Genomic DNA, 57,671 nt, shown 5'->3' on the forward strand with positions numbered 1-57,671 from the left:
GGAATGGTTACCTTGGACCGCACCACAAAAATCCTTGGCTGCAGGTGCCGCTGCTGTTTCGTTCATGGTTGCAACACTATTCCTTTTGAAGGCTATCTAACATGCGTGTTTCCGAAATCGAAAGACACGACACAGATATACTGATCCTTGGCACCGGCGGCGCGGGCCTCTTTGCTGCGTTGCACGCAAAGCAAACCGCGCCCGAGGCCACGAAAATAACCATCGCTGTCAAGGGGTTAATCGGCAAGTGCGGTTGCACAAGGATGGTACAGGGCGGTTACAACGTTGCCTTGGGCGGCGGCGACACGGTCGAGCGTCACTTTATGGATACAATCAACGGCGGCAAATGGTTGCCCAATCAAGACATGGCTTGGCGGTTGTGCGAGCAGGCCGTTGTGCGAATAAGGGAGCTGGAAAACGAGGTTGGCTGTTTCTTTGACCGCAACGCAGACGGCTCGTTGCACCAAAAGGCTTTCGCTGGACAAACAGCGGATCGCACCGTTCACAAGGGGGATCTGACCGGCATCGAGATCATTAATCGGTTGATGGAAAAAGTTCTCGCTTCCGGCGTAGAAAAACTGCAGGAGCACCGCGCCGTTGGGCTGATACCAACGAAAGACGGTGCGGCACTTGCAGGTGTTCTAATGATCGATATGCGCACTGGCGCATTTCGTTTCGTGCGCGCCAAGACTGTCTTGATGGCTACAGGCGGCGGGCCGACAATGTACAAGTACCATACGCCGTCTGGTGACAAAACGATGGACGGGTTGGCCATGGCGTTACGCGCAGGCCTCAAACTTCGGGATATGGAAATGGTGCAGTTTCACCCGACGGGCCTGTTGGCCGGCGATCACACGCGAATGACCGGTACCGTTCTTGAAGAAGGCTTGCGAGGTGCTGGCGGTCAATTGGTCAACCATGCGGGTCAGCGGTTCATGTTTGACTACGATGCCAATGGCGAACGTGCGACCCGCGATATTGTAAGCCGCGGCATTTATGCTGAGATGCGCAAGAACAATAACCCGGACCAAGAAGGCGTATTTATTTCCATGTCGCACCTTGGCCCCGAGAACGTGCGCCAGAAATTCAAAGGGATGGTCAAGCGCTGTGCCGACAGTGGTTTTGATCTGGCGGCAGGAAAGGTCGAAGTCGTGCCGACAGCGCATTACTTCATGGGTGGTGTCGTGGTCGACGTTGACACGCGCACCGCAATGGAGGGGCTTTACGTAGCTGGTGAAGACGCAGGCGGAGCGCATGGTTCAAACCGTCTGGGTGGTAACGGAGTTGCCAACTCAACGGTTTATGGCGGCATAGCTGGCGACACTATGGGTGTGGATGTAAAGAAACACGTTTATTTTCGCGATCCTGATAATGATGTCCTCGCCGCGGAATTGGAGCGTGCGGTTTATCCCCTCGGTCAGAAACCTGATCTGATCATGCCATTGCGCCGTAAACTGCAAGATTGCATGTGGGACAATGTGGGTGTGATGCGTACCGAAGCCGGGATGAAGCAAGGGTTGGGAGGAATTGCAGAAGTTTCAACAGAGTTGATGACCATCGGGGTAGACGGAAGTAATCTGGCGTTTAACTTAACTTGGCACGATTGGCTAAACCTTCGATCCTTGTGTGATATATCTGAGGTTATAACCAAAGCCGGCCTTGCCCGCCAAAATTCCAGAGGCGCTCACTACAGGGAAGACTTTCCTGAGCCCGGCGCGATGGAGGACAGTGAGTTCACTGTTGCACAGATGCAAAACGGAAACGTCGCTGTGATGCGTGAACCCGTTGAATTTACTATAGTAAAACCGGGTGAGACAGTTTTGCCTGCAGATGCACCCGAAACCTTGGTGGCGACGCAATGATACCGATAAAGCTTATCCAAGAAACCGCGGAAACCCTTATGGACAAGGCCGCGATTGAGATTCCGCAAGATTATCTTGACGGACTGCAAGAGGCCGCGAGGACAGAGGACGGCGATCTGTCATCCTTCGTATTAAAGGCCATGCTCGACAACTATGAGGCAGCAAAAGAAGACCGCCGTGCGATGTGCGGTGATACCGGCGTTCCACGCTGGTTTGTAAAGTTAGGCAATGAGGCCCGGGTCGAGGGGGGAATGGTTGCGCTTGAAACTGCGCTCCGCCGCGCGACGGCCAACGCGACGAATGGCGTTCCTCTTAGGCCTAATCGTGTCCACCCTCTTTGGCGAACAGATCACGATAACAACGTCGGTATCGGTGCTCCCGAAATCGAATATGGTTTTGAACCGGGGGGGGATTGGATCGACCTGATCACCGTGCACAAAGGTGGCCTTTTTGGAACGGATTACAGGATGCTATTTCCATCTGACGGCATTCAGGGGATCAAACGTTTCTATCTCGATAGTCTGATGGCATTCGGTAAGCGTGGACTGGCTTGCCAGCCGGCGATCATTGGAATCGGACTGGGCGGTTCAAAAGATATTTGCATGACTTTGGGCAAGCGCGCCTCGACACTGCGCGTCGTCGGATCGCGAAACTCCGACCCAGAAATCGCCAAGATGGAGGACGAGTTCAAGCACTTAGGCAATTCCATTGGTATGGGTGCGATGGGCTTTGTCGGAAAAAACATGGTGATAGATTGTAATATCGAGGTCGGGTACTGCCACACGGGCGGCATGCCAATGTCCGTGCATGCCTTTTGCTTGTCATCCCGTCGCGCAGTTGCACGTGTTTACGCAGATGGGCGCGTGGAACATCGAACGGATCCCGACTGGTTCACAGATTATCAGCGTCGGGAAACGATCGATTGGGAACCAATGCATGAGGCCGCAGAATGAGCCCACGAGAAATCCACCTATCAACCACCCCGACCCCCGAAACTATCGCAGGACTGCAATTAGGCGACGTCGTATATCTGGACGGCCTGATGTATACCGCTCGCGAAGGCGTTTACATGCGCGCGCTGGAAGAAAAGGCCAACATCCCTATGGAGTTGCCCAGCCAGTCGGCAGCAAATTTCCATTGTTCACCGGCCGCCAGAATTAATGCAGACGGTTCTTTCGATATGGGGGCCGTGACAGCAACTGCTTCATTCCGCTTTGCCAAATGGCTGCCAGAGTGGATGGCGAAAACCGGAGCAAAGTTAATTGTCGGCAAAGGCGGCATGACCTCAAGGGATTATAAAGATTACTTCGTACCGAACGGCGCGGTTTATCTTTCCACAGTCGGTTACGGTACTGGCGCATTGTTGGGTCGAGGAGTCGAGAATGTAGAGGCCGTGCATTGGAACGAAGAACTTGGACTTGCCCAAGCAATGTGGGTAATCAAATGCAACAAAATGGGTCCTTTCATTGTCGCCTCTAACCTCAACGGGGAATGCTTGTTTGAAAGGGAGAACGCTAAGATCGCTGAAAACGTGGCGCGCGTTTACGAAGGCACCAAGCCCGCCGTTCTAAAGCGCTATGGCGAGAGTGACGACCGGACAGACGAGGTGATTTAGAAACCTTCGATTTCGTGCTCGGTAAGAACCTTTTGCGTCGCTGACCTTGCACACATTTCTTTCGCGTGCGCCTGAAGGCGGCGTAAACCGACCGACGATTCATGAACCCCGCGAAGCCAACCCTGAAGTAAGAACAAATAAGGGTCGCAGAAACTATATCGTGATCCCAATGCCCACGGTGACAACGGCAATGTCGCCTCCAAAAACTCCGCGCATTCACGTAAGTTTTGGGGTGCTTTGTCTTTCATATCCCGAATTGAGCTTTGTTGGTCCGCCCACCTTTTCCCTCTTTTGTGATGAGCGAAAGCAACATGCACCGTTGAGCATAAATACGCGCACAGTGATCTGGCTTGTGCTTGCACAAAAGCGCCGTCCGGCAGAAAACCAAAGTCCCGATGATTTGCCGCTATGTATTCGAGAATGGCTGGATTTTCAGTGACAATTCCTTTGGAGGTTTCCAAAACTGGTAGGCGACCTTTTTGGTTGAGCTTAAGGAACGGTTCAGAAAGATGCTCTCCGTCGGAAATTGAAATCTCGACCGCTTGATAATTCGCTCTGACTTCCTCTAGCAAAATATGGGCAGCCAGCGCAGACGAACCTTTTGAATAATAAAACTTCAACATCTTCTGCCCCTCTTTAATAAAAGGAATAACCGCCAATGGCAGGGCTATAAGATCTCGCTCGCTAAAATTCCCAATCCCATCAGTAGTGTAAGAATAATTAGCAGCCGCCGAAAACCAGTATCGCTTAGCTGGTGAAATACTGCGATGCCAATCTGGGCCGCTATCAACCCACAGGGAACCGTTATTAGTAACGCCGTTAAAGCGATGTCGTCATAGGCACCTCTGAAAAAAAGAAGACTGACGGTCGTGGTCAAAATAGCCACGTTATAAGGTTGTAAAACCGCGCGTGTTTCTGCCTTGGTCCAAGGTCGCAGGGATAGCCACATTGCCGGAAAAGCACCCGAGACTGACGCGGCGCCGCCAAGCACTCCGCCGACAAGCCCTATAAGCGAGTCGATCCACGGTGTCGTACGCGTGAAAGCTGGTAAAGACGCGCGGAACCCAAAATAGCCGCCATAAAGAATAAGCATTACCGCGATTGCGATCCGCAATGCCCCAGCATCGATAACCACAAGCAATGAAAGGCCGAGTGGTACACCCAAAAGCCCCGGCACCAAAAACCGGAACAGCCTTCGCGGTTGGGCAAAAATTTCGTCGCGAACGATCCAAAGACCCTGCAAACCAGCCAAAACCGACATCAATGCAACGATAGCAACGGCCCTAATCGGGTCGAGAACCATTAAGTAAAACCCTAGCGCGAAGAGGGCAGTGCCAGAACCTGATAATCCGTTGATAAACCCGCCTGCAAAAGCACCCATCAGAAGGTAGACGACAAATTCTGCACTCATAAGTTCTCGATCGGTTTGTTTCGTGAAGCTATGCTAATGACCTTTGTCAGCGCCCGAAAAAGTTCATCAAGCGCCTGCATCTTTAGCTGGTTTTCCTGATGCACAAAACCGAGAGTTCTGAAGGGAGCATCTGAACCAAGATTCAAACGTTTTACGGGAACCGCGTCCTGCGGCTTGACAGCAAGATCCGGGACGATCGAAACGCCAAGGTTTGCGTGAACCATGCTGGAAATTGCTTCTGGGCTATCCAATTCCATGGTCTCATTGACTTGAATGCGATGCGCCATAATCCAGTTTTCGATAAGCGTTCCGACAACTGCGGTGCGGTCAAAGCGGATAAAGGGGCGTATTTTCAACAGCTCTACAGGATCTTCGATTGGCTCTTCTATTGCAGCTATCAGCTGCATCGGTTCACGGGCTAACTCGCGAAAAACAACGCCTGCTGGCAACAGATGCGGCTTGGACGTGATCGCAGCATCAAGATTTCCACGTTCAACCTCGGCAAGCAACGAACTGGTCAGCCCGGGGCGAATATGCAAGCCAATATACGGGTAGTTTGACTTAAGCTCCGCCATTGCCCTTGGTGTTAAACCAGTCAAAGTGGTGCGAAGTACCCCCAAAGAAATGGTGCCACTCAATCCGCCGTCATTTAATACAGAAGGCACCAAGTTGTCATAGTCAGATATTAAGTTTCGAGCCTTAACAACAATCTGACGGGCAATTGGGGTTAATTGCGGTGTTCTGGTATCCCGGTTGAACAGCTCGACCCCAAGATCAGATTCCAAGGCCTGCATTTGCTGACTAACAGCTGCATGCGTCACGTGCACAATGTCTGCGGCTGCGCTAAACGTTTCCGCTTCTGCAATTGCGACCAATGTACGAAGCCTTCGGATAGTCATTTTTCGCGCCTAAGTTTAAGGAAAACTGTCTATAAAGATTCTTGATTAAGACAAATGTTAATGAATGCTTACAAACGAAGCCATTGGTAAAAATTTAAAACCACCAGTACGGGTTATGTTCGGCTTAAATTCCCAACTTTTCAGGACTAGGCCACTAAGAAGCGTCCAATTTACAGCGAGCCTTGCTTGAACGTTCGAACCTATGGCGGTCGAACTAAAGGTTAGGGTTTGCGACAAAAAAGAGTATCTTGGGTGCGAATAGAGCCTCGCACTCCCAGTCGACTGAGGTATCACAAGTAATTCAGTTTCTTTGTGACCCAGAAGAGTATCTCGGCAAGAATACCAATTGCACCGGCCTTTTCAGTCATCACAAGTGCCGTACCAGACGTTCCAAAAGGCAATGCTTTCGGCGTAACGTTATCGGGCAATTCAACCAACACAGGATAGCTGGAAATTCCGGCAAGTTCCCGGATCGACGGCAGGCCAGTCCGCAAGTCGATCGTCCCCTCTGAGAAACCAACTGGCATTGCTGTAATCGTGCCGACCAATTCAGACCCCGGCTGAGTACGCAGCGCAAGACGGATTTCATCGCCGACATCAACATTGCCCAAGCTTGACTGTGGTAGCGAAGCGACAAGGGCAAATTCAGCCGGGTCAATAAATGTTATAGCTGCCTGAAGCGTCGTCGCGCGATTTCCGGGGCGCAAAGTAACCGCGCTGACAAGACCGTCGCCAGGCGCACGGACTTCTGTCTGTTCAAGGTTCCATTTGGCCTGCTCCAGCGCCTTTTCCGCTTCAACGACTTCAGCGTCCCGTCCGTCGATCGTTGCGGAAATCCGGCGTTCCAGTCCCGCTTTACGAGCTTCCGCAGCACGAATGCCGGCGGAAAGCTGGTCAATGGTGGCAACGGCTTCTTGAAGTTGAAAGGTCGTCGAAGCGCCTCTTTCCTCCAATTCTATTATGTCATCACGCCTTTGCTCTCCGAAAAGAAGCTGCACATTGAGTGAATCGATTTCCGCTTCTGCCGCAGCAAGATCTGTTATCAACTTGTCCGCCGAAGACTTTGCAGTTTCAAGTGATGCCTCAAGTCGCGACACTTCGGCGGCAAAAATTTCAGGATCAATTTTGAATAGAAGATCACCCTCGCTGACAGATTGATTGGCTTCGACTGCAACTTCAATGACTGTGCCCGAAACATTTGGAGCAATATTTGTCTCGATGCCTTGCACCGAAACTGGTCCCGTTGGCGTTGTGTGATTCAAGGCACCAACAACAACGAGCGCAATCACTGCGGCACCTCCGTAGGCTACGGACTTCCAAAAACCATTCCATGGTAGGAGCTTCAGTTTTGCAAATAGCAACCAGATAAGACCGAAATAGAGGCCAAGCACTATCAGCATCGATCAACCTCGCAAAATTTGCTTCAACCTGGAGCGGTGAAAGAACCCTTAACCGCTAATAAGTTCGAACTATGCATTAACACGCGGCAAATTGGAAACTTTTCAAGGGAGTTCTCATGAACCTGCGTTGGCCCTTCGAAAGGCCCCCAAATGGCGAATTGAGAACAAGGACGCCAGATTGAGAAAACTGTCTGTGCCCAATCGATTACAATCGAAAATATTGATGGTCGGAAATACCTATTTTCCCAATATCTGACGCCAACTGTATTTTGGTTCAAATCCGACTAAATCCTTGGCCTTCTTATTTGAGTAAAAAGTCTCAGAAGACCCCATCGGTTTTACCGGAACATCTTTATAAAAGGATTCGATCAAGTCACTGGTCGGAACATCGACTGAATGATCGTCGTTTGATACATTGAATATTTGATAACCCAGACCATCAGTCTTTAAGCAACACTCAACCATGTGACCAAGGTCGCGGGCGTCGATATAGGCAAAAATGTTCCTGCGTCGCACTTCTGGGTTAGCAATATAATGTGGAAAGTCGCGTTCGTATTCGTGTGGCTCGATTACGTTGTTTATCCGCAGCCCATATATATCAAATCCGGAACGGCACTGAAAACTTCGTGCTGTTACTTCGTTAACGACCTTTGACATTGCATAACTGTCTTCGGGAACAACCGGATGTTCTTCGTCGACTGGCAAGTATTCCGGTTTGCGTTCGCCGTCAGCAAAACAAACGCCATAGGTGGTTTCCGACGAGGCAAATACGATCTTACGGACACCAAATTTTACCGCCGCATCTATCATATTGTAAGTACTCAGCGTGTTTACTCGATAGCATTCATTGTCCGACGTCATCAGTAGACGGGGCACCGCCGCGAAATGCACGACAGCATCGTACGACGGAACACCTGTACCGGCTTCCAACTCATCGTATCCCGCATAGGCGCCCATAATGTCGTACACTTGGCCCGCGTCGGTGATGTCGGCCAAACGGTCGCTGACTCCCGGGTGGTTCAGGGGCACTTTATCGACGTTTACGACACGGTGGCCCTGAGCAGCGAGATAGGCGACAGCATGCCGCCCTGCTTTGCCCGATCCACCGGTAAATAAAATGCGCATTGGAGCCCCCATATCTTTGCCTTGTGCGGAATACCTGATTTGTCCGCCCAACTATTAATTCAATAAATCCCTTGAAAAGGTAAAGCCACCTGAATAGCGAAAATTTGCAGACGAAAGAGATGATCACAGCCTGGATGAAAAAACCACTCTGAACCCGTTTTTAGCGTCGCGCGAGAGTTATGTGATCCACATCAAGGCGACTTGCGAATAAAAGCCCCAATAAGTGAATGTTAAGTGGTAAAATCGCTTAAATCGAGCTGTTGACAGTCGGCAGCCAAAGACTTTTCGGAATGACAGAATGGCTTTTGTTAAAGGTCCAAGACACAATCAGCAGGATATCAATTCAGGCTCTTCTGTGCTGGCGATGTTAACGCGAAGCAGATCACCAATTCTGCAGCGGCCTAATGATTGGTGCAAAACATGAAAAGAACCTGTCAGATTTTTTCACAAATGGCTGACGTTTTAAGATTATTTGGCAACGCGGTTGTTCTATACGTGTGCTTGATTGCCTCCCAGTCTTTTGCAGAAACAGATTCTACTCAAGGCAAAACCCTGTACATAGATTTCTGTGCCAGATGCCACGGTCTTGATGCCGGCGGAAATGGTCCTGACGCCGCCGATCTAGAAACCCAACCCTTGGATTTGAAAAAAATAGCCGATCGCAGAAACGGTGTTTGGCCAATGCTTGAGGTAATGTCAATTTTGGACGGCTATTTGAAAACCACCAACCCGCGCGATGATATGCCTGTTATCACTGAGTTAAATGAAGGTCCAACTATAGAGTTTGATACTGGGAACGGTTTGGTTACGTCAGTTCCTGCCAAGCTTGTAGCGTTGACTGAATACTTGGAAGCCATCCAATCTCCAAAACCCGAGAGTTACGTACCCTGAAGGTCGCTCAGGCAAGCGCTCAGCAACTAACGGCCAGCGAACATATTTAGAGGCGTCAGTTCGCTCGGCGGATTAAAAAATTCAGAAAGAACTGACCGTCAATTCGGCGGGGTTCGTAGACCAACCTTCGACCCGGCTCCAAGCCTTGGGGTAGTTTGACATCAATTCGAACTTTGTAAGGCGTCACAGGTGGGCCAAAATGCGAACTGAGGGTGAAACGCAGGTTCAATTGGCCGTCATCGTCAAATGAACCTTTAAAGTCCTTAAACCAGGGCCCTCCTCCGGTGAACGCCTGAGCCGAAACCAAAGTCAACCTGTTTCCATTCCGATTAATCCTCATCGAGGCCAGCGGTTCAACTTTACCGGGGTAATAGGCCGAGTCTGGGCGGTTTGTCGTTTGCCAATAATCGTCGTCCCATCGACGCCTAATCGAAATTACATAATCTCCGTCAAAGGTCCTCGGTACCGCTGTGGGAACCTCCGCACAAACGCGCCCGTTCTCCTTTCTGAGAGCTGAGAGTGTTTCCTGCGTTTCCCAGCCATCGGCACGTAGCCCAAGATTCTTTCTCGCACTGCGATACCTCGAAAATGCCGATCTGGTGCGAGGCCCCGCCACACCATCTGCTGCGCCAGCGCTGCATCCAACGCGGTTCAGCTCGGTCTGAATATCACGAATTAGGCTACGAGTTTGCTCGGCATTGTCTTTCTCCGTCGGTGGTGGCACCAAAGCTATTTCTTGCGAATTTCCGTCATCGTCTGAAAACGTCTTGGGCTGAACTTTTGCAGATAGGTCATCCCTCATAGAAAGGGCAAGCGCTACTGCAAAATGCTCTTTTTGATTTTCATAACGCTTCAGAAATGCATCAATAGCTTCCAGTGTGGCAACCGATCGCGCCAACTCGAAGTCCGAATAAATCTGACTGGAGAGGCTCTCAGATACGCTTTGGTCAGGCCGCACTTCTGCGGCGGTCGGAACAAGAAAAATGTCTTCGCTGGGCAGAGAGCCGTAAGTGAATGGTTCCTGATATCCATCCGTCAGTTGATAAACAGTGTCCCGCACCTTGCGAAACATCTTGCCAAGTTCCAATCCGGGTTCCTCGATGTGTCTCAGCAATGCTGTAGCATAAGGGCTGTTACGTCCCTCGCCGTCCAGTGCCAAGGTTCCCCCTTTCGCCGCATAGCTTACCAAAACACCACTTGGATCAATTTGGCCCAGTCCCCGCCCAATGGACCTTGTTCCTGCCTCTCTTTGCATTGAACCGAGGAATGGATTGTTCCTACAGGCGTCAATCAGAACAAGTTTAAGCCCCTTGGCGGTCGAAATAGAACTGATGACAGCGTCCAATCTGATCGCTTCGAATTCGACATCCTGATCGCTTCGCAGCTCAGAATTTACAGGGATGAGGAAGTTGTTGTTGTCGATTTCTATTCCATGGCCGGCGAAATAAATAACGGCCATTTCCGCATCTCTTGCGTCTCTACTAAAGTCCCGTAGCGCAAGGCGCATTCCCCGATAATCCAGATTCTGGCTTTCCCAAACTTTGAAACCAATCCTCGCAAGAGCATCGGCAAGGTCTGCGGCGTCATTACCTGCATTCGGCAGATTTGCGACATGATCATATTTGGCGTTTCCGATGACCAGCGCGACTCGCTCGGTTCCAGCTGCGGCAATTACTGAACACGCAAACCACGCCGCTAAGAAAGCCAAAGTTAAAATCAGTCTACGCAAAAGCCAGAACGAACTGAAAACCAATTTACCCCCGGGGAAACCCAAATTGTCTCTTGTTCAGGATAACACAAATCGGGTTCTTTGCGAAAAAGCGCGTTAGGTCGATGAACGATTTCAAACTTGGCGATTAAAACTCTGCAATGCTCCGAAGTCGACCTAAATTGCAGAACCTTTAATAATGCAGTTCATCATTGCAGGCTGCCTTCCAGCACAACCGAACGCACGTAACCACCTGATCCGTCGAACCATTTTGTCGGCACCACGTTACTGAGGTCACGCCGTCCGCGTGCTTCGTACTGGAATTGCGCATAAGCCTTGTTACCATTGCCATGCGTTCTGTTAGGCTTTGAGGGCAACCAGTTCGTGTATTTCACTGGTTCACCACTGTACCATCTCCAACCAATTACGGCATTGTCTTCTTTAGGATCCTTTCGGAAACCGAAATACGGCCCCGCCTTATAGCTGACGTTCGTTTTACTGTCGTAGCCTACTGAAAAAAACGAAGGATCGTTGGCCATCATTCGCACAATAAATGCGTTCTCCTCGGCAGACGTTATTGATGCAAGGTCTACGCCACACTTTTGCGCTTCGTTGCGCGCGCCAAATAGGTTGCCCGAATACACCATTACGACATATAGATTGCCGCGAAACTTGCCGTAAATACTTTGGCGCAGACCTAAGCACTTTAGAATTCGCGTGATTTCTTCGGACTCGCCGAGCAAATCCAAATCTTCGGCGTTCTGACGCACTGCGAATGGGTTACTAATAAAGCTATCCTCACCCTGTTGTAATGTTCCCATACCCAAAATTGTAAGAACCGCAGGGTCGGCATATCCGGTTTGCTCAAGGCCATGAGCCGCCTGAAGTTCCTTTATCCCTGTTCGCGACTTAGGGCCCAGCGCACCATCAGAGGCTCCAACGTCAAACCCGGCATCATTGAGATTGTCTTGCAACTGTTTTTTCCGTTCGCGCCCCGGTATTAGCGTGTCTTCAAGCGCAAGCAACAGCCCTCTCTCTTTCGCCCAGTCAGGAGTGATCTCGGTCATACGTTTCAACACTTCTGGTTCCGAGACCGGGACGGATCGGTATTTTTGGCGGATAAGGTCCCAACCGCGCATCGTGTTCGTTTTCATGGCGGCAGCGATCACGTCTTCTGTCTTCGTCGGAGCTGCGTCGCTGATCGGAGCGTTAGAGACTTGATTACTCGGCAACTGCATCGCGACCGGTTCACTTTTGGGAACCAGATAAATGTCCTCACCAGGAAGAGACCCATAGATGAAAGGTTCCTGAAAACCATCAGTCAGCTCGAAAACACGATCTCTGACACGTCGAAACATCTTGCCAAGCTCTAATCCGGGTTGCTCGATGTGTTCCAAAATAGCTTTTGCGTACGGACTATTCCGGCCATCGCCGTCCTGAGCCAACGTACCGCCCCGAGCGGCATAGCCGACGATTACACCGCCCGGCTCCACTGCCGCCAATCCGCGACCAATGGAGCGAGTGGAGGATGCCCTTGCCATCTGTGCCACAAACGGGTTGTTGCGGCAGGCGTCGACAAGCACAATTTTTAGTCCTGCGGTGTCGGAAATCGATCCGACGATCGCATCCAAACGAATAGCTTCGAATTCGACATCTCGGTCGCTTTTCAGAGTCGCGCTTACGGGTATCAGGTAGTTCGTGTTTTCAATTTCGATCCCATGCCCTGCGAAATACACAAGTGCAACATCGGCATTGGCTGCAACCTCGGCAAAGTCGCGCAATGCGATACGCATTCCGTTATAATCCAAGTCCTGACCCCTGGTAACTTGGAACCCGATGCGCTCCAGAGATCTCGAAATGTCCTCGGCGTCGTTGGATGGATTAGGTAAGCTGGAAACATGCTGATAGGCAGAGTTTCCAATTACAAGAGCCACACGTTTCTCTGGTTCGGCGGCCGCATTGTCATACGCTGCCAAAAAACAGATCAGAGCAAATAACAAGAGTCGCGGAAAAAATGCTGAAAAAATCGCCCACTGAGACATCTTCTGATCCTCTTTCGGCATGCATAGCAAACGGTTTTTGCGTTATGGCAGGGACAAACCTGCAGATGATATCAATTCCCAAAAAGCCATATTCTCGTCAATTCGGACTCTACCCGACAATTCTGTTTCGACAAAGGGTGCCAGCGCATCAAACCACAAACCCTCTGCAGCCAACGCCGTTATGTCTTCTGGCGATTCAATTGTCAGTCCATCTGTCAGTTCAACATAACTTGTTACTTGCGAGTTTACTTGACCGGTTTGTGGATCGGACAACACGACGGTCCATTCGTAGATGACTCCAGGCTCAAGAACAAAGTCGGAGCGCGCCAGATCCAGCGCATAATAACCTTTTCGGTAGCGGCTTTGACTTGTTTTCATTGCCCCATTTTGTGGCACTCCAACTCGGGCAATCTGCGCGTGCATTTGTCCGCCAAAAGTTTCACCAACAAACCAAACCAAAGGTGGTCGCTGAAGTGTCGTAAGACCCCCGCCCTTTGGAACAAGCAACGTCAAGATACCGTCTTGCTGTTCTATATCGCGGGTTGCTGCACCGACTCGATCTGCCGGCACACCATTGGGCGGGGGCTTGAAAACGATTGGCTTTGTCTTTGATTTCTGGTCGTTAGTCGACTGCTGGGCTGTCGCCTCGGGAAGGCTTGCGAAAAAATACAAAACGCTTAGCGCGCTCAGGAAAAAACACCTTATCGCTATCGACCTTTTCGAAATCATCGCGAAACCCCCCGTTTCGCCATTCCAATTAGCTGATAAATTTCAATTTCACTTTTATCGTCGTCGTGTCGTAGTTTCCCAACGGGTTCGCAAACAACCAGACCTTCCGTTAGCTCCTTTAAATCTTCGCTCAAACATATTCGAGTTGCGTTCTTGTGTCGATCTTTCAGCGTTTTTCCAAAAGCTTCAATCCGAGAAGCAACATTCACGGTATCGCCCATGATGTTGTATTGAAAGCTACCCTTAGTTCCCAACGTACCACTTAATACAGTGCCGCTATTCAAACCGATCCTTACGTTGTAGTCAGCCAATAGCCCCGTTTGCCTGTTAAAATCTTCAACAGAGTCGGCGATTTGAAGTGCGGTACGGCAGGCGGCCACGGCATCATCGGTAATCTGATCTTTTGTGGTTCTGGGCACTGGTGCACCAAATACCACCAACACACCGTCTCCTGTGAACTTCTCAAGGAACCCACCATTTTCACGGGCGATGCGGCTCATTTCGTTGAGAATTCGACTTGCCCAGTTCATGAACTTCTCTGGGTCGGCTGAACCACCGACTGTCGTGGAACCTGCGAGGTCTGCAAAAAGCACGGATACCTGAAGACGCATTGGGCGTGATCTTCCACCGGCAATTATGTAATCGCGCTCCTTCCATATCTGATCCGCCAACGCTGGCGAAAGGTGATCTGAAAACAACTGCGCTATGGCGCGTCTCTGACGGCGCGAAATCCATCCGACAATCATAAACGTAATTAGAAAAGCAAGCAGCCACGCAAGCGACATCGGCACTACAGGCAACCAAAGGTCTCGCGACATAATTGCGGATGTCCCGGCAAAGATTGCCAAGCCAAACCCTGGACCCAAAATAAGCGCGACGATAGCTGATCTTGATACGACACCCAACGTTGCGCCGCCAATCGCCGTAATCAGGAACAACACGGCTTGCGACACACGGTTCGGGCTTTTCAAAGGGATAGAACGCTGGGCCGCATAGTTTAACAATTGTTGAACAAATGCAGCGTGGATTTGCACGCCATATGTAAACAGCGATCCTGCCGAGCTATTCAACGGAGTCCTAAAGTCGTCTTTTATAGATTCACTGGTAACGCCAATAATTGCTACCCGGTTCCTGAGTTGATCAATTGGGACATCGCCGTTAAGTAAGTCTTTTGCTCTTACCATTTCCGCTATGGGTAATTCGTTTCCAAACTCCAATAATATTTGATAACCGGTGTCGTCTAACCCTCGATAGCTCCCAAATCCGTCGACCAGCCTTGGAACAGGTGTGTCGCCGAATAAGAGTACGCTAGGATCATCACTCCAGGCTTGAAGCTCGTTCTGAGCTAACGCCAAAAGTGCAAGCTTGGTACCCAATGCAAGCGACAAACCACTTTCTTGCCCCACCAAAACAAGGCCCCTGCGCGCCACGCTATCGTAATCTACTGGGATGTCAGCGAATCCCACACTGTCGGCTTCATGAGCAAAATCCGGAGCCTCGATACTGTATCCGCCCGACGAAGCCAGTTTTGTGACCCACACCGCGTCGGCATCATTAAAGGCCGCCTTCAAACGTTCTCTTCCATCAACAACGGCATTGTCCCGGTAGATATCGACCCCAATTGCAGCAACTTTTGCATCGGTAAGGGTTTCGATTATCTCAGCAAGCTTTTGATCCGGTAGCGGCCAACCCCAGTTACGCAGATCCTCGTCAACAATTGCGATTACGACGGCGTCGCTACTTGGATGCTCAGACGCCATTGTACCAATCATCCAGTCAAAATGTGCAAATTCAAGCCGCTGCAGAGCACCCGAAGCTCGGATAACAAAAATACCAGAAAAAATTACTATCGATACAACGATTGCCAGCAAGAACAATTGCACCGGGTTAAGAACGCGGCTTTCCATTTTGTAACAATGGCTTCTTTTTTTTAGCTTGGGTAGGTTCTAAAATTTTTATGCTTTGGTGAAGCCAGACCAGCTACAGCAGCATTTGATGTGAATAGCCCAATAGAAACGCCCCTGTCTGATACGGACTGAAGCCCTCTTGGCACCCAGATCATTCTTGTCAAAGCTTATCAGCGCGGAGCTGCAACAGTCGCTGCCGGCATGAATTACGCCTATCCGGTGTGCAGGGCGTCATAGTCAGTGCACTTTCCCGGAACTTTCCCCAACATCGACGCGGCATTTGGGACCTTGATGATCCTTATTGCAGGGTCAGCGACGATCTTTGTTTGTCATTTGCGTCGCTCCCAATCCATGTTCTGCTAAAACGTCAACTGCCGATTGCACACCCAGGCATCAAAAGGATGGCCGTGGCTGCCGGTTCGCAGGACAAGGAGGAGTCGCATTAGAACAAGAAGAAGTACTTCTTCCAGTTCCATTTTCAGATTTAAAAAATAGATGTTTGCCGCTAGGCGAAGTTCGCCGCTCGACCTTCAGACATTTCCGCCGTTTCAACAGCCTTGTCGATCAAATACAAAGCTTCCATTTTTGTCTTAGCTTCCAGCGGAACCTCTTGACCCACCTGGAAGTCCAGTGAAAGGTCGGTCTTAGCTCGTTCCGTTATCTTTTTCGAAACTTCTGGATTTGAAGAAATCAATCGATCAGCACTAGACTCGTGTTGATTGTCATAAATCACCAGGAATACGCCGTTACCCCAGTATGTCGCCACTTTACGCCCTTCTTGCGTTGCAGAAAGAAGCGCCGCCCCGGCTGACGCCATGGCCTTGCGAAATTCGCTGACAGAGCTTGATTTGTAAACTCGCTCTGCGTCCACGAATTTAACCGCGACGATCTTTGCCGCTTTCGAGTGCATTGTCGAAAGCTGAATGACGTAGTTCTCAAATTCAGCCAACCCAATGCACCCTGGCAAATCTCCAAAGTACTGCGGGTCGCTAAGCCGAACGTCAGGGTATACTTCAGAACCCAAATCTGCGTGTTCGTCCGCTTCAAACACTTCGATCGCCGCTCTGCGTTCCGCTGCCATTCTGTAAGCGTCCGAAAGTCTCTTTTTCAGATCGGAAAACTCAAACGGCTTTGTAACATAGTCTGTCGCGCCAGCTTCGAACGCCTCGTCAATATACTGCTTCTGAACCATGGCGGTTACCATGATGATCGGCGTATACGTATACCCGGGAAGCTTTCGGGCCTCTTCGCAAAGAGCAATGCCGTTCATTTGCGGCATCTGAACGTCGAGAAGTAAGCAATCAAAAGCTTCATCAGGGTTTGAAAGGATTTCAAGCGCTTCGTCTCCGCTCCGGGCGGTGACCACGTCTTTGTAGCCAAAAGCAGCTAACACGCTGTTCAGCAATTCCAAAATGCTCGGGTCGTCGTCTACAGCTAGTATACGCATAACTATTCACCAAACTTTGCCACCTAACCAACCGCCGGGCATTGCAGACTAAGAGCAGCGGTTGATCGGTGAGAAAACTCTCAGGGTTGGGCAATCCTGTCGGACAAAGGCGGCAAAACGGTGACCTAAGGTAGGCTTCCCTGTGACTACCCGTATTTTTTTCGTATGCCTAACTACGCGTTCCTAACCGCTTTCACTTATCAGAAAATAACCGATATTCTTCCGGTGAAGGACCCGAACTGAGTTCGGCGTCAAGATCGTAGGAATAACCTGCCGACACAACAATCCAAAAATGCGTTGAACGCGAAAGATTCGGACTGTTTCTGGTTTAGATATTGCCTTTTCAAAGCCTTATAAGGCTTGGCGCATAAGAAAAGCTGTCAGAAACTGCAAGCAACACGAAGATTTCACTAGGGTTAAAGCTTAATATGCCACCCTTTCTGTTCCAGGGAGGTGATTAAGCCACACTTGTTTGGCATTTAAAAAATATTCCTCATAAGGTTGTGGACTTACCGAGTGGAATCTTGCCATAAGTGTGGCGAAATTATGAGAAAAATATGGACCGACCACTCAGGTATGAGCAGGCGTACCCCGTTCAGGAAGTTTTTCCGGACCTAAACCCTGCCAATGACACCACTGGCGCGCCGAAAGCTCCGGCGCGACGAAAATTGTTTGGATTCAATCGTAGCTTGCCAACGCCAAAGGTTGAGCTGGGCGATATTCGTGCGACTACTATGAATTTTCGCAACATTCATGAACACGGAACGCTTCTTGCCAGATACCTCGAGACGCGAAAGTCCATCTTTATTGATCGGCTAAGGTGGCAGGTTTGCGAAGCGGATGGGATGGAATACGACCAGTATGACACTCCGGCGTGCAGCTGGGTGGTCCTTCATGAGTTCGGTGAAATTCTTGCCGGCGTGCGCCTGTTGCCCACCACGGCAAAATGCGGGGTGTACAGTTACATGCTGCGGGATGCACAAAGGGGGGTGCTGGCAGGCATACCCACTGACATCCTCTTTTTTGACGCTCCGGTAAAATCGAACATTTGGGAAGCATCAAGATTTTTTGTAGCAGATGGTGTTTCGTCAACTCGAAGGCTTGCAGTGCAACGAGAGTTGTTTCATCAAATGACTGTCGTCGCGAGAGAAAATGGAGCCTCAAGTATTCTGGGCATTGTTCCATCAGTTTGGTCGCGTTGGTCGAGGCGGTTGGGCGTAAATGCGTCTCCTGCCGGCGCTAAATTCTCTATTGATGGAACCGTAAGTCAGTCCGTTTTGTTCAACATCAATAGTGCATTAGAATAATAACGGTTTTGGCTTGTTCACAAACCTTTTTGGGGCATATTTCAGAAGAACCGATTGACCACGCGTTCTAAAGAATAGCCAAATCTGAACTCGCAGAAATTAGCGCTTTGGGTGTTCTGTGACTTGTTTTCCGCAGCCCGCAAGCCCTCTGCGTGCCGACTCCTGCCAAAATAAGGTCAAGAAATTACCCCTTTTCCCACGGGATTTCTGTATTTTTGCCGCTGTTTCGTCCCACTCGTCTCCTAGGCTGCATCCGTTAAAACTACAACAACGGTTCACCAGTGATGAGACATTCTGCCCTCGGTAACGATCGGTTCCAAAGCAAGTTGGAACTCCGAGCTCTTAAACAGGCGACGCTGAACGTTCTGGCCGTCGATGACGAGCCTAGTATCTTGGAATTGCTCCAATCGGCGCTTCCTGAACTTGAAAATTGCACCGTGACAGTTGCTGCTTCGGCCGCAGAAGCGCTTCAAAAAATTGAAGCCGCCGAAAAGCCTTTTGACTGCTTGCTTGTAGACATCCAAATGCCCGGAACCACTGGAATTGAGCTGCTTAGGCAAATCAGAAGCACTCCTGGCAATCTTGAGACGCCGGTCATAATGCTGACCGCCATGAATGACAGGGCTTATATCGAAGAAGCCTTTTTAGAAGGCGCGTTCGACTATATCACCAAGCCTTTCGATTTCTTTGAACTGCGCAGCCGAATGAACGCAGCTCATCTGTTGATGATGGAAAGAATAAAGACCCAGTCTTCTTCGGCTTCGATTAAAAACCTGCGTGAAGAATTGGACTTCAATCAGCGTTTCAGCTTCGAGGATCCACTCTCGATCGAGGGTCTAGAGCGGTGTTTGCGTTATGTTGAATTTGATAACTATATCGAACAACTCTCACGGAGCAGCCGTTTTGATTCCTGGGTTACCGCAATCAAGCTGCGTGATGCCGAATATCGATTTGACCTGAATGATTTTGGCGCCTTCCGGCATGCGATCTCCGACATAGGCATGTGCATTGAAAAAACGTCACAAGCTGCCGGAGCAGTTTACTCCTATCGGGGTGCTGGCGTGTTTCTAGTAGTAACGCATGGACGAAAGAACACTGAAATGCTTCCAACCGAGGAGCACCTCAATAGGAAATTGAGGGCGGTTCTCAGCAACCGTTGCGCCTCTGTTCATCTCAAAACAGTAAAGAGCTCGCCAGTCGCGATGCGCTCGTTTTCGAAGTCAGGCGCGTTTGTCGCCTTGAACAAGGCCCTGGAAAACGTGAAGGAGCGCGAAAGCGGACTAAGAAAAGGCATGGCTGCACTGTCGACGCATCATCCAGATTCCTCAACCAGCCGCAAACAAGAGGTCGAGGGAAGGCTGTTCGATACAGTGCTCAAGGAGATGTACGGCGACAATACCTATCTGGCCCGCAAATAGCGGCCAGTACCAAGTGTTCTGAGACCTAGCCAGACCCTTGTCAAACAAGTTCGGATGGCGTTCAAACGCTGTCGCGAGCTTTATTAGCGTTTAGTATCAGAGGACCACTGGTGCGCATGGTAAACGTCAGAACCGGTTCGGGCATTTCCGCATCTGCAAATGAAAATTCTATGCGGCGCAACACTGAGGCCATCAAAACCATGATCTCTGTCTCGGCGTATTGCGCACCAATGCAAATCCTAGGTCCATCGCCAAACGGAATGTACTGCCCACGCGGGAACGATGTGCCAAGGAAACGTTCGGGTCGATATTGCTCCGGGGCCTCCCACAGTTTCTCGTTTCTGTGCAATGAATAAACCGGAAAAAACAGAGCGTCCCCTTTTTTGATCTCTACCCCTTTGATTTCGACATCATCCGATGCGTCCCGCGCGAAAAATGCCGCGGAAGGGTAGAGGCGAAGTGTTTCCTTGATATGAGCGCGCAATAGCGGCATCGACTCGAGGTCCGAGAACTCTATCGGCCCATCTGAGCGAACCGACCGAATCTCATGACGAATTCGGGCCTGCATTTCCGGGTTCAACGCAAGTAAGTAATAACCCCAAGCCAATGCGTTAGCCGACGTTTCATGTCCAGCGACAACAAAGGTCAGAAGATTGTCTACGGTCGTCTCTTCATCCTCGAAATCCGTTTTCAGGGCTTCGATCATGAAATCAAGAAAGTCCTGCGGTTCAACCCGGTTTTCGGATCGCCGTTGTTCTATGACCTGCCGGGCAAGGTCGCGCATTGTGGAGACCGGGGCCATGCTTCGTATCCACTTTTTGCGCGGTAACCACTTTGGCAAACCCATTAGGTCAAACAATGAAATATCTGAGATATACTCAAAGTACTTGATTAGCCCGACGCGAATCTGTTCTGAACTGACTTCCTTATTCCCCGAGAAGATAACCCTGGAGATATTTGTCAAAGTCGATGCTGGCGCCACTTGTGCGATATCCACGGGACCTTGATGTTCCGCCAGAGACTCCGCAACTTCAGTCCCAGTTTCAGCGAAATGACGCGAAAGCACCGGCAGGTTTCTGGCAGCGAACAACGGAGAATACCTGCGCCTTTGCTGACGCCACTTTTCCCCTTCTGAGAGAATCAGCCCGTTACCAACCGCTGATCCGATAATGTCTTTTGTGAACTTGGCTTTGGGAAACGACCGTCCCTGCCCGACCAGCAATTCGGTGATCATTTCAGGGTCGCAAAAATAGTGGATATTCAAAGGTCCACGCACATAAGTTTCGCGCAAAGTTTCGGCAGGTATAACTTCCAGCATGTTTCGGCCAGCGGACCTAGCAAACTGAAGCAACGACACAGGCTTTTCTGCCAGTCTCGCCGAAACTGGAACGACGTCAAATTGCGTCACATTCGTCTTCCCAATTGCAGTCACAGCTCGGTCCTTTTGAGCATTTCCACCTTCCTGCGGTTACATTTAGGTGAAAAGTTGCCCTTTTAGCAACGCGATCATAAATTTTTGCAGCCAAGTTAGGCACTTGAGCAACAAAACGGCACACTAGCCAACGATGAAGACCTCGCATTTGTCACGCAACAGTTACACTCTGTTTTTTGAATTAGTGCCAAACTGTGAACCAATTTCCGACCAACTAAGTCCTCATTGTTCCGATACTAATTGGCCCAGAGCGCGATTAACGAAGACTTTTAAATGACAGCCATCGATGCAAAGCTGCCGGACCGGGATACCGGGGAACCGGAAAACCGGCTTCTGCAAAACATAAAAGATTACACTGCCATGAGCTTTGCGCTCTTGTGGCAACGGCAGGCTATTTTCCTTGCCACGACTATCCTCACCGGATTCTTTTTTGATCCTATCAACGCGCTGTTGTTCTACGGGACGATCCTCATTTGCGAAGTGCAGGATTTGATGCTCGCTAAGCGGGTACCTCGTCTCAGACCTGATCAACATAAAGCAATTGCGATGATGGTTGTTTGGATTTTGCTGAACACCATCCTAAGTGCGACCGCGATTTGTTTGTACGCGGTTTCGGTGGCTTGGAAACAGCCAACGGGTGGACATTTTACGCCACTGTTTTTCCTGTTTGCCGCCGCTCTATTTGCAGCAATGAACAACCATCAGTTCGTGTGGGCAATGATTGTTCGCCTGGCGATGTACGGTGTCTCTTTCATGGTGATTGTAGTGAAAGACATCTGGGTCGAACGGCCTGACCTTTCCTCCGAACTATGGCTACATTTCTTTACGGTGATTTTTGTAATGTACTTTCTGATCGACTGCTCGCTGGTATTTTTAAAGCTTTACCGCAAGAACTTGGAACAACTCGAAAAGCTCAAGGAAGAGCACGAAAGAACGAAAGCGGCTTACATAGCGAAAACCCAGTTCATTTCTACGGTCAGCCACGAATTGAGAACACCTTTGACATCAATCAAGGGATCTTTGGACCTGATCAATACTGGCGCCCTGGGTGAAGTTCCTGAGTCGATGCAAAACCTAATCCACTTGGCTGGCAAAAACAGCGAACGCCTCGCTTCTCTGATCAACGACGTATTGGATATTCAGAAAATGGAAGCCGGCGAAATGAACTATCGTGATGGAATAATCGATGTTCACTCTTTGGTAAGAGAAGCGATTTCCTGCAATCTGGGTTATGTCAGCGCTCATAACGTCGAAATTTTAGAGGATATTCGTGGAGACGAAGAAGTCTTCATCAAGGGGGACTCATCGCGTCTCCTGCAAGTTTTGGCGAATATGATATCCAATGCTGCCAAATTTTCATTCGACGGTGGCGAGATCACTGTTGGATGTGAAAAAATCGGCGAAAATGTTCGTCTGTTTGTAAAAGACCAAGGCATTGGTATCCCGAAAGGTAGCAGGAACAAAGTCTTCGACCGCTTTTCCCAAATTGACTCCTCTGATGAGCGTCATGCGGGCGGTACTGGACTTGGGATGAACATCTCAAAAGAAATTGTCGAGCATTTTGGCGGCACAATTGACTACCGAAGCACGCTCGGCAAAGGCACAGAATTTTTCATTGAGCTTCCGGTCGCGGATACCGGCGATTCCCGATCCATTGGGCGCGCGCATTCCTTACACCCTTGGGCCGCGCAATCCAAATAACATGGAGATATTTAGAATGCTGCATCGTGTCTTCGAAACGCCTCTTACCAAACCGACGCCATGCTGGCCGTCAGAGAAAGCAGGTATTCAAAAAATGAACACTTAACGCTTTAAAAAGTTAATGCCGTTCCGAATGGGATCGGAACGGCACACTCGTTACCATATACAATTCCGAACTTGCGGTAGGTCCACTTCATTCGGATTAACAAGCCACCAATGTTTAGGCGGCGATCTCATACTACCCACTACAGAGGGAGTGTTATCTACGCATTGGCAATATCCCGGTTTTTACGCCAATTAGCTGTTTTCAGAGACGGAATGGGGAAACAAAACATCTCTCAGCCACCGCATTGTAAATGTTTTGAAACCACGCCATCGATTCGGCACTTTCGGGCGGATGACGCTTGCGGAACCCAGCAGGAATTGAACTGGCTGATGTCCAAACTTCCCTAACATTGGTAATTTACCGCAGGCTGACATCTCTACCGATCGGATATAATCGTTTTATAACAGATTGTTAAACTGCGCTTCACTATTCTCTGTCCAAATGTTCAGCGAACTTTTCGTATTCTAAGTCGGAGATATCTGCAGTTTCATATTGGTCGGGATAAGCCCCTGTTTGTGCGGCTTTTTTAAACGCCTTCAAAGCCGATCGACGAGCAGACCTGATTTGTTGCTGCAACGCATACAAATCTCCAAAAGCGCGCGCGTGGCGAGGTCTGTCAGGTTGCTCGCCGCAGACGTCATTTTGGAAAAGATAGATAATGTCGCCACCCGATCCGGATCCCAACGATGACGTAATGAGGGTTGTGCGTTTGCTAATATCGGCCATGACCCGATCACAAATAACCTCTGCCTCGACTGAAAAGGCTCCGGCGTCTTCCATTCGCCGAAAAGCCCGCCAAAGTTCCAAAGCTTCATCAGCGGTTTTCCCTATCGCGCGCAATCCACCGTTCCAAGTCGAGCGGCGCGGAACTAAGCCGAGGTGGCACATCACAGGTATCTGCTCGCGCGCCAATAGCTCAACGATATGCGGACCGCGCGCCGTATAAACAGAGTCAGCGCCGTTTTTCATGGCAAGAAACGCTTGGTCCAGAACGTCTTTCTCGGTTGGGTGATCCGGCATAGGGATCGCTACTGTATAGAACAAATTCGGCGCACCGCGTCTTACAGCCACTGCGTTGATGGCATTTCCCATGATCAAATCTAGACCCGCGTCAGCCGCGGCAGAGGCTTCTTCTTCAGAATTTGCGGTAGTCTGCACCAGTTTCCTGATACCCTTAAATTCCCGTAAGTCTGCTGCGGTGTAATTGCGCAAAGAAAACTTGGCGTCCCAGTCATAGATGCGTTTCACGATTTTTCCCCTGACTTGGCAATCGTCATTTCTTTTGGCGCCAAATCACCGATCGAACGCTCTGCCGACACACTTTCCCTGTTCCGTTTCGTCTTGGCCGACGCAGGAAGTGGCGTGTCCCAAGCATAGACCGGGTCAGTTTTTTGCCGATCCCAAATCTCCAACATCTCACGCCATGCGCCCTGCAAGCTACGCGGGGCAGGCATGTCGTTCTCTATCTCCTTTGCCAAAGCTGGCAGATTGTAGCACGGCACGCCTGCATACATGTGGTGTTCCGTGTGCCAATTCATGTGCCAATAGAGAAACTCGACAAACTTAGGCAGCCTTATTGAGCGGGTGTTCTTACGAAAGTCAGCGGAATCTTCGATCAATCCGCAGTGCTGGGTTAATCCACAGGCGTAGCTCAACCAATTTGCGATGTAACTCGGAACCGTGAAAATCAAAGGAAGCACCCAGACACCAGTGGTCAGAGCCAACAAAAGCACAACTGAATGAAACGCAATCAAAAGTCGCGACCACCAAATCGACCTTGTGCGCTGAACCGGCTGATCTCGATGCAAAGCATCAAGCCATTCGTTGGCCGGGACATTGGTCGCTCCAACTTTGCCGCAGGCGTCAAGACAAGTGAGCCAAACGGTCGATAAGAATCCTCCTTTACCAAAAGTACGCCCTGGCTGCGTAAATAAGTTGAAAGTGAACATTTGAAGTAAGAAAGCACGCCCCACGTTTGGATGTATCGGCAGCAGCACTTCTCGGTCACCTTCCGGATGCAGGGTGTAGCGGTGGTGGTAGGTGTGGCTCGCGGCATAGTCGAACGGGTTCCACCAACTAATCAGACTGAAAAGATATAAGAAGGCCTGGTTCAGCCACTTTGTTTCGAACACCGTTCCATGGCCAAGCTCATGTACAGCTGTGCCCTTGTAAAAAGAGGCAACTGTCCCATGGGCAAACAGTGCGATAGCGAAGAGTATCCACCAACTTTGCGTCCAAGTATAAAGTAAGGCGGCACCCGTCAGGCAAAACAAAACCAGGTGACCGCCGGCTTGGAGCCACCCTTTTCGATCACTTCTTTTGGAGAGTTCACGAAATCGCTCCGGCGGCATCTTTGAGCGATACCATTGCACCTTTAAGTCTTCGGTAGCTTCGGACAACGGTTTATATGCCATTCGTTCTGCGCCTCCCCCGCAGACTTCATGCCCTTAAAGATAAAACTGCAAACTTATCTGTATCACAAACGATGTTTCTTCACCGCGGATCACGTTCGACCACAGTGTATCCAAGCGAGCTTCACCGCCAAGAGAAAACTCGCTTTCCCATGATTTCAAAACAAAGACAGATTAGAGGTTAGCACGCAATATTTTCGCGGAAACGCTCTATTGGACGCTCGACAGCACTAGCGTCCCATCCATCCACCGTCGACGACAAGGATTTCTCCGTTTACAAAATCCGATGCCGACGAAGCCAAAAACACAACCGGGCCCGCAAAATCCGCAGGAGTTCCCCAGCGGCCTTGAGGTGTTCGTTCAAGAATTGATTTGGAGCGAACCGGATCGTCCTGCAGCGCTTGTGTGTTGTCTGTGGCAATATATCCGGGTGCGATGGCATTAACGTTAACGCCCTGTGCCGCCCATTCATTTGCCAGCGCTTTTGTCAATTGCCCGATACCACCCTTTGAGGCCGAATAACCCGGTACAGTGATCCCGCCCTGAAAGGTCAACAGCGACGCGGTAAAAATAATCTTTCCGGATCCTCGGGCGACCATGTCCTTGCCGATCTCTCGGGAAAGCACGAATTGCGAAGACAAGTTTACCTCGATCACCTCATCCCACCATTCGTCGGGATGTTCGGCCGCAGGCTTACGCTTGATGGTTCCGGCGTTGTTGACAAGTATGTCTGGCGTGATCCCGTCGGCCCTGATTTGATCAATGAATCCACGTAATGCGGCGCGGTCAGAAAAGTCGCATTGGTAAGCCCTGAAGGTGCGCCCCATTTCGGTTACGGCCTTTTCAACATCAGAACCGGACAACTCTAGCGAGGCTGACACGCCAATAATATCGGCTCCTGCCGAGGCAAGCGCTTCGGCCATCCCTCGCCCAATGCCCCGTTTGCACCCAGTGACCAGCGCAGTTTTTCCGGTCAGGTCGAAGCTTTGCAGAACATTCATGCGTGCGATCCCACTTTGATTAAACTTTTCATGGCCGTTGGGCTGCGATCCAGCGCTTCGAATGCGGCTTGTATATCCGACAGAGGGCTGACATCGGTAATTACGACATCTGCGTCGACACCGCCGGAGGTGACGACGGCAATTGCTTTCTCGTAATCTTCGGGTTCGTACACTCGGGCTCCGATTAGTTGCAGTTCTCGCCAAAAGAACTGAAAAAGGTCGATCTGAGGCTTTGTCGCGTGGATCGCAACCATAACGATCCGTGCTTTAGTTGCTGCAACGGTTGTCATGGCATCCACGCCCGGTTGAGTTCCGGAAACTTCGAAAACCACATCCGCACCTTTGTCACCCGTGCGGTCATTTATTGCAGCAGCAAGATCCGTTTCGGTTGGGTTCACGGTTTCAAAGCCAAGTTTCGCAGCGATCGCTAACCGATTTGGATTCACTTCAGATATCACTACATTGCCGCCAGCGTCGCGCGCGACCATGGCGACCAACACACCAATTGGACCACCGCCAATGACGACCACGTCTTCCCCGGGCTGCAGACCCGACAGTCGGACGTCATGGCAGGCGACTGCAACAGGCTCAATCAATGCGGCATGGTCCATTCGCAGATCATCGGGCAGCCTATGCAAAGTGTGCGCCGGAACAGTCCAGATTTCCTGCATCGCACCATCTGTATCAAGCCCCAAAAACTTCAGGTTCTGACAAATGTGTTTGTGTCCACGCTTGCATGCGGGGCATTCACCACAATGGTCCAGCGGCCGCACAACAACCTTCTGCCCTGGTTGGACGCTATCCACGCCTTCACCTATTGCCTCGACCACTCCGGACATTTCATGACCTATTACCCGGTTCAGCCCAACACGCGCGTCCATATTCCCGTGATAGACGTGCATGTCCGTCCCGCAAATGCCGCAATAGGCAATTCGGATCGATGCCTCCCCGGGGCCAGGCGCGGTTGCCGCGGTTTCCTCAACGGCAAAGCTCTTGTTACCTCTGTAGTAGGCCGCAGAAATCGTCTGGGCAGTCATGGATGCATCTCCTTGTGCTCCGTATTCAGTTTTTCCCAGTCAAACACCACTCCGGTGCCAGGCGTATCTGGGGCCACAGCCAGGCAGTCTTCTACAACCAGCGGACGGGTCGTGTATTGGTCAATCGGAAAAGAATGCACTTCCAACCATCCGGAATTGGGTTGAGCAGAAACAAGGCTCACGTGAAGTTCTTGCATTCCGTGGCTGCAAACGGGAATTCCATGTCGAGAGCTGAGCGCTGCCACCCGAAGCCAACCAGTGATACCGCCACAATTGGAGGCGTCAGGTTGGATAAAACTTAGTTTGGCATCGTCAAACGCGTACTCGAATTCATGAATAGTGTGCAGGTTTTCTCCCATCGCCAGCGGAACGCCTGTTGCGTCCGCAATGCGGCCGTACCCTTTGTAATCATCAGGAATCGTTGGTTCTTCGAACCACAGAATATCGGTTTCGGCAAATCCGCGAGCAGCCACTATCGCCTCTTCAACAGTCATGGAATAATTTGCATCCACCATGAAAAACCGATCAGGCCCAAGCATGTCGCGCACCGCTATTGCGCGGGCGAGATCTTCGGCCAGGTCTGGTTGCCCGACTTTGATTTTTACAGCATTGAAACCGCGGGACAAATACCCTTCGGTTTGGGCCAGCAATTTCTCTAAAGGGAAATTCAAATCTATCCCGCCAGCATACGCTTTGCACCGATTTGAAACGCCACCAGCCATTTTCCACAACGGCGCGCTCGTCGCTTTACCGCGAATGTCCCACAGCGCGATATCAATGGCCGATATCGCAAAAGATGCTATTCCGCCACGCGCCACATAGTGCACATGCCATTGCATTGCGTCGTACAGCTCTTCCACCTGACCCGCGTTTTTCCCTATCAAAAACGGTTCCAAATCGTGTTCGATCATCGCAAGAACAGCGTGTCCACCCTTGCCGCCTGTATAGGTATATCCTGTCCCCTCGACCCCATCCGCCGTATGGATCGTTACTGTTACCAATTGGAAAAAAGTGTGATCCCCATGTTTTGCGTCAACCAAAACCTCAGCCAACGGAACGTTGAACAGGCGCGCTGAAACATGGGTAATACGTGTCACGATCTTTAAACCTTCCACTGTCTGGCAATAAAGCGAGACTGTAGAAGGATAACTGCAAAAAGGAAGCCCCAAGTTCAAGCGCTTAGTGCGGTTCGATGAAGCTAACTTGAAAAGCCCATTTTCAGAACCGGGCCAAGTGCGAAAGCGGCCTTGATGGTGGTGCAGGCAACGTCAAATTTCGAAATTATTCGATGGTACTAAAGTATTTGAGCAGGAGTTCCCTTCTCCTGACAATGAGTGGTAGTGTTTACTGAACAGAGCAATAACCGCTTTGGCCAATTACGGATTTTGGGGGATCACCAATGCCGCGTATCGGCATTTTAGTTTCAGTTCTTATTGTGGGAATTTATGTTCCACATTTGACGCACGCCGATCTTGTTTCACCCTATGGCGGTGAGACGGCACCAAATTTTACCGAACTTGAAGTCAACACAGACCACGTGCGCGTCGCTTTGGAAATCGACTTAAGCGATTATCCGGTATTTGTATCCGAAGACGATGGATCAGGCGTTTCGCTCGCCGAGCGCACGGGACAAACTTTCTCAGTTTCGGCTGATGGTATTCCTCTTGATCGCGTGATTGACGCGGTCGATGTCAGACCCAGATTACCACGCCGAACTGCCGCGTCATCAACCGTGCCACCGCGACCCCGAAGCGATGACGTCGTATTCGTCGAAATGCGGTTTCCATTTTCGGGTCAACCTGAACGGATAAGTTTCACTCCTCCACTCCGTGAAGATGGTTTCCCCCTTGCTGTATTGGGTGTACTGGCCAAACACATGGGCGTACCGGTTACAGATTATCGATATCTGTCAAAGACCGAAACCATTCTGCCAGACTGGGAAGATCCGTGGTTTAGTACTTTTGAAAACCCAAACTTGACGCGGCACCACAAGTCACCAGTGATGTCTTTCCTATCGATGGAGCCTAGGGAAGTTCGCCACGAAATCATTTTTAGGCTCCGTGATCTGGAAGCTTGGTCAGACTTGACACTGTCCGGCACCGAGCGCCTGACACCTCAGGATGTTGCTGACATCAAGGTTGCGGCTGCGTCTTTCGTTGAAGCGCGAAACCCGCTCGTGATAAACGGTGAGCTTTCTGAGCCTTCGTCGGTCAGTGTGTCGCGAATTGCAGTTGGGGCAGAGGGGCTTCAGGTTCTTCCCGATACCCTTCCCGCCGATCGAACTACAATGCTTTTGGGAGTGGTTTTGTCCTATCCGCAAGCGGCGTTGGCAGATACCGTTTCGATGAGTTGGGAGCTTTTCCCCGATGGGATTGATGCCGTTCCGGTTACTTTAACAGATCCCGCAGGCGGGGTGCCCGCGCAAGCACTTCGAGGCGACGATACCGTCAAATGGACAAACCATTTGAAGACATGGGAAAACCCCCGCACTGTTCCGGTAAAGATAAAAACCGCTAATGTCATCTCGTTCCCAACTCTTGCGGTCATTTTCGCGTTAATCAGCATCTGTGCTGGAATTGGCGCGTGGCGTGGCACCGGGCGCAAAAGCTTCATTTTTTGGGGCGCAAGCGGATTATGCCTTATGGCGGCGGCCATGTTGTTCCCTGTCAAACAAACGATCTCTATGCCGGGAAAAGGCATGCCAGACGACATAGCATCAAAACAAATCGTTCACGGATTGCTGGACAACGTAAGTGTGGCGATGCTGGAGCCAAAGACCGATGGTATCAACGCCGCAATCGCAGCATTTGTACCAGAGGAAAGCCGAGACGCCGTCAGCGCCGAACTTCAGCGCGGATTGGCCGTAACTTTGCCTTCGGGGGCTCGTGCTCGTACGGACAAAATTTCCAACGTGAATATCGAAACCATAACATCGGAACCGGAAAACGATACGCATCAGATACTTGCCAATTGGACATCGTCTGTGAGTGGCGGGCATTGGGGTCACTTGCATCGTCGTGCCATTGCCTACCGAGGGCTGGTAGAGGTGTCTAGGTCAGGTGACACCTGGGAACTTGAGGGGTTGACCGTGCTCAGTTCAAAGGTGGGCGGATAGCCAAATGCGCCATCAACTCGTTCGATTAACCATTCTTCTAGTGCTTGCTATGACGTTCGTTGGAACTTCAGCGCTTGCCCATTTCAAACTGAACCAGAATGTTCGAATCTTTCATGTTGTTCATGGGCTGGACGCGACCGACGTCTACATTCGCACTCCGATGGCATATCTTGTCGCTGATAAACTTGGTCCGGTTGGCCCGGACGGGTTGCCGGCCCCTGCCCCTTTCACAATTAATCGTGTCGAAAATGGGGTTCTGATGCACCTTGTCGATGCCGACATGTTTCGCAAAGAACGGCTGAACTTGGCCGACATACTCGCCGATGATTTAGTTTTTGCAGTGGACGAACGGCGGTTGATCCCCGCGACAGTAATGGCGAACGCTTATCCCATTGGTACAGAACCCGGTTTTGCGACCAAAGACGAAGCAACCTTGGCCCTTTCCGGCCCTAAAACATTTTCACCCAGCGGCGAGGACGTCTATGTCGGTGATACCGTAGTCGATATTCATATCCGGTTTGAAGGAAAGCTGGACGGGACCTACGAAATTTCGATGTCTGCCAACCCGGAGTTGGATGGTCAGGATGAAACCGCGAACCTTGTTTTGGATTACAGGGGCGACAAGATCAGAACTTACCGGGCGACCGGTCTTTTGCACTCACCTATTGAAATTTCCGGGGCGGCGACATCGGCCGCTATTACATTTGTGATCGAAGGTATAAGGCACATTATCGAGGGCATTGATCACGTGCTTTTCGTTTTGTGCATGGTCATCGGGGCGGCGACGTTGCCCGCATTGTTGTTGCGGGTGACGGGCTTCACATTAGGGCACACAGTTACACTTATTGCGGGCTTCTTTGGGTTTGCGCCTTCGGCACCATGGTTCATCCCCGCTGTCGAAACGGCGATTGCTTTGACGATAATTTTAGCTGCAGCCGACGCCGTGTTCCAACGACCGGAGCGCGCGCAATCAAACACTGCTGCCGTCACAGTGACAGCCGCGATAGGATTGCTGCACGGATTTGGGTTTTCTTTTATGCTACGCAATATTCTTCAGGTGGATGCCACAAACGTGTGGCAAAGCCTGCTGGCATTCAATCTGGGCGTCGAATTTGGTCAGCTTTTCATCGTCGCAATGGTATGGCCGCTGGTGGTATTTCTTCGCAGAATGTCACCGAAAGTTTGGATTGGCGCGCGTGGCGTCGTAGCCGTCTCGGTTTCTGTCATCGCAATGATTTGGGCGTTTGAACGCATCTCGGGCGTTTTTGCCTAAAGGTCCAATGCTTATCGCGGGGAGCAAACCCTGTTTTTGACGGTTCGTTTTAGGAATGCCCCACATGTACATTGTGCCGCAATTTAGCGGCAATAACCCTTTGAGTATTTAGATTCGAGAGTACCGCGCTTCCATTTCATCATAGAAATCTTTGTTTACGGCCCCCTGCCGCATTTCAAACCGTGCGACAGGACCGCTTTCATCCATTCGACCATCGGATTTCAAAATGGACAAAGCGTCGTGCATTCCTTTAAGCGCACCCTGAAGCGCCACGTTAGCATAAAGGACCAGGCCAAATCCCATCTGATCAAGCTCGTCAAAGTCAATAATCGGGGTTTTACCGCCTACAACCAAATTGACCAATTGCGGCGTTCCGATAAGCCGTTTGGGAATTTCGCGAATTTCTTCGACAGTTCGCGGGGCCTCAACAAAGGTAATATCTGCACCGTCTTCGATAAAGGCCTGCGCACGCTCAATGGCTGCATCAAAGCCTTGTGTAGCGCATGCATCAGTGCGTGCCACGATCAAAAAATTGGAATCCAGACGCGTGTCCGCGGCAGCCTTGATCCGGCTGCGTGCTTCGTCCAAATCGACCACATCTTTTCCGGAAAAGTGCCCGCATCGTTTCGGATTGATCTGGTCTTCAATTTGAATTGCGCTGGCTCCAGCTCGTTCTAATGTTCGCACAGTGTGATGAACGTTCAGCGCGTTGCCAAATCCTGTGTCAGCGTCAACCACAATTGGAAGGTTTGTTGCGTTACGAATAGCAGAAGTGTGGTGAGCAATCTCGGTCAGGGAAACAAAGCCGAGATCTGGCATGCCGAGGTAGGTGTTAGTCAGGCCGGCACCTGAAATATAAACAGCCTCAAATCCCAGTTGATCGATCACTCGAGCCGCAAGGGCATTGGCTGCGCCCGGCATTAGGATTGCTCCGCCCTGGTTCAGTCGTTCGCGAAATGCTTTGTTAATTTCATGGTTCAGCATCGCTGCAAACTCCTTTACGGCTGTTTCGTGTTCCTCCCTACGAGCGTGGCTCACCTCTGGCAAGAGATGCAGTTTTCCGTTCTGTCAGGTGAAACGCGCCTTTCAGCCAGAGGACAATCCACGCGCCAGACTTTCCAAAAGGGGGATTGCGTTCGCTCGCGCCTCTTCATCAAATCTGTTGACTAGGCCCGAGACTGTAAGGGCGCCCATAAGGTTACCGGACCCGTCAAAAACCGGAGTCGCAATCGAAGAGATATTCGGGTTGGTGTGGCCCTCTGAGCTGGCAGTTCCATTTTTGTTGAACTTGCTCAAATCGCCGACATCTTCGCCCGAAAAATGACTCAGGACCAAACCAGACGCTCCGGTAGAAAGTCGTAAACGCATCCCTTCCTCTACATGGAACCGCAACAGATTTGGGGAATTTTCTCTGTATAAACAGATACGTTCATTACCATTTCGCACATAGAATGAAGCCGTCTCACCCGTAGCTTCAACAAGGATTTTAAGCGAAGGCGCAACATGTTCCCTTTTGGTAAAGTCGCGCCGAAAGATGAGCCCAAGACGCCAAACACTGGGCCCGACACTGAATCTTCCGTCTTTGTCCCGTCGAATGAAACCGTAAATATCCATCGAGTTCGTCAGCCGCAGTATCGTGCTTTTATGCAGACCCGTTTCCTCAGCAAGTTCTGCTAGGGACATGCTTGGCCGTTGCGTGGAAAATGCGCTCAGGATCGACATCGCGCGTTCTACAGATTCGGTACGATTGGCTGTCAAATGTGTTCTACCAGGTGAAATCAGTCCCCAAACATCTTGCTGTATTTGGCCCGGACTGTCTAGTTAACGGCAAATTCAGGAGAATGGCTTTGCGATTTAAGAACCTAGTAGGAACCCAGTATCGAGCAGTTGACTACTGCGAGATGATCGGCAGCGGGTACCGCAGCCTGCCCTATTCGCTAAGAGTGTTGGCTGAAAACGCTGCCCGGCATTCCCAGGAAGGCGCTGCGGCGCATGATGTTCTGGCAAGAGACGGTCAGGCGGTTCCATTCCGACCCGCCAGATTGCTGCTACACGATATGTTGGGAATCCCGGCCTTGATCGACATAATGGCCATGCGAAACAAGCTGGAAGAACAAGGCGGCAATCCAGCAAAGGTCGACATGAGCCTCCCGGTTGATTTGGTCATCGATCATTCGATGTCGATCAATCATTGGGCTGACAAGTTTGCCCTCACTAAAAACATGGATCGCGAATTCGAGGTTAACCGAGAGCGTTTTGCCTTTCTCAAAGCTTGCGAGGCTCGATTCCCGAGGCTCAGGGTTATTCCGCCAGGGGGTGGGATTTGCCATCAGGTAAATTTGGAATACTTGGGCCAGACTGTTGTTCCTTCCAACGAAGATCCCGGCATTCTGATCCCTGACTCTTGCCTAGGCACGGACAGTCACACCCCTATGATCAATGCACTTGGTATTATGGGCTGGGGCATTGGCGGGCTTGAGGCCGAAGCGCAGCTATTTGGAGAGACAACACCCGTAAACGTTCCGCAGGTTATCGGGTTGGAAGTCATAGGCAAACCGTCGGATGACGTTACTGCCACGGATATCGCACTCGTAATTGCTGAAAAGCTTCGGAAAATTGGTGTTGTCGACACTTTCGTTGAACTTTTCGGCAGCGGCTACAACTCTCTCAGTGTCGCGGACCGTGCCACGATCGCGAATATGGCGCCGGAATATGGGTCAACTATGGTGTTTTGCCCCGTTGATGCACGCACTACCGGATATCTGCAACAAACTGGCCGGGGTCAGAACGTAGCCAGAACCGAAGCATACTGCCGATTGCAGAACCTTTGGGTTGAAGAGGTGGACCTCAAGATCGAGTATGAAAAGGTAGTTACGCTTGACCTCAGCCAAATAGGCCGTTCCGTATCCGGCCCTTCCCGCCCTGAACAACGTATTGATTTGGCTGCTGCGACTGACCGCTTGACTCTCGACGGCGAGGTCGAACGTCGAGTCCCTGTGCCGGGAACCGACTATGACATTGGCGACGGTGATGTAATTATCGCTGCGATCACCAGCTGCACAAACACCGCGAACCCGCGGAATATGGTGCTGGCCGGTCTCTTGGCGCGAAATGCGGTGGCACGTGGTCTATCGGCGAAACCACACGTAAAAACGTCGCTGGCACCCGGATCAAGGGTCGTCGCAAAATACTTGTCGGATAGCGGTCTGCAAGACCCGCTTGATGCGCTGGGTTTTGAAGTGGCCGCTTTTTCCTGTTCGACTTGCAATGGCATGTCCGGGCCGCTGCACCCTGCCCACGAAGCGGCAATTAAAGAAAATGACATCAAAGGCATCGCGGTATTGTCGGGAAACCGAAATTTTGCCGGACGCATCCATCCTTTGGCCTCGCGTAATATGATTGCGTCACCGCCACTGGTCGTAGCCTATGCCTTGATGGGTACTATTTTGAAGGACATCACATCTGAGCCTTTGGGTTTGGACAAGAACGGTGAACCAGTAATGCTGACCGATCTCTGGCCTTCTGCGGACGAAGTTGCGGAGATTGTTGAAAAACACGTGACACCTGAAGAGTTTCAAAGCAATTACTCTTCCATTGGCGAGATCAACGACAAGTGGAATGCTTTGAAGGTTGGAACAGGCACGTACGATTGGGCTCCTTCGACCTACGTTTCATTCCCACCTTTTGTTAAGGATATTCAGGCGGCAAACTCCGGCATCGCTCAATTGAAAGGCCTTCGCCCGCTCGTCATTCTTGGCGATAGCGTAACGACCGATCATATTTCTCCCTCTGGCATTATTACTCCCGAATCCGAAGCGGGGCAGTTTCTTCAAAAAAGCGGCGTTGAACCCCGAGACTTCAACTCCTTCGGCACTCGCCGAGGCTGTTCAGACGTGGTCATTCGCTCGACTTTTGCCAACTACAGGCTGCGTAACGAAATGACACCGGACCGGGAAGGATCGTGGACCCGGATTGAGCCCGATGGTCAGGTTGCAAGCATCTACCAAGCTATTGAAACCTATTTGGAACGGGGTCAAAAACTTGTCGTTATCGGAGGCAAGGAATATGGCTGCGGGTCTTCTCGCGACACAGCAGCAAAAGCCCCATGGTTGGCGGGCATCCGGGCGGTTATCGCGGAAAGTTTTGAACGCATTCACCGCTCAAACCTAGTTAACATGGGGATTGCCCCCCTTTGTTTTCTTGACGGTGTTAACAGAAACACGCTTCGGTTGGATGGTTCAGAGACTTTCGACATCGATCTAAATGAAGATCTGACCGGAGCCACCCTTACAATTCACCGCAAAGACCGGAGCATCGAGACTACGCCTTTGGACCTGCGGCTATATAACGAAGGAGAACGGGCGACTTTTGCCGAAGGCGGCTTGTTGCCTCGCGCGTTCCGAAACTTCTTGGCCGGAGCAGCATAATGCCTGAACGCTTGCGCGCCGCATTTTATCGCGGGGGAACTTCCAAGGCCGTGGTTTTCAACGGTGCGGACCTGCCACATAATCCTGCGCTCTGCGATCGCATTTTCTTGCATGTTTTGGGCAGTCCGGACCCTTACGGTCGACAGCTTAATGGCATGGGCGGCGGCCTGTCTTCACTATCTAAAGTCGTAATTGTAAGCCCATCGCAACGCGAGGATGCGGATGTTGATTACACTTTCGTCCAAGTCGCCGTGAACGAGGCCGTGACCGATTATGGTTCGGCCTGCGGGAACATGTCGTCCTGCGTCGGCCCGTTTGCACTGACTGAAGGCATGATAAAGGTCAGCGACGATCAGAAAGAAGCACTGGTTAGAATTTACAGCACCAACACGCAAAGCATATATCATGCTCGCTTTCCGGTTCGCGATGGACAACCTGTTGAGCAAGGCGATTTTGTTATCCCCGGCGTGTCAGGATCAGGCGCAAAGGTCACATTGGATTTCCTGGCGCCGGGTGGTTCCAGCACAGGAAAGATTTTACCAACCGGTAACGTGCTGGACGTTTTAGAAGTTGAAGGAATTGGTTCGCTCGAAGCAACGATGGTAGATGCCACGAACCCCGTTGTATTCTGCCGGGCTTCTGATCTGGGCAGGACTGCGACTGAACTTCCGCAACGCTTGGACGACGATACAGAGTTTATGGGCCTGATCGAGCGTGTCCGTTCTTCAGGCGCTGTGGCGATGGGCATGGCAACCTCGTACCAAACCGTAAAACAGTCAAATCCAAAGGTTGCCATTATTGGTGCTGCGCGGGAGTTTTCGGCTTTGGACGGCAGCTCCCATGCACCAAACAGTCATGATCTAAACGTGCGGCTGGTTTCGATGGGCAACTTTCATCGTGCTATTACATTGACCGGGGCGATGTGCACCGCCGTCGCGGCTCAAATACCAGGCACTTTGGTTGAGAAGTTGGCGCAGCCGAAAAGCAATGAGCTTCGAATAGGCACGCCTTCTGGAGTAGTTCCGACAACCGCAGATGTAAAACACGGCGTTTCTGGGCCAATAGCGATTTCTGCAGGCACATTTCGAACACAGAGGCGGATCATGGAAGGCGCAGTTCTGTTTCCATCAGAGATGTTGGAGGCGTGATTTGACTTTCGCACTAAAAAGCTATCCCACCACTGATCTTAGCGACGCAAACCCCGGCAAAGCGCGGCAAGTTTTACTGCCATTTTGTGATTTTGGTGGGAAACGGATGTTTGCCGGGCGCATTCGTACCGCTGTGACCCTAGAGGACACCAAGCTGATTCAGGAAGAACTCTTTACTTCTCAAGGAAATGGAGGTGTTATCGTACTGGACGGCGGAGGATCTCTGTGCACTGCCATGTTGGGGGATAGAATGGCCGAAAGGCTAATCGCAAATGGTTGGGCGGGTATCGTCATCAACGGCGCTGTCCGGGATAGCAGGCAACTCGCCCAGCTCGACTTGGGGATAAAGGCGTTGGGCACAACGCCTGTGAAGTCAGGCAAAACAGGTATCGGTGCGCTGGACTTGCCGGTGGCCTTTGGAAACGCTCTTTTTGAACCGGGAAATTGCATTTACTGCGATGAGGATGGAGTGCTGATCGCAGACGAACCGCTCAATCTTTGAGCAAGAAAACAAGCCCTTGGGAGGTATTAATGGCTTATTTCAATTTTACGCGCCGTGCATTCGCGGCAGCCGCTGTTGCCGCGGTTTCACTAGGCAGCCCAGCCTTGGCAGATGGCCATCAGGTTGTTGAAAGCATCCACTTTCTGATCCCCGGTGGAGCCGGCGGCGGATGGGATGGAACCGCACGAGGAACCGGCGAAGCGTTGACCAAAGCTGGTCTGGTTGGGTCGGCAAGCTACGAAAACATGTCAGGTGGCGGCGGTGGTAAAGCCATCGGGTATCTAATCGAAAACGCTGCCAGCAACCATGGTACGCTGATGGTGAATTCCACGCCAATCGTGATCCGTTCGCTGACCGGTGTGTTCCCGCAAAGCTTTCGTGATTTGACTTTGGTTGCTGGAACTATCGGTGATTATGCAGCGCTTGTTGTTCCTGCCGACAGCGAAATTCAAGACGTCAACGGCCTGATCGAAGCATTTAATGCTGACCCCGCAAATGTCGCCGTTGGCGGCGGCTCGGTCCCAGGCGGAATGGACCATCTTGTCGCTGCAATGGTCTTTCAGGCAGCCGGAGCCGATCCGGTCGCAATGAAATACGTACCTTATGATGGCGGCGGCGCGACGATGGCTGGCCTGCTCTCGGGTGAGGTTCAGGCAGTTTCCACCGGATTTTCAGAGGCGGTCGAACTGGCAAAGGCCGGTGAAGTCCGCATTATCGGCGTGACTTCGTCGGACCGCGTGGATGCTTATCCCGACGCTCCGACCATGGTTGAACAAGGTAACGACACCACATTCGTCAACTGGCGCGGATTCTTTGCGGCACCAGGCCTTCCGGCAGAACAACTTGCCGCCTATCAGGAAGCCATTGCCAAAATGTACGAAACACCAGAATGGGAAGAGGTTCGCGCACGCAACGGATGGGTGAATATCCACAACCCAGGAGACGATTTCCGATCCTTCCTTGAAGATCAGGAACAGGTCATCGGCGATTTGATGCGTAAGCTTGGGTTCCTGTGATCCGCAACACGTAGTCGAAAAAAATGTGCGCGCCCGGTCTTTTCGGGCGCGTAACGAAAAAAACGAGGGAGGGGAAGATGGCTATTGATCGCTGGATAGCGCTTGTCATCTTGATGCTATGTTTGGCATATGGCTATGCGGCCTATTTCACTATGGACGGGCTTCTGCCACCGATTATGAAACAACGTCCAATCTGGCCATCAACTTTCCCAAAGGTACTTGCCGCTGGCGGTATCATACTGTCGTTAAGCATTCTTCTTGGGTTTGAAAAAGCCCCCAAAAAGGAAGATGCGGCCGATATCAACTTGTCACGGCTGGGCGAATACAAGGTCGGTCAGGCCCTGATGCTGTTGGGTTTGATGGTTGCTTACGCATTTTTACTGAGGCCACTTGGTTTTCTGGCGGCAACATTCCTGTTTCTGGCCTGCGGAAGCTTCATTTTAGGCGAACGACGCTTTGTTCTGATGGCGGTCGTTGCGGCGATTGCTGCGGGCAGCATATGGTATCTGGTTGATGCCGTTTTGGGTATCTTCCTGAGCCCGCTGCCTTCTTTCATGAACGGAGGCTGAAATGCTCGAAGGACTAATGACGGGCCTTTCAACGGCTTTCACATTTACGAATATCCTTATGGTGATCGGCGGGTGCCTGATTGGAACATTCATCGGGATGCTGCCCGGGTTGGGCCCCATGTCGATCATTGCCATCATGATTCCGGTCGCCATTACAATCGGCGATCCGTCAGCAGCCTTGATCTTGCTGGCAGGCGTCTACTATGGCGCAGTATTTGGAGGATCAACTTCGTCCATTCTGATAAATGCCCCGGGCGTGGCGTCAACTGTCGCGACGAGTTTTGACGGTTACCCGATGACGCGACAAGGAAAGGCGGGCAAAGCGCTTACCGTTGCCGCGATCTCAAGTTTTGCCGGGGGAACAATCGGTGCCGTTCTCTTAATGATTTTTGCCCCAGCCCTTGCTTCCGTCGCACTGCTGTTTCACTCCTCAGAGTATTTCGCCCTCATGGTGGTTGGCTTATCCGCAATCGCTGCCTTTGCAGGCACCGGACAGGTCAGCAAAGCTCTTTTGATGACATTTGTAGGCCTAATCATGGCTACTGTCGGCGAAGGCGTTTTGTTCAATGCACCACGTTTCACAATGGGCATAATGGATCTTCAATCAGGCTTTGGCTTTATCACCCTTGCAATGGCGATGTTTGCGCTGCCAGAGGCTATCTATCTCGTGCTCGATCCTAACCGTTCCAAGACGGGCGACGGGGAGAATGCGGGCGAGATCAAGGATCTGCGCATCACCCGCGACGAAGCCCGCAGGATCACACCGGTCATCGGACGACAGTCTATCCAAGGGTTCTTTATAGGGGTGCTACCCGGAGCGGGCGCCACTATCGCGTCGTTCCTTGGTTATGCCGTCGAACGCAACATAGCGTCCAAAGAGGAACAAGAGCAATTTGGTAAAGGCTCCGTCAAAGGCATCGCCGCACCTGAAAGCGCCAACAACGCGGCTTGTACTGGTTCCTTCGTTCCACTGCTGACACTGGGTATCCCCGGATCAGGAACAACCGCGATCCTGCTTGGTGCCCTTATCGCGCTGAACGTGTCTCCGGGCCCGCGTCTTATGGTGGATGAGCCACAGATTTTCTGGGCGGTCATAATCTCGATGTATCTTGGGAACTTGGTTCTTTTGATCCTGAATCTGCCACTTATTCCCTATATCGCCAAAATTCTGGCCGTTCCGCGTAACTTCCTAATTCCGTTCATTTTGTTTTTCACACTGATGGGCGCGTATATCGGCCAAAACAACGCGACGGAACTGCTCATACTTGTTGGTTTCGGAGTATGTGCAACGCTATTGCGATTTGCAGATTACCCGCTTGCTCCGTTGCTGATTGGGTTCATTTTGGGGCCGCTATTAGAGAACAACTTTTCTCGAGCCATGCAGCTTTACGACGGAATGAGCTTTATCTGGGAACGCCCGATGACACTGGGTTTGCTGGCGCTTGCGGTGATACTTGTTGTTCTGCCCAGTTATCGTCAACGTCGCGCACGTGCGCGCGCCGAGGGCGTGGCTGATGGTGATTGATAGCCGGAATCAAGCGGAAGTCACCAAACTGGTCTGAACTATTGCAGGCGTGGGCGGACCGGCCAAACTTCGGTACGCGCCCCAAATCGGTAGGCTTACTTGGGCTGGCGCCTGTCCCGCTCACACCTTAGGTGCCAAATCGACTAGAGGACTTCTATGGCGCATCCACTTTCCGGCATCCGTGTTTTGGACCTGACAAACGTGTTGGCTGGTCCGTTTTGCTGTCACCATCTGGCGCATCTCGGTGCTGAAGTGATCAAGGTCGAAGCAGTGGGGCGCGGCGATCTTGCGCGTCAACTCGGTGCTGATCCAACCCTAAACGCAAATGGCATGGGAGTTTCATTTCTGGCGCAAAACGCTGGGAAAAAATCTGTCACAATCAACTTAAAGCATCCTCAAGGGAAAGAGTTGTTTCTGAAACTTGTGGGAACTGCCGACGTCGTCGTTGAAAACTTTAGACCCGGTGTGATGAACCGTCTTGAACTTGGGTATGACGTTCTGAAATCCATCAACCCGCACCTGATCTACTGCGCTATTTCCGGGTTCGGGCAGGATGGACCTTGGGTGCATCGTCCGGCGTATGATCAGATCATACAAGGTGCTGCTGGCGTTATGTCTATTACCGGTGACGACGAAAGCGCGCCATTGCGTGTTGGGTTTCCAGTTGCCGACACCGTGGGTGGATTGACTGCCGCATTTGCCATTTCCGCTGCGCTAAACAGCAGACCTCGTGGGACATTTATAGACGTATCGATGTTGGAGTCTGTATTGGCTACAATGGGCTGGGTTATTTCCAATTATCTGATCGCGGGGGTTGAACCGTCGGCGAATGGTAACGAAAATGTAACTTCCGCACCTTCAGGCACGTTTCAGGCTGGTGCCGGATTAATCAACATCGCCGCAAACAAGGATGAACAGTGGGTCGCCTTAACCGATCACCTTGGGCTGGCCGATTTACGGCAACGCCCCGAATATTCAACCCGAGAGGACCGAAAGAAAAACCGGTTTCAGTTGAAAACCGAACTGGAAAATGTATTGAAACGCCGCCCAGCGCGAGACTGGGCAAAGGAATTGAACCGGATCGGGGTACCATCCGGCGCCGTTTTGACTGTCCCGGAAGTATTGGAGATGCCTCAAGTCGCAGACCGAGGCTTCCTACGTGAATTCGAAAATGTTCCAGGCGTAGACCGCAATATTGAAGTCGTTACAACAGGTTTCAAACTGGATGGCCGCCCGCCCACGGTCGAAACTCCGCCGCCGATCCTCGGCAAGCATAACAGTGAAATTTGGGAGGAACTTGGACTCACACAAAACGATTTGGCCGAACTTCAAAAGGATGGGGTTATATGAAACAAGACGGCAGCGATGTATCGGATTGGTGGACGACCGAGATTATTGACATGGCACCGGGCCAAATCCGGATTCGCGGTCATGACATTCAGGATCTGATCGGAGAACTTTCTTTCCCCAAAATGATCTGGTTGATGACCCGAGGAGAAATTCCGACCGACGAACAGGCAGTGCTTCTTGAAAGCGCATTAGTGGCCGCGGTTGATCACGGTCCGCAAGCCCCTTCTATTGCAGCAGCTCGAATGGCTGTGACTTGCGGTCTTGGTTTGAATGGTGCAATGGCGTCCGCTGTTAACATGTTGGATGATGTCCATGGTGGTGCAGGTGAACAGGCTGTGGAGTTTTATGGGCTGGTCGATGCGCGAGTTCAAAACGGTCAAGAGTTGGACTCAGCAGTCAGGCAAACAATCGATGTCTGGCAGACGGAGCGAACGAAGTTTATTCCGGGTTTCGGCCATCGATTTCATAAACCAGTGGACCCGCGTGCGCCCCGGCTGCTGGAACTCGTCGATAGCTCAGCGAAGGCTGGGGTGATTGGCGGACAGTACGCCGATTACGGACGTTTGATTGAAAAGTCTCTTCTTGCGCGGTCTGGTAAACCTGTGCCGATGAATATCGACGGGGCGACTGCTGTAATATATGCGGAACTTGGGTTCTCAGGACCCTTGGCGCGCGGCCTTTTTTGTCTTTCACGTTCCGTCGGGTTTGTTGCTCATTCCTGGGAGCAGATGAACCAGGGTGGTCGAAACAAAGGGCCTACCCCGCCAAGCTATCGCTGGGCATATCGGGGCCCAAATCCGATTTCAGTCGACAAGTAATTGCTTTCTGTGAAATTGCTTCGGCTAGCTCTGATCGGTCACTCGCGCGCAAACTATTTTAACGTTGTTGAAGCCTCAGGCAGCCGCATTGTATTCGGAAATAGCCTCGATAACGGCAGAGCGTTGTTGCCTCGCACCGGTCTGAAGATATTCCATGGCATTCAACGCGGCCTCGTGCGCTTCGATCGAAGAACCGGCGACGCAATCTTCGACGACACGGCAGAAATAATCTGATTGGTGCGCATCGACGAATGTGTAATGAACGCATACATCAGTCAGCCCACCACACAAGATCAAAGTATTCACCTGAAGCCCTCGAAGAAGAATTTCAAAATCCGTTCCAAAAAAGGCAGAGTATCGGCGTTTCGGAACAATATAGTCCCCATCCAGAAATCCCATTTCTTCTTTGGCTATCTCTGTTCGCGGGTCTCCATCCAGACAGTGGATGCCCTCCCTACCGTCCAGTTCACGACCAAAATCGACAAAATCGGGGCGATGTACTTCCTGAATGAATATTACTGGCACGTCTCTTTCATGTGCTGAATCTATCAAATCTTTCGCTGCAATCATGCGTTCTTTGTAACCAGGCATGTTGTCGATCGACCTAACTGCGCTGTTGTCTATGAAAGTACTTTTTTGAATATCGATCACAACCAGTGCTGGTTTGCCTTCAATCAGTTGTCGATCAGGTACGCTTGTGTTTGCCAATGTCTTTTACTCCTTTCGATGAATTGCGCATCAACCCGGGGAACTCTTGCCGCTTTCCCGAAATGGTGCCAAAGCGCTATGAATTACAAAAGGTTCGATGCTTGTTGCTTGCCAAGAAATCCAAACGCCAAGATTTCGTAGCGCAGGTTCATGGTACAAGATTTTTTTTCGTCCAAAGGCAAACCAGCGGTTATATGGGTAAGTCAAGTCGTGGTTTCCAAAATGGACGAAACAACTCGATTTTCGGGCAGCGATTCATGACAACTTTCAAACCCGCATCTTTGGCTAATTGCGCTGCATCATCATCGTAAACGCCAATTTGCCCCCACAGAACCTTGGCCCCTATTTCGATGGCCTGCTCCGCAATTTGATAAAGCTCTTCTTTCGGGCGAAAAACTTCAACCATGTCCACCGGGCGATCGATTTCCTGTAACGAATGCACGACGGGAATACCGCGGATTTCAGCCAGTTTTGGGTTTGGATTGACCGGAATCATATCGTATCCGGTTTCGTGCAACACCCGAAGTACGCCGTAGCTGAACTTGGTCTTATCTCCGCTTGCACCTACCATAGCGATGGTTTTAACGGATCTTAAAATATCGGCGATATAGCCAGGTTCATAGTTATAGATGTGATCTATATTTGCGTCCGGCACGTCAGATTTCCTTCGGCTTGGCGATGTCCGCCTTAAGTTCATGAGGTTTCAAAGGATCAAGAAAAGGATTGCGATAAAGCCGGTCATGGCTTTCAACTCCAATTTCAATCGTCAAATCTGATTTAGGTCTCGCCACGCACAAAATGATATAGCCATCATTGATTTGACGATTGTTCAGAGCAACTTGCCTTCTCTGATCCACCTTGCCTTGTGTCAGCTTTGCGGCGCACGTGATACAGCCTCCGTATTTGCAACCGTATGGCAGATCCACACCCTGATCCCGAAGGCTATCCAACAGCGCGCGCCGTGCATCGACGCTAACTGTTCTGCCATCACGATTAGCCAATGTAACAGTGTAAGTCTTCATAGCCAGATATCACTTGTGCAATCCCCACCGGGATAGCGAGCCTCGTGACATCTGGAAGGGCCATTCGGCTCTTGACCAAAATCGACAATGAAATCCGGGTTTATGGTCATTCCGCCATTTACCGGATCGCAGTCGATTTGAACCATCACACCACCTTTTTCACGAATTTCCGGGTAGAATTGGTTATCCCAGGTAGAAAAGAGCGATGTGGTGACATAAAGACGTCGCCCATCAAGGCTAAGTTGGAACATTTGCGGCCCGCCAGCAACTTCCACTCCGTTTACATCAGGGGCCTTACCCAAGAGACCACCCATAAAAACTTGGCCGGTCAAAATGGGTTTGTGCGGATCGCTTATGTCGTACTGGCGCATGTCGCCGTGCAACCAGTTGTTCAAATATAGGTATTTGTCGTCCATAGACACCAAGATGGCCGACATCACGCCGGGCACGGGAATCGGCCATTCGGGATGGGGTTCATTTTCAACGTCGATGATCTTTTCCCATTCCCACTTTCCTGTCTCCGACTTCCAGAAATGAATCACATTGGCTGAAAGAGCTGCACCGCAGAACCCGTGTGTGCTATCAGGATTGTGATGAAACTTAACCTCCAACGGGATCAATCCATCCTCGCCCAGATACATCGTCTCGACCGGCACGCGCTTTTCGAAGTCCCACAGGTGCAACCGACGCCCATATTTCAGGTGACCGACTTCTTCCAGATCAAAGCCCGGCATGAAGGTGTTCGGCGCAGCCCACTCGGAACTGACCATTACATTGTGCCGAGGTTGATACCAGAAATCATACCCAAACGGGATATCTCCCATCGAGTTTTCCCATCGGCCAACTATCTCAAAATCCTTGTTCAGATGAAGATAACCGCCAGGTGCCTCTCCTTTAGCATCGCCTAACATCGATATGATGATTTCACTGCCTAAACAGTGTACTGTGTGCGGTCCTGAAAGGTTTGTTTTTGACTTAATCTCGGCGCCATCAATTACCTTGTGTAGACGCGGCGCGCGGGGATCAGTTGCAGTATCCACAACATGTATGTTGTTGGATCGGACACCGGGTAGCAGCAAGTATTTCCGGGACATTGAACTGTCATCGAAACATGAAGAACATGCGTTCCACCCCATGTGGTGCAACTCATCACCAATACCCGGCATATCAAGTCGATGAATGACGCGGCTGTACGTTGGGCTGTCAGGATCCACGTCGATAGTCGCCAGGTAGTCTGGTTTTTGAATCCCCGTCCCTGTGTATATCGCAATGGTATAAAGCAGCTTCTCACGCGGCGCTTTGATGGCTTCCTGAGGAGAAGCATAACCCGGGCCACAACACTCCATGCTTACACCTCCATCCGGTCCGCTATTTCAACTACCCGGAACATATCACGCAAAACAGGTTTCTCTATTAACTTACCATCTATCACAACAAGACCTGTGTCGGCCTCTTCAAATTTCGCAATGATCCGGCGTGCACGCGAGATCTGGTGGTCACTCGGGGTGAACACTTCGTTTAAGGCGGCAATCTGATTTGGGTGCACTGACCCTTTGCCTGAAAATCCCAAATCTCTTACTTTCTCTGCTTCTTTGCGCATTCCGTCAGGATCGTCCAAATCCAGGAAAGGTACATCAATAGCATCCAAACCGGCCGCAGCCGATGCGTGCACGACGCGGGAGCGGGCGTAGATCAATGACTCGAAGGTATTTTTGCATCGCAATTCTGCCGCCATATCGACTCCACCGAAAAACATCGCATCAATACGACCGGAACATCGGGCAATCTCAAATGCGGCCTCAAGTCCTTCATTTGTTCCAATAATTAGTGGATAAAGCTCCAATCCGGATAAATTTGATAGTCAACCCGCGGCGAATCGCAATCAATTGCCTCCTTGGCGCCCATCCATATCCACACAAACGCGCCTGCCTCCCGCTCCTCAAACGCCGGGATTTGCGCGGTTTTTGGCATCATTGTCTGTGTCGGTGACTTGGTGCAGTATCCACCTGCGTTGAACTCCATCCCGTGGGAGGGACAGATGATCTTGTCACCGTCAACATGCCCCTCGGAAAGCGGAGCCCAGCGGCGCGGACGTCGATCATAGAGCGCGGCTGGCGTGCTGTCTTCTAGTCTGTAAGGAACAATGGGTGTTTCAAGCAACCAACGTGCCAGAAGCTATGTAGTAACCTCATCCCGGCACGCAGCCACCCACCACATGTTACGAGGATAATTGTCTTCCAGCATTCCGTTGGGAATGCGCTGACCACTCTTTCTAACCGCTGTGCCTTCACGATCTTGATCCATCGCTAGCATCTCGTTGAACTTGGTGGTCTCATCGGACTTCATCTCATAGCTGTGTTCTGCATCCGGAAATTCGCCTGAGCGGACCTCTTTGGCGAATGCTTCAAACGCTTTGGTCGCGATGTCTGCCATACTTGCGTAACGCTTTGCGAACTTTCGCTTTAAAGCGTCAAAAGCGACCAACAAGTCGTAACCATTAAAAAAAACTGGCAGGTTCCAGCGGCTTCGGCCCCTATGGAAAACGTAAAGATGGAAACTGCTTCGTCGACCGCTTTGCCGACCTCGTAAGGCAAGGCCTTTGTCTCTGGCCCGATGACGCCAGCAGCCTCAATCGCGCGAGCATCTTCGATGACTTCCATCGCTAACTCGGCCGTTCGACCCTGCATTTTGAAACCACCCATCAAATTTACCTCATGGGGGAGAAGGCCGACATGGCTCATCACGGGTGGCCCTGCATCTGCTGCAGCTTAGATAATTGCGACCCCCTCGCGACCCAGTTGCAATTTAACAGCCTCGGCGCAGCCTACTTTTATAAGGCGGGTTGCGTTTAGAACCGCCAGTTCTGGCGTGGCGTAAGAACCAAAAGGCATTGAGACAAGACAGAATGTGTTTGGCGCTCCGCGCCCTTAAGTACGCGCGAAACAGACACGAGTTATGCCAAGGCGGAAATGGTCACGACAAGCCGCTGGAAATTTTTGGGCAGTCTTTTCTATCCAAGGCAACTTCCGCCTACTTACTCCCAGGACTAAATCACTTCTGACAGGCTCAACTTCGAAACACAAAACGGTGGTTCCAGACCAACAAAGCCCACTACACGATTGGCGGTTGGCCTATTAAACTGCCCAGTTTCAGAACACCTGTACCAGTCCGCGCACTCCATCCAGTTTGGGCAACTTGGCGTGATGAATTTCGTATAGCTGCCCGCAGTTCTGCCGGCGAAACCGCTGTAGTACCCCAACCCTGACGAAGCGCAGCAATGCATCCGGCTGTTAGCGCAGAAGCTGCTGATGTTCCACCACTACGCAAGAAATGATCGTGATCCTCGGTAAACCAACTTGGAACACAAAAATCCGGTTTTTCCACCGTACCATTGCCTATTTGGAAGTCCTCAGGACCAGGACCTTGGGAAGATGCGCCGATCCATGCACCGTCAGCTCTTACTGCTCCGACCGAAGTGACCTCGGGCAGGCCGTTGGCGCCAAAGATGCTATTACCGGGCCCGGCGTCATAACCAGTCGCTCTTGGGTCCGCGCAAAACTGGCCATTGTTACCTGCTGCAAAAACTACGTCGTGCTTTTCGGCTATACTGGCAATCATCAAATTCAAAAAGTGATCTCTATTGTTGGTATAGCTTCCCCAAAGCCCTTCGGCGAACCGATCGACCACCCCCCAAGCATTCAAAAGGACCCAAGGTCCCTGTTTGCTTAGATAAAGCGCTTTGATAAACGCGAATGCAAAAAGCGCATGCAAAGCGAAGTATCCAACATCTGTTATTCTTTCTGGAATAAGGGGAATATCACGTATTTCCGCTTTCGGCGCGAGTTTTACCAATGAACGCAAGAGCATGGAGCCATGCCGCTGTTCAAGTGAAGTGTATGGCCACTTACCTTCGCCGGGGATTTTAACCTTACCATCGACGATCCATCCCATGCCACCGCCATAAATACCGTTTAGGGATCCCAAATAGTCCTTATTAAATCCCTGATCGATAACCAAGATTTTCACACCACGACCAAATAACTCATTGTCGACCAGTGCTTCGGATTCAATGAGCTGATGCGCTCGTCGGCGAGTGGCGTAGCTGTAACCGCGCCCTGAACCCGCACACCAGTGCTGCCCTTGCGGAGCAAGGTTCATTGAGTACGGGGTGACGTCCACGCCGGCAACTCGGGCAGCCCTAGGATTTCCGTTGGCGGTAGCCTTTTGCAGCATCTGGTCAAGAAGGTTCCGCGCTTTGGTCTTGTCTGGCAAAAGCAAAGGAATCCCGTATCCCAGGTTTTCAACAGATCCACTAGAATCCACTGATCCGTCGCGATTGTGTGCTCTCCAAGGGTTGTTGCTCGGTCCGGGGGGAATGATGAATCCTGGCACCCCAAAATCGACGATCAAGTCGTTCAGATCTTGTCCGCAGATAGCCAGGTTGCTGATAAGTGCATCCTTGCTTAGGTCAAACAAAAAAAGTTTCTCTGCCATTTCGCGTCCTCAAACCTGAGTATGACGCCCCCCCCCCCAAAGACCGCGGCATTCTAAGCCATAAGCTCACTGACAGCGGTCAGATGCGGGTTTCGGGCCAGCTATGTTCCTTTGTCTTTTAATTAACTTTTACAACGAATCGACGCATAATGCACCACAGAGGGTATTTGATCATGCGTGTTGATTATTACACGAGTAAACCATCCCCGCCACGATCGAGCTCTCAAAGCTCGATTATTGAGGGCGGTGGCGGTTTAGGATCATCTGTGCCGGGCAATGGTGGATCAGACATATCCGCAGACGTGATTTCTGGTGAAAAGTGGCTGGCTGACGAAGCTGAGCGTCAATTGCTGTGCGTGAGCTTTGTTGACGTGGTCGGCTTCTCGGCCTTGATGCGTAAGGACGAGGAAAGCACATTTTTCAGGTGGGTCGACATGCGGCAGGAACTCGTGATGCCGCTTTTGAAAGAATTTGGAGGCAGCCTTGTCAAGTCGACCGGAGACGGGATTCTTGCCACATTCGATAACCCCGAGGCAGCCGTGCGTTGGGGGCAGGAATTACAGATCCAGGCGCGACAACGACGTCAGGGGTTGGCTCTCAGGATTTCGCTAAATTACTGCCGGGTATTGCGAGACGGCCAAGATCTGCTGGGCGACGGTGTTAACGTGGCAGCAAGACTGCAGGAACATGTGGCCGCTGGTGGGATAATTCTAACGCAATCTGTTCAAGACAACATCTCACACCTTAGCGAGATTCAAACGCGTCCTGTTGGCGAGCTGGAGCTGCGTAAAATGGGCGTCAAAGTCGCAGCCTTTGAACTCACGACTGATGGGCGGCACATGGTTGCCGAAGAACGCCAGTCTGGGCTGCCTTCAATTGCGGTGCTACCCTTTACCAATATCAGCGGCAAACAAGAGGATGAATACTTCGCCTGGGGCATTGTCGAGGACATAGTAGCCCAACTTTCCCAGCATCATGACCTTACAGTGATTGCCAGATCGTCGACCCTTTCATTCGCCCGACAAGCTGTAGATCCGCAGGTGGTTGGACGAACGCTTGGAGTTCGTTACCTGATCATGGGCATGCTGCGTCGTCGGGACGGAAGGGTGCGCGTTTCCACAGAGCTTTTGGATACAGAGAACGGCCAGATACTGGCTGCATTGAAGCGGGATTTTGACGAAATTGACACCTTCGGCGTACAGGATGAAATCGTCGAAACGACACTGATCAACCTTTTGCCTAAAATGCTTCAGGCCGAGCGCAGACGCACGATGCGAAAACGTCTGGCTTCGTTTTCGGCTTATGACATGTACCTGAAAGCACTGGACACTATTGGCAGCCTCGAATTCGAAACTTTCGAACAAGCAGGTGCCTTGTTAGAACGCGCGATTGAGGCGGACCCTGAGTTCCCTTCACCGTTGGCTTGGGCCGCGCGTTGGCACAGTCTGAAAGTCGGACAAGGTTGGTCCACTGATCCCAAAGGAGATTCCCGCAAGGCAGCTGATTTGGCGGCACGCGCCATTCGACTTGACCGTCAAAATGCACTTGCTCTGGCGACTTATGGGCATGTTCAATCATACATGTTCGGGGATTTTGAAACGGCGATCGATTATTTGGATCGCGCGCGCGAAGCAAACCCCAGCAGTTCAATAGCTTGGTTGTTGTCCAGCGTAACATTGTCCAGCATTGGCCGTAACGACGACGCAATCAAAGCAGCGGAGCGAGCATTAAGACTTTCGCCATTCGATCAAAGATTATTCGTTTATTACGCTTTTCTAGGCACGGTCTACTACGATGCCGGGGAATACGAAAAGGCCATTTCCTGGCTTCAACGGGGTTTGGCGGAAAACCCGCGTTACACCAGCGCTCTTAGAACGCTTGTGGTTGCCCAAGTTGCGGCTGGAAAAGCGGGAGAGGCGCAAAAGAGCGCGGCGGACTTGATGAAGTTAGAGCCTGCCTTTTCCCTAGCCAAATACAAAGAGACTCACAAACACTACAGCGACCCGGCAAAGTCGGTGTTGTTTTGCGAACGGTTGCGTCAGGCAGGGTTGCCTGACTAGCAGTCGCCAACACAAGGGGAGAACGATATGACAGGACCGTCAGGCCCGATCAGTTCATTAGACGCCAGAGATGCGAGGGATGCACGCGACGCGCGGGATGCCAGGGATGCGCGGGATGCCCGTGACGCCGGTTACGGCGGCAGTCCCGTTAATCTTAGTATCGGCATATCGCCGCACGCGGAACACGACGGTGTAGGTGGAATACCTGTCGAGGACCGTTGGTGGCCCGGAAATCAATGGCCGCACACGCATCCGGTCGCAACTGGTGGCCTTGCTGATCCAGACCCGGTCCGTCTTCATGAAATCTATAGCTCTTTCAATACTGCAACTTTCAGAAGCTGGTCGCCCGGGAACAGGGCAATTGCCTTTCTGTCAGAATTCACCACGCAGGATTCAGATGGTGACAATGTTCCGGATTGGCTGTCGCTTCTGCCACTGGGTGCTGTCCTTACAGAACCTGCACGCACAGGATCAAATGTATCAAATACAACAACGGTCGCTGCTGTTACATGGACAATCGAAGAAGAACTGACCGAGCTTGTAGGCCTGATCGAGTATCGACCCGGTGTTCTGCAAGAGGCGTTGCAACAACGAGGCACTTTAATTGGGTATTTTCAGGGGATAATGCCTTTCAATTACCTGTCGCATCCCAACACCTTTCAACTTTGCCATATTGCACTAACTGTTGCACAGTTTTTGGCCTTTCACTTCAAAATGAGATTTAACCGTCCCAGGCCATCGCAATTGCATCCGGCCCTTTTTCCGCCGATCGATGTTCCGCATCATTCAGCCTTCCCCAGCGCTCACGCAACCGAAGCCTGGCTTGTGGCCCTGTGTTTGGACACGGTCATGCTGGATAATTCGGGCAACAAAATCTTGCAGACGACCCATCCCGATGGCGTGGTCCGCAATGCGTTGGAAGACATGGCAAGCCGAATCTCTCGTAACCGAGAAGTACTTGGCGTTCACTATCCTTCTGACAGCCGCGCCGGGGAAGTACTGGCCCGAGCCGCGCTTCCGTTAATTCTGGCTTGCCCAACCGTCGGTACTATTGCCGGCGGTGGTTTGGCAGCGAGGGCCAGGGCAGAGTGGCAAAACGTTGGTATTTGATCCCACAATTTTTGCGTAATTTCTGCTAAAATTGATTAAGACAAGAACAGCTACCCACGGAAATATTCAATTATTAATAATAATTGGACGAAATGCGATTACCGTCAAATCGTCGAGGCGGTTTTCGTCTTTGGTGTAGTTTTTAAATACTCGGTCGATGGCTTCTAAGAGGTCTGCCGAGCTCGACCAGTCTCCATGCTTCATCGTCGAAATCACCCTTTGAAATCCAAATGCCAGACGTTTTTCTCCACCCAATTGGTCGATCAATCCGTCTGTAGCAATCGCGAGAAACGTGTTTTCGTCGAATTGGAAATTTTGTTCAGAAAGCTTTGGTGATTTTGGGGTGTCCATGTAGCCCAAACTCAATTTGTCTCCGCGCAACCGTTCCACTTTTTCCCCTTGTTTGATCAACAACGACATATGTGCTCCGGAAAAGATCGCTGTTCCTTTGTTTACATCAATTTGGCAGATTGCAGCATCCATACCGTCGTTGGAGGTCGCACCAGATTGGTCTTGGTTCAACAACGTTCTGGTCAAATCGCTCAGTTTAGAAAGTGCCGATGAGGGGCTGAGTGTGCCATCTTCAAAATACAGTCGCTCAAGAATTCCGATCGCCAGCATTGTCATGAAACCGCCCGGAACACCGTGTCCCGTACAATCAATAACGGCGAGTGTAGAAATTGGTCCGTCCTTTCTCAGCCAATAGATGTCGCCGCCGACCAAATCGCGGGGCTCCCATTTGACCGCAAAATCCGAAAAAGCTGTCTTGCACTGTTTAGTTGTCGGCAAAAGGCTCTGCTGGATTCGCGTGGCGTAATTCACGCTTTCAACAATTTGGTGATGAGCTTCCCTTATCGCAGAGACGCGCTCGACTTCACGGTCCAACATCGAGTTGTAGCTTTGAACAACTTTGCCAATCTCGTCCTCGGATCGATATGTAACCCGCTGAGGATCGTCGTACAGTTCAAACTTCTCAATCGCGCTTAACATTTGACGAAGAGGTCTGTTGATAAGCCACAAAAACGCTGCCGCACCTGCAAGGACCAGTGCAAATCCCCCAAGAACGCCCAAAAGGACCACCACGCCAACTTCTGTTCGCAATTCCCTGTTGAGAATTTCCTGGTCTATTCGCGCCAACATAACGGCTGGTCCTGCTGCCGTTGGCACGGAAACGGATATATCCAAACCAGTTTTTTTAATCTTTTCGCACCCGATGGCGGGCCACGATACAAGTGTTTCCGGGTTTTGCTCCAGCCGTTGTTCAGCGCATATCAAATAGGGAAACCCAGAATAAACTGCTAACAGGCTTTGAGCCTGTGCCTGATTTCCTGCCATTACAAGTTCTGCCAATGGGCGCGCAATACGATTAGCTATTGTGGCCATTTCAGCGGCAACTTGATCAGTCTGCGCTTGTCTTTTGAATTCATAGTAGAATAGGAGCACTACGGCATTTAGCGCGCCTCCGATCACGAGGGTCGCCAGAATGTGCTTCAAAAATATTCGGCGCGTTAAAAAGTCCCAGACGTTACGCACTGAACGCCCCTACTTCTTCAGGCATCTAGTTCCCGATTTTCTTCATTGCGGACTGCAGGGCCGCCCGGTTGTTGACTATCATCTGCACGACTTTGTAGTCCCCGGAAATTTCGCGTACGAGAAAGTCTGCCGTTACCGTATCTCCGCCTTCCGTTATCATTTCTGAACAGACGAAATAGTCACCTCCGGCTGGGATAACCATTGGGTGAACATTTGCTGGATAAACAGTCGCAATCTCGTTGGTGGTAGTATCCAGATAAGTATAAGCACCATCAACCATTACTCCGTCGACATGTGCAATCATGGCAGATTGAAGCTTTGCTTTTACTTCCGTTGGTATATCGGCGGCGAGGACCGGGCCAGAAATCAATACGCCGGTAACCCACGATAATATCCTGATCATATCTACCTCCCCAATCAATTCTAAGCGCAATTGATACACTAAAAATGCACAAATGTGTATCATGTGATATTAAGGCTTGAAATGAACTTGGTTCTTTTCGTGCGCGATCAAGGGGAACAAATGCTTGCCAACGAAGTTTACGAGCTGCGCGCCAGTCTACGCAAACAAGGTGTTGTTTTTGCCTACAGTGGCTATGTGACCGAAGGTATTCTCAGCGGCGTTGGCGACGCATTGAAACAAAAACTGGTTTCCGAAGACGCGGACACAAAAACCCTTCGCAGTGTCTTCGCGGTTTTCGTCGAACAAATGCAAAATATTATACGATATTCCGTTGAACGGTTGCCCGCCGACACGGATTCAGATGGGTTGGACATAAGTTATGGCATCCTGACCATTGGGAACGAAGCCGGCAGTTATGTGGTTCATGCCGGAAACCTGATCCTTTCGAGCGATGTAGAAAACATGCAAAGCCGACTGTCAGCTTTGCGAAAAATGAACCGAGAAGAACTTAAAGCAGCCTACAAAGACCAACTTCGTTCAGAACCCGATACTGTCAGCAAAGGTGCAGGCATAGGGCTGATTGAAATTGCGCGCAGAGCATCAAAACCAATTGAGTTCGACTTTATGCGAGTTGATGATCAACACGCATTTTTTGCACTTAAAGCTACAGTTTAAGAGGGGACTTATGGAAAAAATTGAGATCCCCGCCACAAACCGTACACCGACAGTCGAATTTGACTTTGACTCAGGTCGCTTGAAGCTAATCGGAGAATCCTATCCCGAAGATGTTACCACGTTCTACAACCCGTTGTTTCAAGCCCTGAAAGAATGGTTATCGGGTGACGCAAGTTCTAAATGTCGGTTTGATTTTGAGCTCATCTATTTCAATTCGTCGAGCGCAAAAGCCATAATGATGATAATGGAACTCTTGGACTCAGCGGCCGAAAAGGGAAAAGAAATAGAGGTTTTCTGGTTTCACGATCCAGAAGATGAAACCATGGAAGAGCTTGGGGAAGAGTTTGGTGAGGATCTTCAGCACGCCAAGTTCACGTTAAAAAAGTTGTCGGATAGATGACACTCGACGATCTATTTTCTCGGGAACAACAGGTTCTCGAGAGCGCCGAATCTGCCTTGGACAGCGGAAAGTTCCCTAGTGACGAGACACGAGATCCAATTCGACGGCTCGTCGTGGAATACCGAAAACTGTTAAAAACCACGCGGCGCATGATGCGATTGAGTGATCGCAACGAACGGGAGCTGAATGCCTTGGCAGAAAAGCAGCGTATCGCTGCAGAGGAAATCTCGCGTAAAAACAACGAACTTGAGGCCTTATCGGGCAAACTCGCAAAGTATCTCTCCCCCCAGGTATATAATTCTATCTTTTCCGGTCGTCAGGAGGTGAAACTTGCGAGCCAAAGGAAAAAACTAACCGTGTTTTTCTCCGACGTAGCGGGGTTTACAGAGCTTACTGATCAGTTGGAGTCCGAAGACCTAACTCAACTTCTGAACAGTTATCTAACAGAGATGGCGCAAGTCGCGCTGCAACATGGCGCCACCATTGACAAGTTTATCGGTGACGCCATCCTAATCTTTTTCGGTGATCCCGAAACAAAAGGGGTGCGCGAAGATGCGTTGGCCTGTGTACGCATGGCGATCGCGATGCGGGACAAGTTGGCTGAATTGCAGGTCGAATGGAAACGCCAAGGAATAAGACAAGAATTGCAATGCCGAATTGGCATCAACACAGGCTACTGTACTGTCGGAAATTTTGGCAGCGAAGACCGAATGGATTACACCATTATTGGCGGAGCGGTGAATATCGCTTCTCGGCTTGAACATCAGGCCGATGAGGGAGAAATATTTATCTCTTACGAGACTTGGGCACACATAAAAGACGAAATCAGTACCGAAGAGGTGGGACCGATACAGGTAAAAGGTGTTACGCAGCCCGTCATGACCTACCGCGTTTTAGGTCAAAAAGGGGCACCCACTCTTTCTACAAAAGTCCGATGCGACAAGCCGAATTTTCAATTGGTCTTGGACCCAGCAGCCATGTCGCCAGAAGAGCGTGCTGAAAGTACCAGTATCTTACAATCCGCTCTTACGTCATTGCGCAACTTTGATTCATAAATCTGGAAACCGGATGGAATTCCCTCGTAACCGCAGACAATGGTCGGAAATTGTTAAGCGCCAATCTTCGAAAGAATAATCTAGGCCGTAAACCTATATGTTTCGCCATTTTTCTTTCTTTGTAAAAACAGCCTACGCAGCAAGCATCAACGAAGCAAAAGGCAACAGAATACCGGCCATAGCTATTGATACCCCCATCGGATAACCCGCTTTTGGACGCAATGCGCTCCAAACGCACTGCGGCAAGACAAGAAAGCGACAAGAAACAACAACGAACATGCCGATACCCATCGAAGCAGCAAAGCAAAAGAAAAATAATAACAGGCTATAGCTCGGTACGAAGAGCACCAATGCGGCAATTGCCTTTACGTCTCCCCCTCCCCAAAGGCGAAACGCAAAACCAGCGAAGCCAAGGAAGAACACGGCGACCGCAAAAAGAATTCGATATGAAATCTCTTGCCACGTAAGAAAGAATGGCGCCGAAAGCAAGAAAACTGCGATCATCGCAAGCACCAGAAAATTTGAGATCTTTAGGAACTTCAAATCGTGCAATGCCATAATGATCAATAAAGGCGCGATCAATATCAGTGGCCCCAACTGAACGAACTCAGGCGACATACGCGCCTCCTGCCGATGCTGGCTTGGGATTCACAATCGGAGTAAGCAAGTCGTGAATTAGTTCCGTTTGTGAAGACGTTCCGGTCTTAATGTAGATATTGCGCAAATGTGTACGAAGGGTCGAAATCGAGATCGAGAGCTCGGAAAGCAACGCGTTGTTGTTCAACCCCCGAGCCAATAGCAGACAGACCCTATATTCAGCTCTGCTCAATCTGCACGGATTTTCCATGGACAAAATCTCTTTGACATCCGTACGCACAGATTTTCTACGCGCGTTCACAAGCTGTGTTTCAGAGAATCTGCCAAGAGACCTTTTTTTCCAGCAGTCCGAAAGAACTGGGCCCATAAGCGTCAAGGCGTTCGCTAAAGCCGAAGAAATAGGACGGCAAAAATGCAATTCC

The 57,671-nt window shown here is 50.8% G+C and carries 53 protein-coding genes and 1 pseudogene (2 of these 54 cut by a window edge); 23 read left to right on the forward strand and 31 right to left on the reverse strand.

What is annotated here, in order from left to right:
* The 4 genes in view from GOV45_RS08395 to GOV45_RS08410 are tightly spaced (at most 1 nt apart) and all read left to right on the forward strand, a layout consistent with a single transcriptional unit that may run on beyond the window.
* Positions 1-100: the 3' end of a succinate dehydrogenase gene (locus GOV45_RS08395; protein ID WP_170476347.1), read on the forward strand. 254 nt of this gene lie to the left of the window's left edge; the window shows 100 of its 354 coding nt (coding positions 255-354); its start codon lies beyond the left edge, outside the window; the stop codon is at positions 98-100.
* A 1-nt stretch (position 101) separates the two neighbouring features.
* On the forward strand, positions 102-1,862 hold the full coding sequence (locus tag GOV45_RS08400; protein WP_170476349.1) for an L-aspartate oxidase: 1,761 nt from the start codon (positions 102-104) through the stop codon (positions 1,860-1,862).
* Positions 1,859-2,815: a fumarate hydratase gene (locus GOV45_RS08405; RefSeq protein ID WP_170476351.1), complete on the forward strand. Its 957-nt coding sequence runs from the start codon at positions 1,859-1,861 to the stop codon at positions 2,813-2,815. Before GOV45_RS08400 ends, GOV45_RS08405 begins: the two co-directional genes overlap by 4 nt.
* A complete protein-coding gene (locus GOV45_RS08410; RefSeq protein WP_170476352.1) occupies positions 2,812-3,477 on the forward strand; it encodes a fumarate hydratase C-terminal domain-containing protein in 666 nt (221 codons plus the stop codon). The genes GOV45_RS08405 and GOV45_RS08410 overlap by 4 nt, the downstream gene beginning before the upstream one ends.
* Here GOV45_RS08410 and GOV45_RS08415 read toward each other — a convergent pair.
* From GOV45_RS08415 to GOV45_RS08435, 5 genes are all read right to left on the reverse strand, one after another.
* Positions 3,474-4,100, reverse strand: a complete 627-nt coding sequence (locus tag GOV45_RS08415) for a glutathione S-transferase family protein (RefSeq protein WP_170476354.1) — start codon at positions 4,098-4,100, stop codon at positions 3,474-3,476. The genes GOV45_RS08410 and GOV45_RS08415 overlap by 4 nt on opposite strands.
* A gap of 44 nt (positions 4,101-4,144) precedes the next feature.
* A complete protein-coding gene (locus GOV45_RS08420; RefSeq protein ID WP_170476355.1) occupies positions 4,145-4,888 on the reverse strand; it encodes a sulfite exporter TauE/SafE family protein in 744 nt (247 codons plus the stop codon).
* The gene (locus GOV45_RS08425; RefSeq protein WP_170476357.1) at positions 4,885-5,787 is read right to left on the reverse strand and encodes a LysR family transcriptional regulator; all 903 of its coding nucleotides are present in this window, start codon (positions 5,785-5,787) and stop codon (positions 4,885-4,887) included. The genes GOV45_RS08420 and GOV45_RS08425 overlap by 4 nt, the downstream gene beginning before the upstream one ends.
* 290 nt (positions 5,788-6,077) lie before the next feature.
* Entirely contained in the window at positions 6,078-7,187 is a 1,110-nt protein-coding gene (locus GOV45_RS08430) for an HlyD family secretion protein (RefSeq protein ID WP_170476359.1), read from the reverse strand.
* 237 nt (positions 7,188-7,424) lie between these two features.
* Positions 7,425-8,312 (reverse strand): NAD-dependent epimerase/dehydratase family protein, encoded by an 888-nt coding sequence (locus GOV45_RS08435; protein ID WP_170476361.1) that lies wholly within the window; start codon positions 8,310-8,312, stop codon positions 7,425-7,427.
* Positions 8,313-8,732: 420 nt separating this feature from the next.
* Between GOV45_RS08435 and GOV45_RS08440 the strand changes: the two genes are divergently transcribed.
* The gene (locus GOV45_RS08440) at positions 8,733-9,203 is read left to right on the forward strand and encodes a c-type cytochrome (protein ID WP_254447960.1); all 471 of its coding nucleotides are present in this window, start codon (positions 8,733-8,735) and stop codon (positions 9,201-9,203) included.
* Between the two features lie 55 nt (positions 9,204-9,258).
* On the opposite strand, the gene GOV45_RS08445 is transcribed toward GOV45_RS08440, so the two are convergent.
* The 5 genes from GOV45_RS08445 to GOV45_RS08465 form a co-directional block, all read right to left on the reverse strand.
* Positions 9,259-10,932, reverse strand: coding sequence for a caspase family protein (locus tag GOV45_RS08445; protein ID WP_170476365.1), 1,674 nt, complete (start codon positions 10,930-10,932; stop codon positions 9,259-9,261).
* Positions 10,933-11,120: 188 nt separating this feature from the next.
* Complete coding sequence (locus tag GOV45_RS08450; RefSeq protein WP_170476367.1) at positions 11,121-12,974, reverse strand: caspase family protein; 1,854 nt, start codon at positions 12,972-12,974, stop codon at positions 11,121-11,123.
* A gap of 21 nt (positions 12,975-12,995) precedes the next feature.
* The gene (locus GOV45_RS08455) at positions 12,996-13,682 is read right to left on the reverse strand and encodes a DUF928 domain-containing protein (protein ID WP_170476369.1); all 687 of its coding nucleotides are present in this window, start codon (positions 13,680-13,682) and stop codon (positions 12,996-12,998) included.
* The gene (locus GOV45_RS08460) at positions 13,679-15,589 is read right to left on the reverse strand and encodes a CHASE2 domain-containing protein (RefSeq protein WP_170476371.1); all 1,911 of its coding nucleotides are present in this window, start codon (positions 15,587-15,589) and stop codon (positions 13,679-13,681) included. The genes GOV45_RS08455 and GOV45_RS08460 overlap by 4 nt, the downstream gene beginning before the upstream one ends.
* A 505-nt stretch (positions 15,590-16,094) precedes the next feature.
* Positions 16,095-17,036: a response regulator gene (locus GOV45_RS08465; RefSeq protein WP_170476373.1), complete on the reverse strand. Its 942-nt coding sequence runs from the start codon at positions 17,034-17,036 to the stop codon at positions 16,095-16,097.
* A 557-nt stretch (positions 17,037-17,593) separates the two neighbouring features.
* Here GOV45_RS08465 and GOV45_RS08470 point away from each other — a divergent pair.
* Both GOV45_RS08470 and GOV45_RS08475 read left to right on the forward strand, forming a co-directional pair.
* On the forward strand, positions 17,594-18,343 hold the full coding sequence (locus GOV45_RS08470) for an acyl-homoserine-lactone synthase (RefSeq protein WP_254447944.1): 750 nt from the start codon (positions 17,594-17,596) through the stop codon (positions 18,341-18,343).
* Between the two features lie 284 nt (positions 18,344-18,627).
* Positions 18,628-19,761, forward strand: coding sequence for a response regulator (locus GOV45_RS08475; RefSeq protein WP_170476375.1), 1,134 nt, complete (start codon positions 18,628-18,630; stop codon positions 19,759-19,761).
* Positions 19,762-19,822: 61 nt separating this feature from the next.
* Here GOV45_RS08475 and GOV45_RS08480 read toward each other — a convergent pair whose 3' ends face one another.
* Entirely contained in the window at positions 19,823-21,169 is a 1,347-nt protein-coding gene (locus GOV45_RS08480; protein WP_367648664.1) for a cytochrome P450, read from the reverse strand.
* 297 nt (positions 21,170-21,466) lie between these two features.
* Here GOV45_RS08480 and GOV45_RS08485 point away from each other — a divergent pair, with 297 nt between their 5' ends.
* Positions 21,467-22,894, forward strand: a complete 1,428-nt coding sequence (locus tag GOV45_RS08485) for a sensor histidine kinase (protein WP_170476378.1) — start codon at positions 21,467-21,469, stop codon at positions 22,892-22,894.
* Between the two features lie 532 nt (positions 22,895-23,426).
* Here GOV45_RS08485 and GOV45_RS08490 read toward each other — a convergent pair.
* From GOV45_RS08490 to GOV45_RS08510, 5 genes are all read right to left on the reverse strand, one after another.
* A complete protein-coding gene (locus GOV45_RS08490) occupies positions 23,427-24,248 on the reverse strand; it encodes a 3-methyl-2-oxobutanoate hydroxymethyltransferase (RefSeq protein ID WP_170476380.1) in 822 nt (273 codons plus the stop codon).
* On the reverse strand, positions 24,245-25,414 hold the full coding sequence (locus tag GOV45_RS08495) for a fatty acid desaturase (protein ID WP_170476382.1): 1,170 nt from the start codon (positions 25,412-25,414) through the stop codon (positions 24,245-24,247). Before GOV45_RS08495 ends, GOV45_RS08490 begins: the two co-directional genes overlap by 4 nt.
* A gap of 227 nt (positions 25,415-25,641) precedes the next feature.
* A complete protein-coding gene (locus tag GOV45_RS08500) occupies positions 25,642-26,412 on the reverse strand; it encodes an SDR family oxidoreductase (RefSeq protein WP_170476384.1) in 771 nt (256 codons plus the stop codon).
* Entirely contained in the window at positions 26,409-27,449 is a 1,041-nt protein-coding gene (locus GOV45_RS08505; RefSeq protein WP_170476385.1) for a zinc-dependent alcohol dehydrogenase, read from the reverse strand. Before GOV45_RS08505 ends, GOV45_RS08500 begins: the two co-directional genes overlap by 4 nt.
* Complete coding sequence (locus GOV45_RS08510; protein WP_170476387.1) at positions 27,446-28,546, reverse strand: mandelate racemase/muconate lactonizing enzyme family protein; 1,101 nt, start codon at positions 28,544-28,546, stop codon at positions 27,446-27,448. The genes GOV45_RS08505 and GOV45_RS08510 overlap by 4 nt, the downstream gene beginning before the upstream one ends.
* Before the next feature lie 302 nt (positions 28,547-28,848).
* Here GOV45_RS08510 and GOV45_RS08515 point away from each other — a divergent pair, with 302 nt between their 5' ends.
* Positions 28,849-30,564: a MerC domain-containing protein gene (locus GOV45_RS08515; RefSeq protein WP_170476389.1), complete on the forward strand. Its 1,716-nt coding sequence runs from the start codon at positions 28,849-28,851 to the stop codon at positions 30,562-30,564.
* Between the two features lie 4 nt (positions 30,565-30,568).
* The gene (locus GOV45_RS08520; protein ID WP_170476391.1) at positions 30,569-31,837 is read left to right on the forward strand and encodes a HupE/UreJ family protein; all 1,269 of its coding nucleotides are present in this window, start codon (positions 30,569-30,571) and stop codon (positions 31,835-31,837) included.
* Positions 31,838-31,945: 108 nt separating this feature from the next.
* Here GOV45_RS08520 and GOV45_RS08525 read toward each other — a convergent pair whose 3' ends face one another.
* Together GOV45_RS08525 and GOV45_RS08530 are read right to left on the reverse strand one after the other, a co-directional pair.
* On the reverse strand, positions 31,946-32,875 hold the full coding sequence (locus GOV45_RS08525; protein ID WP_367648665.1) for an isocitrate lyase/PEP mutase family protein: 930 nt from the start codon (positions 32,873-32,875) through the stop codon (positions 31,946-31,948).
* A gap of 48 nt (positions 32,876-32,923) precedes the next feature.
* The gene (locus tag GOV45_RS08530) at positions 32,924-33,595 is read right to left on the reverse strand and encodes an IclR family transcriptional regulator (protein WP_302478447.1); all 672 of its coding nucleotides are present in this window, start codon (positions 33,593-33,595) and stop codon (positions 32,924-32,926) included.
* 83 nt (positions 33,596-33,678) lie between these two features.
* Between GOV45_RS08530 and acnA the strand changes: the two genes are divergently transcribed.
* The 8 genes from acnA to GOV45_RS08570 all read left to right on the forward strand — a co-directional run bounded on the left by acnA (position 33,679) and on the right by GOV45_RS08570 (position 43,192).
* The gene (acnA, locus tag GOV45_RS08535; RefSeq protein ID WP_170476395.1) at positions 33,679-36,264 is read left to right on the forward strand and encodes an aconitate hydratase AcnA; all 2,586 of its coding nucleotides are present in this window, start codon (positions 33,679-33,681) and stop codon (positions 36,262-36,264) included.
* Positions 36,264-37,412 (forward strand): 2-methylaconitate cis-trans isomerase PrpF family protein, encoded by a 1,149-nt coding sequence (locus GOV45_RS08540; RefSeq protein WP_170476397.1) that lies wholly within the window; start codon positions 36,264-36,266, stop codon positions 37,410-37,412. Before acnA ends, GOV45_RS08540 begins: the two co-directional genes overlap by 1 nt.
* 1 nt (position 37,413) lies before the next feature.
* Complete coding sequence (rraA, locus tag GOV45_RS08545) at positions 37,414-37,914, forward strand: ribonuclease E activity regulator RraA (protein ID WP_170476399.1); 501 nt, start codon at positions 37,414-37,416, stop codon at positions 37,912-37,914.
* 29 nt (positions 37,915-37,943) lie between these two features.
* Positions 37,944-38,930, forward strand: coding sequence for a tripartite tricarboxylate transporter substrate binding protein (locus GOV45_RS08550; RefSeq protein WP_170476400.1), 987 nt, complete (start codon positions 37,944-37,946; stop codon positions 38,928-38,930).
* A gap of 77 nt (positions 38,931-39,007) precedes the next feature.
* A complete protein-coding gene (locus GOV45_RS08555; RefSeq protein ID WP_170476402.1) occupies positions 39,008-39,499 on the forward strand; it encodes a tripartite tricarboxylate transporter TctB family protein in 492 nt (163 codons plus the stop codon).
* 1 nt (position 39,500) lies between these two features.
* Positions 39,501-41,024, forward strand: a complete 1,524-nt coding sequence (locus GOV45_RS08560; protein ID WP_170476403.1) for a tripartite tricarboxylate transporter permease — start codon at positions 39,501-39,503, stop codon at positions 41,022-41,024.
* 156 nt (positions 41,025-41,180) lie between these two features.
* On the forward strand, positions 41,181-42,374 hold the full coding sequence (locus GOV45_RS08565) for a CaiB/BaiF CoA transferase family protein (RefSeq protein WP_170476405.1): 1,194 nt from the start codon (positions 41,181-41,183) through the stop codon (positions 42,372-42,374).
* Entirely contained in the window at positions 42,371-43,192 is an 822-nt protein-coding gene (locus GOV45_RS08570; protein WP_170476406.1) for a citryl-CoA lyase, read from the forward strand. Before GOV45_RS08565 ends, GOV45_RS08570 begins: the two co-directional genes overlap by 4 nt.
* A 75-nt stretch (positions 43,193-43,267) precedes the next feature.
* On the opposite strand, the gene GOV45_RS08575 is transcribed toward GOV45_RS08570, so the two are convergent.
* From GOV45_RS08575 to GOV45_RS08620, 9 genes and pseudogenes are all read right to left on the reverse strand, one after another.
* Positions 43,268-43,900 (reverse strand): cysteine hydrolase family protein, encoded by a 633-nt coding sequence (locus tag GOV45_RS08575; protein ID WP_170476408.1) that lies wholly within the window; start codon positions 43,898-43,900, stop codon positions 43,268-43,270.
* Positions 43,901-44,090: 190 nt separating this feature from the next.
* Positions 44,091-44,555 carry a CoA-binding protein gene (locus GOV45_RS08580; protein ID WP_170476409.1) on the reverse strand — a complete coding sequence of 155 codons (465 nt, stop codon included), beginning with the start codon at positions 44,553-44,555 and terminating at the stop codon, positions 44,091-44,093.
* Position 44,556: 1 nt separating this feature from the next.
* A complete protein-coding gene (locus GOV45_RS08585) occupies positions 44,557-44,922 on the reverse strand; it encodes a 2Fe-2S iron-sulfur cluster-binding protein (RefSeq protein WP_170476411.1) in 366 nt (121 codons plus the stop codon).
* Positions 44,919-46,268, reverse strand: a complete 1,350-nt coding sequence (locus GOV45_RS08590) for a selenium-binding family protein (RefSeq protein ID WP_170476412.1) — start codon at positions 46,266-46,268, stop codon at positions 44,919-44,921. Before GOV45_RS08590 ends, GOV45_RS08585 begins: the two co-directional genes overlap by 4 nt.
* A gap of 2 nt (positions 46,269-46,270) precedes the next feature.
* A complete protein-coding gene (locus tag GOV45_RS08595) occupies positions 46,271-46,765 on the reverse strand; it encodes an HpcH/HpaI aldolase/citrate lyase family protein (protein ID WP_170476414.1) in 495 nt (164 codons plus the stop codon).
* The gene (locus GOV45_RS08600) at positions 46,747-47,082 is read right to left on the reverse strand and encodes a Rieske 2Fe-2S domain-containing protein (protein WP_170476415.1); all 336 of its coding nucleotides are present in this window, start codon (positions 47,080-47,082) and stop codon (positions 46,747-46,749) included. Before GOV45_RS08600 ends, GOV45_RS08595 begins: the two co-directional genes overlap by 19 nt.
* A gap of 15 nt (positions 47,083-47,097) precedes the next feature.
* Positions 47,098-47,355, reverse strand: a complete 258-nt coding sequence (locus GOV45_RS08605; protein WP_170476417.1) for a hypothetical protein — start codon at positions 47,353-47,355, stop codon at positions 47,098-47,100.
* A 29-nt stretch (positions 47,356-47,384) separates the two neighbouring features.
* A pseudogene (locus tag GOV45_RS08610) lies at positions 47,385-47,834 on the reverse strand (3-methyl-2-oxobutanoate hydroxymethyltransferase); the annotation flags it as partial.
* Between the two features lie 199 nt (positions 47,835-48,033).
* The gene (locus GOV45_RS08620) at positions 48,034-49,416 is read right to left on the reverse strand and encodes a S8/S53 family peptidase (RefSeq protein WP_170476422.1); all 1,383 of its coding nucleotides are present in this window, start codon (positions 49,414-49,416) and stop codon (positions 48,034-48,036) included.
* 173 nt (positions 49,417-49,589) lie between these two features.
* On the opposite strand from GOV45_RS08620, the gene GOV45_RS08625 reads away from it, so the two are divergent.
* Both GOV45_RS08625 and GOV45_RS08630 read left to right on the forward strand, forming a co-directional pair.
* Positions 49,590-51,476 carry an adenylate/guanylate cyclase domain-containing protein gene (locus GOV45_RS08625; RefSeq protein ID WP_170476423.1) on the forward strand — a complete coding sequence of 629 codons (1,887 nt, stop codon included), beginning with the start codon at positions 49,590-49,592 and terminating at the stop codon, positions 51,474-51,476.
* 27 nt (positions 51,477-51,503) lie between these two features.
* Positions 51,504-52,586: a phosphatase PAP2 family protein gene (locus GOV45_RS08630; RefSeq protein ID WP_170476425.1), complete on the forward strand. Its 1,083-nt coding sequence runs from the start codon at positions 51,504-51,506 to the stop codon at positions 52,584-52,586.
* A gap of 66 nt (positions 52,587-52,652) precedes the next feature.
* On the opposite strand, the gene GOV45_RS23255 is transcribed toward GOV45_RS08630, so the two are convergent.
* Both GOV45_RS23255 and GOV45_RS08640 read right to left on the reverse strand, forming a co-directional pair.
* Positions 52,653-54,119 carry a SpoIIE family protein phosphatase gene (locus GOV45_RS23255; protein ID WP_170476427.1) on the reverse strand — a complete coding sequence of 489 codons (1,467 nt, stop codon included), beginning with the start codon at positions 54,117-54,119 and terminating at the stop codon, positions 52,653-52,655.
* Positions 54,120-54,144: 25 nt separating this feature from the next.
* Complete coding sequence (locus GOV45_RS08640; protein WP_170476428.1) at positions 54,145-54,522, reverse strand: hypothetical protein; 378 nt, start codon at positions 54,520-54,522, stop codon at positions 54,145-54,147.
* A gap of 81 nt (positions 54,523-54,603) precedes the next feature.
* Here GOV45_RS08640 and GOV45_RS08645 point away from each other — a divergent pair, with 81 nt between their 5' ends.
* The 3 genes from GOV45_RS08645 to GOV45_RS08655 are packed head-to-tail and all read left to right on the forward strand — an operon-like array spanning position 54,604 to position 56,652.
* Positions 54,604-55,197 carry a SiaB family protein kinase gene (locus tag GOV45_RS08645; protein ID WP_170476430.1) on the forward strand — a complete coding sequence of 198 codons (594 nt, stop codon included), beginning with the start codon at positions 54,604-54,606 and terminating at the stop codon, positions 55,195-55,197.
* 10 nt (positions 55,198-55,207) lie between these two features.
* Complete coding sequence (locus GOV45_RS08650) at positions 55,208-55,597, forward strand: DUF1987 domain-containing protein (protein WP_217362361.1); 390 nt, start codon at positions 55,208-55,210, stop codon at positions 55,595-55,597.
* Positions 55,594-56,652, forward strand: a complete 1,059-nt coding sequence (locus GOV45_RS08655) for an adenylate/guanylate cyclase domain-containing protein (RefSeq protein ID WP_170476433.1) — start codon at positions 55,594-55,596, stop codon at positions 56,650-56,652. Before GOV45_RS08650 ends, GOV45_RS08655 begins: the two co-directional genes overlap by 4 nt.
* A 132-nt stretch (positions 56,653-56,784) precedes the next feature.
* Here GOV45_RS08655 and GOV45_RS08660 read toward each other — a convergent pair whose 3' ends face one another.
* Positions 56,785-57,270 (reverse strand): prepilin peptidase, encoded by a 486-nt coding sequence (locus GOV45_RS08660; RefSeq protein WP_170476434.1) that lies wholly within the window; start codon positions 57,268-57,270, stop codon positions 56,785-56,787.
* Positions 57,260-57,671, reverse strand: the final stretch of a protein-coding gene (locus GOV45_RS08665) for a helix-turn-helix transcriptional regulator (protein WP_170476436.1). Its footprint extends 443 nt past the window's final position; the window shows 412 of its 855 coding nt (coding positions 444-855); its start codon lies beyond the right edge, outside the window; the stop codon is at positions 57,260-57,262. The genes GOV45_RS08660 and GOV45_RS08665 overlap by 11 nt, the downstream gene beginning before the upstream one ends.

The organism is Ruegeria arenilitoris (assembly GCF_013035425.1).
GTDB lineage: Bacteria > Pseudomonadota > Alphaproteobacteria > Rhodobacterales > Rhodobacteraceae > Ruegeria > Ruegeria arenilitoris_A.

What these genes read in the sequence shown, in the direction of transcription:
- GOV45_RS08400 (WP_170476349.1), top strand. Translation starts at nt 102, where the DNA reads ATGCGTGTTTCCGAAATCGAAAGACACGACACAGATATACTGATCCTT.
- GOV45_RS08405 (WP_170476351.1), top strand. Translation starts at nt 1,859, where the DNA reads ATGATACCGATAAAGCTTATCCAAGAAACCGCGGAAACCCTTATGGAC.
- GOV45_RS08410 (WP_170476352.1), top strand. Translation starts at nt 2,812, where the DNA reads ATGAGCCCACGAGAAATCCACCTATCAACCACCCCGACCCCCGAAACT.
- GOV45_RS08415 (WP_170476354.1), bottom strand. Translation starts at nt 4,100, where the DNA reads ATGTTGAAGTTTTATTATTCAAAAGGTTCGTCTGCGCTGGCTGCCCAT.
- GOV45_RS08420 (WP_170476355.1), bottom strand. Translation starts at nt 4,888, where the DNA reads ATGAGTGCAGAATTTGTCGTCTACCTTCTGATGGGTGCTTTTGCAGGC.
- GOV45_RS08425 (WP_170476357.1), bottom strand. Translation starts at nt 5,787, where the DNA reads ATGACTATCCGAAGGCTTCGTACATTGGTCGCAATTGCAGAAGCGGAA.
- GOV45_RS08430 (WP_170476359.1), bottom strand. Translation starts at nt 7,187, where the DNA reads ATGCTGATAGTGCTTGGCCTCTATTTCGGTCTTATCTGGTTGCTATTT.
- GOV45_RS08435 (WP_170476361.1), bottom strand. Translation starts at nt 8,312, where the DNA reads ATGCGCATTTTATTTACCGGTGGATCGGGCAAAGCAGGGCGGCATGCT.
- GOV45_RS08440 (WP_254447960.1), top strand. Translation starts at nt 8,733, where the DNA reads ATGAAAAGAACCTGTCAGATTTTTTCACAAATGGCTGACGTTTTAAGA.
- GOV45_RS08450 (WP_170476367.1), bottom strand. Translation starts at nt 12,974, where the DNA reads ATGCCGAAAGAGGATCAGAAGATGTCTCAGTGGGCGATTTTTTCAGCA.
- GOV45_RS08455 (WP_170476369.1), bottom strand. Translation starts at nt 13,682, where the DNA reads ATGATTTCGAAAAGGTCGATAGCGATAAGGTGTTTTTTCCTGAGCGCG.
- GOV45_RS08460 (WP_170476371.1), bottom strand. Translation starts at nt 15,589, where the DNA reads ATGGAAAGCCGCGTTCTTAACCCGGTGCAATTGTTCTTGCTGGCAATC.
- GOV45_RS08465 (WP_170476373.1), bottom strand. Translation starts at nt 17,036, where the DNA reads ATGCGTATACTAGCTGTAGACGACGACCCGAGCATTTTGGAATTGCTG.
- GOV45_RS08470 (WP_254447944.1), top strand. Translation starts at nt 17,594, where the DNA reads ATGGACCGACCACTCAGGTATGAGCAGGCGTACCCCGTTCAGGAAGTT.
- GOV45_RS08475 (WP_170476375.1), top strand. Translation starts at nt 18,628, where the DNA reads ATGAGACATTCTGCCCTCGGTAACGATCGGTTCCAAAGCAAGTTGGAA.
- GOV45_RS08485 (WP_170476378.1), top strand. Translation starts at nt 21,467, where the DNA reads ATGACAGCCATCGATGCAAAGCTGCCGGACCGGGATACCGGGGAACCG.
- GOV45_RS08495 (WP_170476382.1), bottom strand. Translation starts at nt 25,414, where the DNA reads ATGGCATATAAACCGTTGTCCGAAGCTACCGAAGACTTAAAGGTGCAA.
- GOV45_RS08500 (WP_170476384.1), bottom strand. Translation starts at nt 26,412, where the DNA reads ATGAATGTTCTGCAAAGCTTCGACCTGACCGGAAAAACTGCGCTGGTC.
- GOV45_RS08505 (WP_170476385.1), bottom strand. Translation starts at nt 27,449, where the DNA reads ATGACTGCCCAGACGATTTCTGCGGCCTACTACAGAGGTAACAAGAGC.
- GOV45_RS08515 (WP_170476389.1), top strand. Translation starts at nt 28,849, where the DNA reads ATGCCGCGTATCGGCATTTTAGTTTCAGTTCTTATTGTGGGAATTTAT.
- GOV45_RS08520 (WP_170476391.1), top strand. Translation starts at nt 30,569, where the DNA reads ATGCGCCATCAACTCGTTCGATTAACCATTCTTCTAGTGCTTGCTATG.
- acnA (WP_170476395.1), top strand. Translation starts at nt 33,679, where the DNA reads ATGGCTTTGCGATTTAAGAACCTAGTAGGAACCCAGTATCGAGCAGTT.
- GOV45_RS08540 (WP_170476397.1), top strand. Translation starts at nt 36,264, where the DNA reads ATGCCTGAACGCTTGCGCGCCGCATTTTATCGCGGGGGAACTTCCAAG.
- GOV45_RS08550 (WP_170476400.1), top strand. Translation starts at nt 37,944, where the DNA reads ATGGCTTATTTCAATTTTACGCGCCGTGCATTCGCGGCAGCCGCTGTT.
- GOV45_RS08555 (WP_170476402.1), top strand. Translation starts at nt 39,008, where the DNA reads ATGGCTATTGATCGCTGGATAGCGCTTGTCATCTTGATGCTATGTTTG.
- GOV45_RS08560 (WP_170476403.1), top strand. Translation starts at nt 39,501, where the DNA reads ATGCTCGAAGGACTAATGACGGGCCTTTCAACGGCTTTCACATTTACG.
- GOV45_RS08565 (WP_170476405.1), top strand. Translation starts at nt 41,181, where the DNA reads ATGGCGCATCCACTTTCCGGCATCCGTGTTTTGGACCTGACAAACGTG.
- GOV45_RS08570 (WP_170476406.1), top strand. Translation starts at nt 42,371, where the DNA reads ATGAAACAAGACGGCAGCGATGTATCGGATTGGTGGACGACCGAGATT.
- GOV45_RS08585 (WP_170476411.1), bottom strand. Translation starts at nt 44,922, where the DNA reads ATGAAGACTTACACTGTTACATTGGCTAATCGTGATGGCAGAACAGTT.
- GOV45_RS08590 (WP_170476412.1), bottom strand. Translation starts at nt 46,268, where the DNA reads ATGGAGTGTTGTGGCCCGGGTTATGCTTCTCCTCAGGAAGCCATCAAA.
- GOV45_RS08605 (WP_170476417.1), bottom strand. Translation starts at nt 47,355, where the DNA reads ATGGCAGACATCGCGACCAAAGCGTTTGAAGCATTCGCCAAAGAGGTC.
- GOV45_RS08620 (WP_170476422.1), bottom strand. Translation starts at nt 49,416, where the DNA reads ATGGCAGAGAAACTTTTTTTGTTTGACCTAAGCAAGGATGCACTTATC.
- GOV45_RS08625 (WP_170476423.1), top strand. Translation starts at nt 49,590, where the DNA reads ATGCGTGTTGATTATTACACGAGTAAACCATCCCCGCCACGATCGAGC.
- GOV45_RS08630 (WP_170476425.1), top strand. Translation starts at nt 51,504, where the DNA reads ATGACAGGACCGTCAGGCCCGATCAGTTCATTAGACGCCAGAGATGCG.
- GOV45_RS08640 (WP_170476428.1), bottom strand. Translation starts at nt 54,522, where the DNA reads ATGATCAGGATATTATCGTGGGTTACCGGCGTATTGATTTCTGGCCCG.
- GOV45_RS08645 (WP_170476430.1), top strand. Translation starts at nt 54,604, where the DNA reads ATGAACTTGGTTCTTTTCGTGCGCGATCAAGGGGAACAAATGCTTGCC.
- GOV45_RS08650 (WP_217362361.1), top strand. Translation starts at nt 55,208, where the DNA reads ATGGAAAAAATTGAGATCCCCGCCACAAACCGTACACCGACAGTCGAA.
- GOV45_RS08655 (WP_170476433.1), top strand. Translation starts at nt 55,594, where the DNA reads ATGACACTCGACGATCTATTTTCTCGGGAACAACAGGTTCTCGAGAGC.
- GOV45_RS08660 (WP_170476434.1), bottom strand. Translation starts at nt 57,270, where the DNA reads ATGTCGCCTGAGTTCGTTCAGTTGGGGCCACTGATATTGATCGCGCCT.